This is a genomic window from Actinotalea sp. Marseille-Q4924 (assembly GCF_916618755.1).
GTDB lineage: Bacteria > Actinomycetota > Actinomycetes > Actinomycetales > Cellulomonadaceae > Actinotalea.
Map to the genome: position 1 here is coordinate 284,006 of NZ_CAKAKB010000004.1, position 57,671 is coordinate 341,676.

Below are 57,671 nucleotides of genomic sequence, written 5' to 3' on the forward strand. Positions count from 1 at the left end.
ACACCCACTGAGCGACCTTCTGGCCCGCACCGCAAGCCCTGGCGTCACGTCGAGGGCCGGGCCCCGCACACCTTCACGCAAGGAGAGCGCCCCCATGCACACGAACGCCCTGGGCAGGACCGGCCTGGACGTGACGCCGATCTGCCACGGCACCAGCCCGCTGGGGAACTTCCCGGCTCAGTACGGCTACGAGGTCGCAGAAGCACAGGCGGTCGCCACGATCCTGCGCGTCCTGGACGGACCCCTGAACTTCATCGACACCTCCAACAACTACTTCGACGCGGAGCGGCGGATCGGCCTCGCCCTGCGGGAGCGTGGGGGGCTGCCGGACGGGTTCGTCCTGGCGACCAAGGTCGACCCGGAGCACGGCAGCACCGACCTGTCCGGAGCCCGGGCCCGGGCTTCGGTCCAGGAGAGCCTGGAACGGCTCGGGCTCGACCACCTCCAGCTGGTCTACATCCACGACCCGGAGCTGCATGACTTCACCACGGCCACGGGGCCGGGGGGCGTCGTCGAGGCCCTGGTCGGGATGCAGCAGGAGGGCCTGATCGACCACATCGGCGTTGCCGGCGGCCCCATCGACCTCATGCAGCGGTACGTCGACCTCGATGTCTTCCAGGCGGTCATCAGCCACAACCGGTTCACGCTGGTGGACCAGTCGGCGCACCCCTTGATCGAGCAGGTCGCCGCCAAGCGGATGGGGTTCGTAAACGGCGCGCCGTACGGCGGAGGGATGCTCGTCAAGGGTCCGGACGCCCACCCGAACTACTGCTACAGCCCGGCAAGCGAGGACACGCGGGAGCGCGTGCGCGCCATGGAGCGGGCCTGCGCCGAGCACGGCGTCCCGCTGGCGGCAGCAGCGCTCCAGTTCTCCCTCCGCGAGCCGGGCATCGCCTCCACGATCGTCGGGATGTCTTCCCCCGAGCGGCTCGAGCAGACCCTCGAGCTCGCAGCGACCCCGATCACCGACGAGCTCTGGACGACGCTGGACGAGCTGGCCGCCGTGGGGCGCTCGGGCATCCCCGAGATGGCCTCGTGAGGAGGGTGAGATGACCACGTCCCAAGTCGGCCCCGTCCTGAAGGTCCATGGCCTGACCAAGCGGTACCCGGGCGTCACGGCCCTGGACGGTGTGGACCTCGAGGTCCACGCCGGGCAGGTGCTGTCGCTCTCGGGTGCCAACGGAGCGGGCAAGTCGACCCTGGTGAAGATCCTGTCGGGTGCGGAGCAGCCCGACGCCGGCTCGATCTGGATCGACGGGCGAGAGGTGCAGCTCGAGAGCCCGCACGCCGCCCGCCAGGCCGGCATCTACACGATCTACCAGGAGATGAGCCTGGTCCCGAGCATGTCCGTGGTCGAGAACATCTTCCTGGACGACTTCGCGAAGTCCGGTCTGGTCCGGATCGGTCGCCTGGAGAAGAGGGCGGAGCAGCTCATGGAGCGCCTCGGCGCCCCGGTGGACGTCCGCGCGCCGGTCGCCTCGCTGCCCCTGGCCAAGCAGCAGCTCGTGGAGATCGCCAAGGCGCTGAAGTCCGAGCCGCACGTCCTGCTCCTGGACGAGCCGACGACGACGCTGCCACCGCGGGACGTCAGCGGCCTGCTCAATCTCATGCGCGACCTCGCCGCTTCGGGCGTCGGGTTGATCTTCGTCTCTCATCGTCTCGACGAGGTGACGGCCGTGTGCGACGCCGTCGACGTCCTGCGAGACGGCCGGCGGGTCGCGCACTTCGACACCGTCCCGGACGCCCACGCGATCGTGCGGCAGATGGTCGGGGACCGCTACGAGAACTCCCTCGCGGCGGCCGCCGCGGAGGGTTCGGAGGGCAAGCTCGGAGGGGTCGCGACGTCCGACGTCGTGCTGGAGGTGCGGGACCTCACCGAGGGCCACCGGCTGCACCCGTGCTCCTTCGAGCTGCGGCGCGGGGAGGTGCTCGGCATTACCGGGCTCCTCGGTGCCGGGCAGAACGAGCTGGCCGAGTGCCTCTTCGGGCTGCGCGAGCCCTCCGGCGGAACGGTCGCGGTCGAGGGACGCCAGGTGCGTGTGCGCTCCCCGCGCGCCGCGATCCGCAGAGGTCTCGGCCTGATCCCGGAGGACCGCAAGTCCCAGGGACTGGTCCTCGACATGAGCGCGAGCAAGAACATGAGCCTGGCGTCCCTTGGGATGTTCACCCGGGCCGGTCTGCTCGACCACTCCCGCGAGTCTCGGCACGCTCGGACCAAGGTCGACGAGCTCGGCATCAAGTGCAGCAGTGTCCACCAGTCGGTGCGGACCATGAGCGGCGGCAACCAGCAGAAGGTGCTTCTGGCCCGCTGGCTCACGAAGAACAGCAAGGTTCTCATCCTCGCCGAGCCCACACGAGGCGTGGACGTCGCAGCCAAGGAAGAGATCTACCGGCTGATCCGTGCCTACCTGCGGTCGGGAGGTGCGGCCGTCCTCGTCACCTCCGAGGTGGCCGAGGCCGCGCTGTGCGACCGCGTCCTGGTGCTGTCCAACGGGCGCATCGTCGCCGAAGCCACCCACGAGGAGATCCAGTCCCAGCAGCAGGACCTCCTCACCCACCTCCGATGACCCGCCCCGACCCCCAGGAGGAACTCATGTCGGTCTCTTCTCGGAGCACCGCACCCCCGCACCGCGCCGGGCAAGACCCTGCCCCGACGGGCACCGGTCGTGCGCGGCGCCGATTCAGGATCGGACCGCAGGGCTACCTGCTGGCCGTGTTCGTGCTTGTCGCGGTCGTCGGGTCCATGACGTCGCCGTTCTTCTTCACGGCGCGCAACCTGGAGAACATCGCCGTGGCGGCCTCGGTGGTCGCGGTCCTGGGCGTCGCTCAGTTCATCGTGGTCGTCACCCGGGGGATCGACCTCTCGGTCGGTTCCGTCGCCGCGCTGTCCACGGTCATCGCGGCCGTGATGCTGCGGCAGGGCCAAGGCGTGCTCGTGACCGTCGTGGTCGCTCTTCTCGCGTGCTCGCTGGCCGGGCTGATCAACGGACTCCTGGTCGTCTACGCCCGGATCGCGCCGTTCGTGGCCACCCTCGCGATGCTCAGCATCGCCCGCGGCGTCGCGTTCCTCGTGCAGGTCGGGACGCTGATCGTCATCAGCAACACCACGTTCCTCAACCTCTTCGGGGGCCGGACCGGCTCGGTCCCGAACGGGGTCATCATCGCCGTGATCGTGACGGTCGTCGCGGCGTTCGTCATGAAGTTCACCCCGCTGGGCCGGCGGCTGTATGCGCTAGGCGGCAACCCGGAAGCCGCCCGTCTCTCCGGGCTGCCGGTCAAGCGGGACCAGGTCATGGCCTACGTCACCAGCGGCCTGCTCGCCGGCCTGGCCGGGCTGATGCTCGCCGGTCGTCTCTCCCAGGGCAGCTCGCTCGTCGGTCAGGGCTACGAGCTGGACTCCATCGCCGCCACCGTCGTCGGCGGGACGTCGCTCTTCGGCGGGACCGGCGACCCGATCAGCACCGTCCTCGGCGCTCTCATCATCGGGATGATCGGCAACATCATGAACCTGGCCGGCATCCAGTCCGAGCCGCAGCTCGTGATCCGCGGGCTGGTCATCCTCATCGCCGTCTTCCTCACCTCCGGGGGCGGGATCCAGCGGATCCGCGACGGCGTCACCAAGCTCCGGGCCCGCGGCTCCGGTGCTCCCAGTGGCGACGAGACGCTCGCCGCCCCAGCTCTCCCAGCTGCCGAGAACACCCCCACCTCGCGGCGGCCCGACCTCCAGGAAGGCAATACTCCCCACCCTCCCGCTCGACGACCCGACAGCACGGAAGGAACTCACTGATGCGCACAACGACGCGCGGCATCGCCCTCGGCAGTGTCCTCGCACTCTCCCTCGCACTCTCCGCCTGCGCAGAAGGCGGCGACGCCGACGGGGGCGCCGCTCCCGACGACGGCAACGGCGCGACAGCCGGCGACGCCGGCTCCGGCGACACGATCACGATCGGCTTCTCCCAGCGGCGGCTCGCCGGCAGCGACTGGTGGGCCACGCTCCTCCAGGGTGCGGAGGACAAGGCCGAGGAGCTCGGTGCCGAGATCATCGTCACCGACGCCGGTGGCGACACCGTCAAGCAGAACTCCGACGTGCAGACGCTCCTCACCCAGGGCGTGGACGTCGTCATCATGAATCCGCACGACCCCACCGGGGTGGCGCCCGCCGTCACCGCGGTGGCGCAGGACGACGTGCCCCTCGTCGTGGTCAACAGCAACCTCTCCGAGGAGCTCGCGCCCCAGCAGTTCTGCTACGTCGCCGAGGACCAGGAGGCGGTCGCGTTCGGACTCGGGGAGCAGATCGCCGAGTTCGCCAAGGAGCGGTTCGGTGACGAGGCGGTCAAGGCCGTCGTCGTCGGCGGCTACTCGGGCGAGACCGTCACCACGTGGCGCCACGACGGCGTCGTCGCCGGGTACGAGAGCGTGGCGGACGCCCCCGAGATCGAGTACCTGCCGATCCGGTACGGCGAGTGGCTGCCGGACCGGGCGCTGGACCCCGTGCGCGACATCGCGACCGCCAACCCCGACCTGGACATCGTCTTCAGCCTCAGCGACGTGATGCTCCCGGGGATCAAGCAGGGTCTCTCGGACGCCGGGATCCTGGACCAGGTGCTCATCGGCACCTACGACGGCCAGATGGCCGTGCTGAAGGAGATGATGGACAACCCGGACGGGCCGGTCCAGGCCAACGCGTCCAACGAGCCCTACCGCCAGGGTGAGACCGCGGTCGAGATGGCGGTCGCCGCCGCTCGTGGCGAGTCGCAGGAGGACGTGTGCCCCGGCGGTGAGTTCTGGATCGACACCTTCCTGGCGACTCCGGACAACGCCGAGCAGTACTACGACCCGAACCGTCAGTTCTGACGTCCCACCGGGGCGGGCCGGTGTCCGTCCCCACCCTCGCCGTCTCCTTCCGCCCGGCACCCGGGCGGAAGGAGACCGGCCCCAGCCAGCACCCCGCGGCGCAGTCGAGTCTGCGCCACCACAGAAGGAGCACTCATGGTCGACCCGTACTCCGTCGTCGCTCTCTCCCCGCGCACGTTCCAGATGAAGGAGCGTCAGGACGGGGTCGAGAACGTCAAGCGGATCAACAAGTTCATGGACACGGCAGTCATGGTCGGGGCGTGGGAAGGAGCCCCCGTCCGTCTGGTGGTCATCCCGGAGATGGCGATCCAGGGGATGATCGCCAACATTCCCGGGAACCGCGACAAGGAGAAGCACTTCGCGGTCACCATCCCCGGCCCGGAGACCGATGAGCTGGCGAAGAAGGCCGTCCAGCTCGACACCTACATCGCAGCCGAGCTGTACATGGTGAAGGACCCGGACTTCGAGGACCGCTACTTCAACGTGGCGTTCATCATCGACCCGAGCGGGGAGATCGTCTACCAGCGCGCCAAGGCGACGTCCGACGCCTACGAGGGCGGCATGCTCGGCAACATGAACCCGCACGACGTGTGGGACGAGTGGATCGCCAAGAAGGGCAACGGGAACGTGATGGACGCGATCTTCCCGGTCGCCCGGACCGAGATCGGCAACATCGGTATCGCGATCTGCCACGAAGGGGTCTATCCCGAGGTCGCTCGAGGGCTGGCGATGAACGGCGCGGAGATCATCATCCGGCCCACGCTCATCGAGCCCGCCGTGATGACGGGGATGTGGGAGATCCAGAACCGTGCGCACGCGCTGTTCAACCACGCCTACGTCGTGGCACCGAACCTCGGCCCGGAGATCATGCCCGACGGGGGCATGCAGGACCTCTTCGGTGGCCAGTCGATGATCGTGAACCCCCGTGGGCAGATCGTCGCCCAGCAGAAGGGCTGGACGTCCGGCGACTCGTTCGTCTGCACCACGATCGACATCGAGGCACTCCGCCGGTCCCGGATCGCCAACGGTCTGTACAACCAGTTCAAGGACCTGCGAACTGAGCAGTACCGGGCCATCTACGACCAGCCGATCTACCCGAAGAACCAGTACCTCGAGGAGCCCCCGGGCGAGGGCTGGCTGGCTCGCGAGGACGCGACCCGTGCTCGGAACATCGAGACGCTGATCGAGCGGGGCGTGCTCACCCCGCCGACCGGCTACCGCCGCAACGGCGACACGACCCCCGTGTCGGACACGACCGAGAAGGTCGTCGGCTCCTGAGCCGGTGGTGTGCCGGGTCAGCACCTCCTCCGTGACCCGGCACACCACCCCCAGACCTCTCCGCGCGACCGGGCTGTGCACCCGCGGCCGCGGTCGTGCCGACCGAACGACAGACTCACTGGAGGCGATGAGATGACCGACCTGCGAGTGGTCGTCTGCGGCATGGGCCGCTGGGGCAACCAGTGGATGGATGTCCTTGGGCATCAGCCCGGTGTCGTCCTCGCCGGGACCGCCGGCGGCACCGTCCGCTCGCGGCCCGCTGGGCTGCGGGTGACGCCCGGTTACCGTCACCACAGGGACGCGGCCAGCATGCTGTCCACCGTCGAGGCGGACGTCGCCCTCATCACCCTGCCCGTCGGTCGGCATGCCGAGGCGATCGAGCAGGCGCTCTCGGCCGGCATGTCCGTGCTGTGCGAGAAGCCTCTCGTCGTGGACGCCGAGGACCTCGAACGGGTGCGTGCCGCGGCTGCTGCCCACCCGGAGCTCGCCGTCGTCGTGGGTCAGAACTACAGGCACCGTCCGTGGGCCCGCCGGGCCAGGGACCTCATCACCAACGGCCTGGTCGGCACGGTCGGCCACCTTTCCCTGCGCTTCAGCCGCCGGGAGTTCCTGGAGGGTGGGCGGAACGAGCTCCGTTCCCCGCTGCTCCAGGACATGAGCGTGCACCACCTCGACCTCATCCGGTACCTCACCGGCGCAGAGGCCCTCGAGGTGCACGCCCTCGAGCACCGCCCACCCTGGAGCCTCTTCGCGGGCGCACCTGCGGTCGAGGTCGCGCTCCAGATGTCCGACGGTTCACTCGCCACCTACTCCGGGACGTGGGCGGGTCGTGGGCCCGAGACGACATGGGACGGTGAGGTCACGGTCCACGGCGAGCACGGCACCCTGCAGGTGCGCGACGGACGCTTCACCCTCGACGGCGAGCCCGTTGACGACGTCGGTCCGGATGGGCGACTGCCGCAGGACGATCCGGAGCACAGCGGAGATCCCGATCTGCACTCCGTTCTTCGCGACTTCCGGCGAGTCGTGCACGACGGCGCCGTAGCGGAGACCGGTCTCCGGGACAATCAGCACACGATCGAGCTGCTCCTGGCCGTTCAGCAGGCGGCCTGGACCGGGCGTCCCGTTGCCCTGCCCGGCCCAGCCGAGATCCCGGAACCGAGTCATGGGTAGCCTCGTGGCCGGCGAGCACCGCTTCCTCGTGGCTTACAGGGGGCCGGATCCTGAGAGGCAGGGGCGATGACAGTCGAAGGCGAGCCCAAGCCGCGAACGGGGGGACGTCGGACGTCCCCCGATCAAGCCGAGGACCATCGCTACGGAGGAGCCGACGCGGACGACGGTCGCGTCCGGTCGCGCCGCAGGCAGGCTCCGCGCATGAGCGACGTCGCTCGGCTGGCGGGCGTCTCCCCTCAGACCGTCTCCCGTGTCCTCAACTCGAGCCCGTATGTGAGCGACCAGGCAAGGCAGAAGGTCGAACGCGCGGTCCGCGACCTCGACTACCGGCGGAACCGCGCTGCTCGAGCCCTCGTCACCAGCCAGACGATGCACCTCGGCGTCGTCACGGTCGGGACGACGCAACACGGTCCGTCACAGGCGCTCTTCGGCATCGCCGAGCGGGCCCGCGAGCTGGGGTACGCGACCAGTCTCGTCAGTCTCGGCGACACCAACCGTTCCGCCATGCAACGTGCGCTCGACCACCTGGTGTCAGACGCCGTCGACGGGATCGTGGTCCTGGCGCCGACCGTGGCAGCTGCTGACGCGGTCGAAGGGCTCTCCGCCGCAGTCCCGCTGGTCATGTTCGAACCGGGGGCCACGGACCATCCGCGCATCGTGGCCCATGACGAGGTGATGGGTGCGCACGAGGCGACCACGTACCTGCTGCAGCTCGGCCATCCCACGGTCCACCACCTGGCAGGTCCGGCAGGGTGGCTGGGAACGACCGCCCGGATCGAGGGCTGGCGGCGCGCCCTCGCCATAGCCGGGCGCGTGGCCCACGAGCCACTGGCGGGTGACTGGAGCGCGGCCTCCGGCCATGCCGTCGGCCTCAGGCTCCTTCAGCGCGCTCGACCCACTGCGGTCTTCGTCGCGAACGACCAGATGGCTCTCGGGTTGCTCAAAGCGGCCTCCGACCTCGGACTTCGCGTTCCCGAGGACCTGAGCGTCGTGGGGTTCGACGACATCCCGGAAGCCCAGTACTTCCAGCCGGCCCTCACGACGATGCACCTGGACTTCATGGAGGTGGGCCGGCGGTGCGTGGACCGTGTCATCCAGCTCATCCGCGGCAGCGAGACAGGACCCGAGCCAGTGATGGCTCCCTACCTGGTCCCGCGTCTGAGTGCGGGCCGGTATGTCGAGTCGCTCGACGGGCCGCAGCAACGTCTCGAGCCCGCGGCACTCGCAACGCCGGCGGGCGAACGTGACGCCGGGTCTGTCGCACGGGTAGGTGACACCTGATCTGTGCGCGCCGCTCCTCGCCGGGGCAGGCGCCGCGGTTGAGTCATAGGCTCGCCCGCGGTAAGTCGTTGAGGACCTCATGGCCTGCTCGTGCGCGGTCTTCGAGCCCAGGCCTAATTGTGGCGCCGTGGTCAGCGTGTGGTCAGCGGGGACCGCGAGACGTTGGCAGATCGTGAACTACCCGCGTGTGGTTCCGCAGGTGAGAGAGTTTTGGACGGACCAAGATCGAACTCCTAAAGCGGGCGTCGGCAGCTCGAATCTGACTAGGCACAAGGGCTCCTGCCCGCCCCCGGTCCCGTGCTAGCCTCGCGCAAACCGGTTTGGGGATGATTACCGACAAACGCGAAAGGGGGTGACGTGGTCTCGATCTCAGAGGTCGCGCAGCAGGCCGGCGTCAGCCGCACCACCGTTTCGCACACTCTTAGCGGCAAGCGGCCGGTGAGCACCGAGACGCAGGACCGGGTGCTCGAGTCGATGCGGGCGCTCGGCTACGTGCCTAGTCGCACCGCGCAGAACCTCGCCCTCGGGATCACGCGCATCATCGCTCTGGTCATCCCCGACATCGGCAACGGCTACTTCGCCGAGCTGGCGAAGGGGGTCGAGACGACCGCTGTCGAGCGGGGATACAACGTGATCCTGTGCTCGACCGGGTTCGACCCTGCTCGCGAGGTGCGGTACATGAGCATGATCCAGTCGCGGGCAGTCGACGGCATCGTGTACGCCGCCGGTGCGCCGCCAACGGAGAGCGAACTGTCCGCGGTGCTCGGCGACATGCCGCTGATCTTCGTCGATGAGGAGATCAGCGGCACCCGCTTCGGTTCCGTCGTGTCCGACAACTACGCGGGTGGCAGGTACGTCGCCGAGCACCTCATCACTCTCGGGCACCGTTCGGCGGTGGTGCTTTCAGTCGAGGGCGATCCCCTCACGAGCGAGCGCCGCGTCGCCGGCTTCGTCGAGACCTGGCGCGCGGCCGGCTATCCCGACCCGGTGATCGGCGTCGGCTACTACAGCGAAGAGCGCGGTCGCGCCGCCGTGCGACCGCACCTCTCGGCGCTCGCCGACGGCACTGCCACCGCCGTGTTCGCCACCAACGACCTCATAGCGCTCGGCGTGCTCAACGAGCTGCGCTCCGCCGGCATCCGAGTGCCTGACGACGTGTCCGTCGTCGGGTTCGACGACTCGCCGGCCGCGCACTACGGCTACCCCGGCCTGACCACGGTGCGGCAGGACGTGCTCGGGCTGGGCAGGACGGCGACCGACGCGCTTCTCGACGCGCTCGAGCGGCGCGAGCCGCCTGCCGCCGGCCAGGTGATCCTGCCGGTGACGCTCGTGGAGCGGCAGACGACCTCCCGGAGGGCTGACTGATGAGGGAGCCCTACGCGGTGTTCTTCGGCGACGTCGCCCAGGACGAGTTCTATGCGATGCCGCACTTCCCAGCCAGCGGCGACAAGGTGTACGTGGAGACCCTGCAGCCGCAGTTCGGCGGCATGGTGGCCAACGCTGCGGCGATCTACGCGCACTACGCGCGCAGCACCTCGTTCAGCAGCCAGCTCAACTCCGGGGCGCTGACCCAGAAGCTGCTCAGGCAGCTGCGCGAGCTGGGTCTGAACACCCATCACGTCATCTTCGACGAGGACGTGCCTGACTCGCACTGCATCATCATGCTGTCGGGCGACCAGCACATCGTGCTGATCCCGAGCCTCGGCATCACCCGCACCGAGCTCACCGACGCCACCTGGGATCACTTTCGCGGTGCCGACTTCCTGTTCACCACCCTGACCGACTCGATCCCCTTCCGGCGCGGCCCGTTGCGCGCCGGCGACGTGCTGGCCGAGCTGCGCCGCCAAGGCGTCCTGGTCGTGATGGACATCGACGTCTACAACCCTGAGAACCACGGCTCGGGCCTGATCGCGCACTGCGACATCCTGTTCATGAACGCCATCGGGCGACGCCGCTTCGTCGAGACCGGGAACGACATCGCCGCGCTGCTCGCCGCCGGCGCGACCGCGATCGTGGTCACGCTCGACCGCGGCGGATGCGAGGTGCACACGGCCACGGGCGTGGAGCTCATCGACGGCCACGTCGTCCCGGTCGTCGATGTCACCGGCGCCGGCGACACGTTCTCCAGCTCCTTCATGTTCGCGTACGTGAGCACCCGTGATGCCATCGAGTCAGCACGTTTCGCCAACGCCGCCGCCGCGATGTCGGTCGGGCACGTGGGTGCGCGCGGCGGCATGACGACCGAGCACGACGTCCGCGCGTTCCTCGCGCACCGCCCCGTACTAGAGAACGGCTGAGACGATGAGCAGACTTCTGGAGTCCTTTCCGAGCGCGATACCGGTGTTCGCGATGCTGCACCACAAGGGCGAGAATCCCGCCGACGTGCAGGAGCGGGCGCGACGTGAGATCGACGTCCTGTGGTCCGCCGGCGTCGACGCTGTGATCGTCGAGAACTACTTCGGCGGGATCGACGACGTGGTCGCCACGTGCGAGTACCTGCGCAGCGAGCGCCCAGAGGTGGTGTTCGGCATCAATGTGCTGAGAGATGACGCAGGCGCGTTCCGCCTCGCGCGCGACTATGGCGCCCGATTCGTGCAGCTGGATTCGGTGGCCGGACACCTGCCTCCGGCCGAGGATGCCGAGTTTGCCGACTGGCTCGCGGCCGAGCGCGCGGCGAGCGATCTCCTGGTGCTCGGCGGGGTGCGCTTCAAGTACCAGCCGGTGAGCTCCGGCCGCAGCCTGGAGGAAGATCTGCTGCTCGGGGTGGAGCGCTGTGACGCGATCGTCGTCACCGGTGAGGGCACTGCGATCACCACGCCCCACGACAAGACGGGCGAGTTCAGGCGCATCGTGGGCGAGGAGTTCCCGTTGGTCATCGGCGCAGGGGTGACCCCGTCGAGTGCCGCCGACGACCTCGCCGACGCCGACGCGGTCGTGGTCGGCAGCGCGCTCAAGGACACCTGCGCGGACACCGGTGATGTCGAAGAGAGGCACGCCCGAGAGCTGGTCGACGCGGTCCGTGCGCTCACCCCGAGACCGGGCGGCATGAGGGTTGGGACGCCCGATGAGTCGGGTGCTTCTGGAAGTTGACTCCTAGTTTGAGAGCGCGCGGTCAGCTCGATCCAGCCACGATCGCCACTCCGATGAAGACAGACGCGACGCCGACGATCTGGACCCGACGCAGTCGCTCGCCGAGGAACCGCCAACCCAGCGCTGCCGTAACAGCGGGGTAGAGCGCAGCGAGGACGGCGACCACGGAGAGCGAGCCGCCCCGGGTAGCGGTGGCGAACAAGAGCATCCCGGCGATGCCGATCACCCCGACTCCGAGTACCCACGGCAGGTCGCGGGCGATCACCACCGGTTGGCGGCGCGCGACGAGCGTGGCCGCCGCGTAGACGACGAGGCTCGTGACGGCCGCCACCCTGACTGTCGTGCTGACGTCGGCGGCGCTCCCCCGGGCGATGCACAGGTTCGCGCTGCCGAACCCGACCGCGGCCACGAACGCGAGGACGATCGGGCGCCGACTGGCGCGGGATGCGTCGTCGCGTCGCAGCTCCGGGCCGGTCGCCAGGACCGAACCGACGACCGCCACCACGAGCCCGATCGCGAGGGCGACGCCGAACCGGTCGCCGTCCAGGAGCCCCGCCCCGACCGGGACGAGGACGCCGAGCGCGCTGATCGGCGCGACCACGCCCATGATGCCGCTGGCGAGCGCCTGGAACAGGGAACCGATGGCGACGGCCCCAGCCACCCCGGCGGCCACCCCCCATGCCACGGCTCCTGGAGAGGAGAGGTCGATGCCGCCGCTCAGCGCGCCGGGGAGGAGCACGAGAACGGCGGCCAGCTGCGACAGCACGAGGACCGTGGTCACGGGGATGCGTCGGCTGACCGTGCCGCCCAGGAAGTCGCCGACCCCGAACAGGACGCTGGCCGACAGCGCGAGGACCAGTGCCGTCATGCCGACCCCCGCCGGTGCCCGATCACAGGACCACGGCCGGCCCGTGCCGCGGCAGCCAGAGCATGTCCTCGACCTTCACCCCTCGTGCCTGTGTGCCGACATGCGGTTCGATCGTCCACGCCCCCCACATGGGCGTGTCGTTGCTCGCGTCGATGAAGCCGTCGGCGGCGAACTCGCGGCCGATCGAGTGCCCGATGTTGTCCAGGAGGTCCAGGACCTTCAGCCCTGCTCCCGCGACGAGGGCGGCACCGAAGGCGAACAGCTCGTTCGCCGGCATCCCCGGGCGGACGTGGTCGATCAGCGCCGCCTGGATCCGCTCGACCTCTCCGATCAGGCCGTGCGCGTCGGGCCCACCACCGACCACGAAGGTCCTGCAGTAGTCCCCGAGCCATCCCTGGACGGCCGGCGCGACATCGAGCACCAGGTAGTCACCCGCGGCCGCGCGGCGCTGCTGCATGGGGAACTCGGGGTGTGCGACGAGCGCACCGAGGCCCACTCGCGTCGTGCACGGCGTCCACAGACCGGAGGCACCCAGCTCGCCGACGATCGTCGCGACGCGCTCGGCGAGCTCGATCTCGCTGGCCCCGGCCCGCACCCCTCGTGACATCAGCGTGCTGACGGTCTGTCGGGCAACGGACTGCGCGGCGACCAGCCCCGCAGGCGGCTGCGCTTCGGATCCGGGACCGGTCATCGGAAGGCGCCTCTCAGTCGTGCGGTAGGTGTCCGTGCGTTCGGGGACGTCGTCCCGTCACGCCGGGGAGTGGGAGACGGAAGTCGTCGAGTCCCGGACCATCAGCTCCGGGAGGAAGATCGACTTCCGCAGGGGCGCCTCCGGGTGGAGGCGACGGTGACCGAGGAGCCTGACCGCCTCGCGCGCCATGGAGTCGATGGGCTGCCGGACCGAGGTCAGGGGTGGAACCGTCATGCGCCCCAGCTCGGAGTCGTCGAAGCTGATCAGCTGCACCTGATCCGGTATCCCGATGCCGGCCTGCCGCAAGGTGCTGAGAACGGCGACGGCGATGACGTCGGCTCCGCACACGACGGCGTCCGGGAGGCGGGGCGCAGCGAGCAGCCGACGGGCTGCCTCGACACCCCAGGCCATCGTGAAGTTGCCCAGGAGCTCGCCTATCGGGTGCCGCTCGCTCGCCGAGGCGAGCTCCCGGTAGGCGACGAGGCGGTCGCGGGCCGTGCTGCTGCTCGGTCTCGCCCCGACGTACACGATCGACCGGCGGCCCTGCGCACGGAGGTGCTCGAGGCACTTCCGCATGCCCTCGGAGTTGTCGAGCCCGACGAAGTCCGTGCCGGCGCTGTCCACGACACGGTCGAGCTGCACGACCGCCACCCTGTCCGCCGCCGCCCGGAGGCCGGGTCCCGAGGCCTCGGCCGACACGGGGACGACCACGAGCCCGTCGACCATGCGATCGACGAGGAGCTCGATGCGCGCCGCCTCGACCTCGACGTCGTCGCCTGCATCGCAGATCATGAGCGATCGCCCCTCGACCGCGAGCACCTTCTCGATCGCCTCCACCGCCCCGACGAAGTACGGGTTGCTGATCGACGGGACGACCATGCCGATCGTGTCGGTGCGCCGGGTGCGCAGCGCCCGGGCGAGCGGGTTGGCCCTGTACCCGAGTCGGGCGCTGGCCTCGGTCACCCGGCGCGCGAGCTCGGGGGCTACGGACGGGTGCCCCGATAGGGCGCGGGACGCCGTCGCGGGCGACACTCCGGCCGCTGCCGCGACGTCCCTGACCGTGGTCCTGTTCCCCATCGTCACCCTCCGCGTGCCCTCGTGCGTGATCCGTCGCGACCGGGTCTGGCAGCGCCGCGACGTCGGTGATCACGTGCCGCCGGGTGGTTGGGGGCACTGTGCTGGCGACGCGTGGAGATAACGATTCACCGCAGACGCACGCTAGCAAGGGGTCGAATCCTGGGGCAAGGTGTGTGCTGACCCGGCTGGCGCCCTGCGCCGCGGACCGGGCCTTAAGTGCTGGTCAGCCGAGGATCCGCCGTTACCGAACTGCAACAGGCCGTGGACGTGGCGTTGTGTCTGAGGTGTTGACAATGGGGACGCCACGGGATTCGATGGCGCAACTCGGGAAATCGATCTCTCGTCTATCACCCAAGGTCGTGTGGCAATGTCGCCAGCAGCACTGGACGTGGTCGTCGTCGGCAGCGTCAACGTGGACCTCGTCGCGTCGGTCGAGCGGATGCCCGCTCCCGGGGAGACCGTCTCCGCGCTGCGGGCGCAGAGGCTCGTCGGCGGCAAGGGCAGCAACCAGGCCGTCGCAGCGGCACGGCTCGGGTGCAGCGTCGCGATGGTGGGGATCGTGGGTGACGACCCCGACGGGGAGCTCGCCCGACGCGCCCTCGCCGACGAGGGCGTGGACGTGGACCGCCTGGGCGTCGCCGTGGGTGAGCTCACCGGACGCGCCATGGTGTGGGTGGATGCCGACGCGCAGAACTCCATCGTGGTCATCCCCGGGGCGAACGCTCTGCTGACCAGCGACCTCGTCGGCGAGGCGGGTGAGTGCATCCGCCGAGCGCGCGTGGTGCTCGCGCAGCTCGAGACACCGCTCGAGTCCGTCCGCGCGGCCGCCCGGCTGGCCCGCGGGATCGTGGTGCTCAACCCTGCCCCCGCTCAGGTGCTGCCCACCGACCTGCTGGAGCGGGTCGACGTGCTCGTGGTCAACGAGACCGAGTACGAGATCGTGACGGCTCGCCAGCTGCCGGCCTCGCCGCGCGCCGTGGTGGAGGCGCTGCGCGACCTGCCGCTGCCCTGCGACGTCGTCGTCACGTTGGGGAGCCAGGGTGCGGTCGTGCGCGACGGCGACGAGGTGGAGCACATCGCCGCGCCGGACGTCGCCGTCGTCGACACCACCGGCGCGGGTGACTGCTTCGTCGGCGCCTTCGCGTCCTTCCTCAGCGACGGAGGGACGCCGACCGCCGCCGCTCGGTGGGCGGTCCACGCCGCGTCGATCTCGGTCGGTGCCGTCGGCGCGACCACGGCGATGCCAGACCGTGCGGCCGTCGAGGCCTCGATCGCCCGGACCACCCACAGCATTCCTGCCGGCCCGTGACCGCTCTCGGACCAGAAGGAGGCCTCACGAACGTTAGCCCATCGCAGATGCACGGCCCCCCCATCAGGACGAGCACGGTAGGAGCAGCGACATGAAGCAGCGAATGACAGGTGCAGTAGTGGCAGCAGCGGCCCTCCTGGCGTTGACCGCCTGCGGAGGCACGGCCGAGGCCCCTGCCGACGACGACGCCACCGCCGGCGGCGGCGGCGAGGGCGGCGAGGCCACCAACGTCTCGGTCGCCCACGTGGTGGCCGGCGCGCTCGGCGACCAGGGCTTCTTCGACGACGCCGAGAGAGGGATCCAGGGCTTGACCGATGCCGGCTCGGAGACCACGACCATCCAGGCGGACGCGAACAACCCGGCGCAGTGGAAGTCCAACCTCGAGTCGGTGTCCAACGGTGACTGGGGCGTGGTCGTGACGGGGACCTCCCAGATCCTCGACATCCTGGCCGAGACCGCCCCGAAGTACCCCGACCAGGACTACATCTACTACGACGACGTGGTGGAGGCGCCGAACGTGGCCTCGATCACCTACAAGCAGAACGAGGGTGCCTTCCTGGCCGGCGTCCTGGCCGCACAGGCCACCTCGAACCCTGACGCGTTCCCGCGGTCCGAGGGTTCCAAGGTGGTCGGCCTCGTCGGCGGCATGGACATCCCCGTGATCAACGACTTCGTCGAGGGCTTCAGGAGCGGCGTCGAGGCGGTGGACCCGTCCATCGAGGTGGTCGTGAGCTACGTCGGTGACTTCGAGGACTCCAACAAGGGCTACGACCAGGCCAGGGCGATGTACGAGCAGGAGGGCGCCGACGTGGTCTTCCAGGTCGCCGGAGCCGCCGGTCTCGGGGTCTTCCAGGCGGCCGAGGACACCGACAACTACGCGATCGGCGTCGACTCTAACCAGAACTCGTTCAACGAGGGCTTCATCCTGGCGTCGATGCTCAAGAACATCGGAGCCTCCATCGAGAGCGCCGTCGCGGAGTACGAGGCGGGCACCCTCGAGATGGGCAGCGTCACGTCCTACGGACTGGCGAACGACGGCGTGAGCCTGACGTTCGAGGACAACGGCGACATCGTGCCGCAGGAGATCCAGGACGAGATCTCCACGTACGCGCAGCAGGTCATCGACGGCGAGGTCGAGGTCGGCACGGCCTACTGACGGGCTCGCCGCCCTCACCGGACTCTCCCCGTGTCCGGTGAGGGCGACCGGGTCAGCACCGACGACGCACGCGCCGCACCCGTCCCACGCCCACGCCCACGCAGAGAGGCGATGCCATGGCCACCCCGTTGCTCGAGCTGCAGAGCATCACCAAGACGTTCGGTGAGAAGGTCGCGAACGACCGGATCTCCCTGAGAGTGATGCCTGGCCAGGTCCACGCCCTGGTCGGCGAGAACGGCGCAGGCAAGACGACGCTCATGACCATGATCTCCGGCACCGCTCAGCCGGACTCCGGGTCGATCGTCGTCGACGGGAAGGTCGTGCGGATCCAGGTGCCGCAGCAGGCCGCCGCACTGGGTATCGGCATGGTGTACCAGCACTTCACGCTCGTCCCCTCGCTCACGGTGGCCGCCAACGTCTTCCTCGGTCGCGAGCTGCGCACGTCGCGCGGGACGCTCGACACGGCGCGCATGGAGTCCGAGGTCGCTGCGCTCAGCAAGCGATTCGGTCTCGTCGTGGATCCCACGGCGAGGATCGCGACCTTGTCGGTCGGGCTGCGCCAACGGGTCGAGGTGCTCAAGGCTCTGAGCCATGACACACGTCTGCTGATCCTGGACGAGCCGACCGCCGTCCTCACCCCCGGCGAGGCGGATGAGCTCTTCGCCGTCATCCGGTCGCTGGCGCGCAAGGGGTGCGCAGTGCTCTTCATCTCGCACAAGCTCGGCGAGGTGCTCGAGATCGCCGACGAGGTGACGGTCATCCGGGACGGACGTGCGGTCGACACGTTGCCCGCCGCGGGACTGTCCGAGGCGGACATCGCCACCATGATGGTGGGCCGTGAGGTCCTGCTGCGGATCACGCACCGGCCGGCCCGTCCCACGGACACCGTCCTCGACGTGGACTCGTTGTCCATGCGCGACGACCGGGGAGCGGTCGCGCTCGACGACCTGTCGCTGACCGTCCGCAGCGGGGAGATCGTCGGGATCGCCGGTGTCGAGGGGAACGGGCAGACCGAGCTGGCCGCAGTGATCGCCGGGATGGCGACGGCGACCAGCGGACGGGTCACCCTGGACGGGGTCGACGTGACGCGGCACTCCGTCGCTCGTCGCCGCGGAGCCGGGCTGGCGTACATCCCCGAGGACCGCGGCCTGGTCGGCACCGGCCCCGGGCTGAACATCACCGAGAACGTCATCCCCACCCACCTGGCTCCGCCGGTGGCACGCTTCGGCTGGATCGACAAGGGGGCGGCCCGCCGCTTCGTGGCGGACCTGATCACCAAGTTCGACGTCCGCGGGGCGTCCACGGCGACCCGCGTGAGCGCGTTGTCGGGCGGCAACGCCCAGAAGGTGATCATCGCGCGCGAGTTCAGCTCGGACCCGCGGCTCCTGCTGGTCAACCAGCCGACCCGCGGCGTGGATGTGGGAGCGATGGAGTTCGTCCACAACGCGATCGTCGACCGGCGCGACAAGGGTGCCGGTGTCCTGCTGATCTCAGCCGACCTCAACGAGGTCATGTCCCTCTCGGACCGCCTGCTGGTGATGTACCGCGGCCGGGTGGTCGCCGAGTTCACGCAGGAGACGATGAGCGAGGCAGCCGTCGGGCTGGCGATGTCCGGCGTGGAGCCGGACCCCGACCGGGTCCGCTCAGCCGCTGAGAAGCACGAGCAGGTGGTGGCGGAGGTCCGGACCGCCGAGACGGCCGTACCGCCACCCCATGACGAACCGGGCGGGGCCCGGCCCGTCCAGCAGCAGGGCTCACCCGCCGTGGAGCGGGAGCGCGGCACGGCGCGCACGTCGGGCGGTGAGCCCGCGCCGCGGGTCGTCCCGCGTGACCCGGGGGCCGGCACCCCGCGCGAACGTGTGGTGAGCGGACTCGCCGCCGCAGCGCGGGGCATGGTCCCGCCGGTGGTCGCCGTCCTGATCGCCCTCGCGATCGGGATGATCATCATCGTGGCGATCGGCCGCGACCCTGCTGAGGCCTACAGCGCGCTGTTCTTCTCGAGCGTGCGCTCCCCGCAGGGGCTCGGCGCGATGATCGCGCAGTTCGTACCGCTGAGCCTGCTCGCCGCCGCGGTGATCATCTCGTTCCGAGCGGGCTTCTTCAACATCGGTGGTGAGGGCCAGCTCTACCTCGGTGCCTTCTTCGGCGCCTGGGCGGGCTTCACCTTCACGTCGCTGCCGCCCGTGCTCGTGACCGTGCTCGCCGTGGTGTGCGGGATGCTGGCAGGGATGCTGTGGGGTCTGATCGCCGGCGTCCTCCTGGCGCTGTGGCGAGTGGACATCATCGTCACGACCCTGATGCTGAGCTCGATCGGCGTCCTGCTCACGGCGTACCTCGTGACGGGTCCGTTCAAGGACCCCACCGCAGGTCAGGCCGCCTCGGAGAAGGTCGTGGAGGGCTCCCGCCTCCCGATGCTCAGCGTCCCCTACGGGATCGGCCTGGACCTGGTCCTGGCCCTGGTCGGCGTCGCCGTGCTCGCCCTGATCCTCAACCGCTCCGTCTGGGGCCTGCGGGTACGCCAGCTGGGCGAGATGAACCGGTTCGCCGAGTACACCGGTGTCAGCCCCAGGGCCATGAGCATGCAGGTGATGGCCATGTCCGGTGCCTTCGCGGGACTCGCCGGAGTCATCATCGTGCTCGGCCCGAACGGCGGTCGCTTCCTCCAGACCTTCTCGCCCGGGTACGGGTTCCTGGGGATCACGGTCGCGCTGCTGGCACGGCTCAACCCGTGGGCGGCGCTCCTGGCAGCCCTGTTCTACGCCAACATGATGGCCGGCTCCTCGAAGATGCAGATCGACGCCGGTGTGCCGTACCCGCTGGTCAACGTCCTGCAGGGCCTCATCATCCTGCTGATCACGGCGACCTTCGTCTTCGACCGCCGCACGCGTGAGCGCGTCTTCGCGATCCTGCGACCACGACGCGCCCGTCAGGCGACGGGCTCTGGTGCGGGGACGAGGGCCGGCACCCCCGTGCCGGCACCGTCGGCCGACGCCGACGCACCGGTCGGCGTACCGGACCACCCAGACGTGACCCATCACACGGGAGGTGCCCGATGACCGTGCTCGAGCAGATCTTCACCGCCGGGACGCTCTTCGTCATCCTGGCCAAGGTGGCTCCGATCCTGCTGGCCGCCATCGGCGGGGCCTTCACCCAGCAGGGCAACATCCTCAACATCGGCCTCGAGGGCATGATGCTGATCGGCGCCTTCGCCGCGATCGTCGTCGGCTCCGCCGTGGACAGCGCCCTGGTGGGCGTGCTCGCCGCGGTCGTGGCCGCCCTGATCCTCGCCGCCATCTACGCGGCGGCGACGCTGTGGGCCGGGGCCGACAACATCGTGGTCGGCATCGGCATCAACCTGCTTGCGGCCGGCGTCTCGATCTTCCTGCTGGAGGTGTTCTACGGGAACCCCGGCTCGAGCCCGGCGAGCTCCAGGATCACACTCCCTCGTCTCTCGCTCGGGCCGCTCGGGGACATCCCGTTCCTCGGGGCTGCCACCGACAACCAGACCGCCCTGGTCTGGGTCGCCTTCCTGTCCGTGCCGCTCGCCTCCTTCGTGCTGTTCCGCACGCGGTACGGCGTGCACCTGCGTGCGGTGGGGGAGGACGAGCCGGCCGCGCTGGCGGCCGGCATCGACGTCCGCCGGGTCAAGATGCAGAGCATCCTGATCTCGGGACTGCTCTGCGGGCTGGCCGGTGCCCAGCTCGCCATGGCGACCCTCGGCACGTTCACGTCGAACATGACGGCGGGCCGCGGTTTCATCGCCGTGGCCGCCCTGACGTTCGGGCTCGCGCGGCCGGTCCGCACGATGATCGCTGCCTTCATCTTCGGCGCAGCGGATGCCATCGCGGACCTGCTCGGCATCGCCGGCTTCAACTCGAGCATCGCGCTGATGGTCCCGTACGTCGTGACCATCGTCGCGCTGGTCTTCGCAGGCATCCGCTTCCGGGGTTGGCGCAAGTCGCGCGTCGTGGCTCAGCCGGTACCGGTCTGAAACCGGCGGCAGCCCGCCGCGAGGTCCCCCCGACGACACGAAGGAGATCGCATGCCTACGACCCAGTGGTCGGACGAACCACCGGAGGGGCTGGTCCGCGCCCAGCGACTGGCCGTCGAGGTCGCCGAGACGATCGCTCGGGAGGCGGCCCCCGGTGACAGCGAGCGCCTCACCCGGGACCGTGCGGACGCCCTGGTGGTGGAGCGCGGCGGTACAGGCGTGTGGACGCCGACCACCGTGGGCTTCGGGGTCGGCACCCTCAGCTGCTTCCCGACGGACGTGCCGTCCGAGCGCGTGCTGTGGAACCTCGACCTCGGGATGGTCGACGTGCATCCGGTGACCCCGGACGGCTGGTGGGGCGACTGCACACGCAGCCTGCTGCGCGGCGACAACCCCGGCCAGGCGGAGGCGCTCGCGACGGTCGAGCGCATCCACGCCGGGCTCCTCGCCGCTGCGCGTCCGGGCATGCGCGCCCGCGACTGGTTCGCGATCTTCCGCTCCGAGCTCGACAGGACGCCCTACGTCCTCCTCGACCGCCTGTCGAACATCGGGCACTCGCTCGACGCCAGCACGTCCTACGACGACGGCTACATCGACGCGTGGAACGACACCGAGATGCGTGGCGCCTGGGCTGTCGAGCCGTTCATCGGCACGCATTTGTACGGCGTCAAGCGCGAGGACGTCGTCTGGTTCGGACCGAATCGGGTGACGGTACTCACCTGAGCCGATCCCGGGCGGTCGGAGGGCCGACCGCTCCCTCCTCGACCACCTCGCGCGACGAGGTCCTGGTGCCGGGCCGTTCGGCCCCGCACCCCTACGCAACCCCCGTTGGAGCGCCCCGATGAGCACAGACACCCCGCACGGAGCCGGCGCCGGGACCCCCGTCCTCGTGCAAACCGTCACCGGGCCGGTCCCGGTGACCGAGCTCGGCATGACGCTCCCTCACGAGCACGTCTTCAACGACCTGTCCGAGGCGCTCTACCCCGGGATCCGGCCGTTCTCGCGCGACCTGGCGGACGCCCCGGTGACCCCGGCGAACGCGTGGCTCCTGCGGGAGGACCCGTACGCCAGCGCGGACAACTGCGGGTTCGACGAGAGCGACATGGAGACGGTCGTCCAGGAGCTGGCGCTGTTCACGGGCGCCGGTGGTCGCACGATCGTCAACAGCACCACGGGTACCGGGCGTCGCCCGGCGGCACTCGTCGAGGTCTCCCGGCGCACGGGCCTGCAGATCGTGATGGCGGGTGGGTGGTGCCTGTCGCACGGGCAGGAGCACACGCTCACCGATGACGACGTCTCACGGATGACGGCGGAGCTGGTGGGTGAGATCCGCGACGGTGTGGAGCTGCCCGGTGGTGAGCGGGTCCGGGTGGGCTCGATCGGGGAGATCGGGGTGGGCCCGAGCTTCACGGCGGCGGAGCGGGCGACGCTGGTCGCCTCGTGCCTGGCGCAGGTGCAGACCGGTGTGCCGCTCTTCATCCACCTGCCGGGGTGGCAGCGGCGCGGTCATGAGGTGCTGGACATCGTGGCCGAGCACGGTGTGGATCCGTCGGCGGTGGTGCTGTGCCACATGGATCCGTCGGGCAAGGACACGGTCTACCAGCGCGAGATCGCCGAGCGCGGGGTGTGGCTCGAGTTCGACATGATCGCGATGCCGTTCAACTTCCCCGGCGAGGGGCAGTCGCCGTCCGTGCAGGACACCGTGGACGCCGTCGCCGGCCTGGTGCACGACGGCCACGCCGGGCGCCTGCTGCTGTCCCAGGACATGTTCCTGAAGGGGATGTGGACCCGCAACGGTGGCAGCGGCTTCGCCTACGTCCCGGTCGCGTTCCTGCCGCGGCTGGTCGAGGCGGGGGTGGACGCAGGCACCGCGCAGGGGCTGATGACCACCAACCCCGCTGCGCTCTTCACCGCCGCCTCCCGCACCGCCGGGTCGGTCCGCGGCGGCGCGTCCTGACGGTTCTCGTCCTGCCCACCACAGCCCTCAAGGAGTCCTCATGGCACGCGTCCTGGTCGTCGGAGAGTCCTGGTTCGTCCACTCGGTGCACCAGAAGGGGTTCGACTCCTTCTTCACCTCGACCTACGAAGAGGGCGGCGGGGCCTTCCTGGCCGCTCTGCGTGAGCACGGTCACGACGTCACGTACGTGCCCTCGCACGAGATCGACGGTCGGCTGCCCACCGACGTGGAGGGCTATGCCTCCTACGACGTCGTGGTCATCTCGGACGTGGGCGCCAACAGCTTCCAGCTGTCGGACCGAACCTTCACGGCGTCGGTCCCGTCCCCGGACAAGTCCGAGCTCATCCGGGCGCACGTCGAGCAGGGTGCCGCCGTCCTCATGGTTGGTGGCTACCTGACGTTCAGCGGCATCGACGCCAAGGCTCGGTGGGGGCGCACACCGCTGCAGGCGGCGCTCCCGGTGCAGGTCCTGGACCGCGACGACCGCGTCGAGCTGCCGGCGGGCGTCGCCCCCACGGTGGTCGCGGCGCACGAGATCGTCGACGGCCTGGACGCCACCTGGCCCGCTCTGCTCGGCCTGAACGAGGTCGTCGCGAAGGACGAGTCCCAGGTGCTGGCAACCTGCGCGGGACATCCGCTCCTCGTCGTCGGCACGTACGGGGCCGGGCGGAGCGCCGCCTTCACCTCGGACATCGCCCCCCACTGGGCGCCGCCGGAGTTCCTGGCGTGGGACGGGTACGGGCACCTGTTCGACCGGCTCATCGTCTGGCTCGCGTCCTCATGAGAGGGCCTGCCGCCGGACACGCCACAGCGCCCGTCCTCGTCCAGACCGTCACCGGTCCGGTGCCTGTCGACGAGCTCGGCATGACGTTGACCCACGAGCACCTCTTCGGGGACCTCTCCGAGGCCGTCCACCCTCCGGTCCGGGCCTTCCCGGTGGACCTGGCGGACGCTCCCGTCACGGCGGAGATCGCCTGGCTGCTGCGCGAGGACCCCTATGCCAGCCGGGACAACGCACGGATCGGTGCGGACCAGGGCCCGATCGTCGCCGAGGAGGTGATGGCCTTCGTGGCTGCCGGGGGCCGCACGGTCATCGACAGCAGCACCGGTGCGGAGCGCCAGCCGGCCGCGCTGCTCGAGCTCGCCCGGCGTACGGGTCTGGAGATCGTGATGGCGGGTGGGTGGTGCCTGTCGCACGGGGAGGTGCACACGCTCACCGATGACGACGTCTCACGGATGACGGCGGAGCTGGTGGGTGAGATCCGCGACGGTGTGGAGCTGCCCGGTGGTGAGCGGGTCCGGGTGGGCTCGATCGGGGAGATCGGGGTGGGCCCGAGCTTCACGGCGGCGGAGCGGGCGACGCTGGTCGCCTCGTGCCTGGCGCAGGTGCAGACCGGTGTGCCGCTCTTCATCCACCTGCCGGGGTGGCAGCGGCGCGGTCATGAGGTGCTGGACATCGTGGCCGAGCACGGTGTGGATCCGTCGGCGGTGGTGCTGTGCCACATGGATCCGTCGGGCAAGGACACGGTCTACCAGCGCGAGATCGCCGACCGCGGGGTGTGGCTCGAGTTCGACATGATCGCGATGGAGCTGAACTACCCGGGCGAGGGGCAGTCGCCGTCCGTGCAGGACACCGTGGACGCCGTCGCCGGCCTGGTGCACGACGGCCACGGCGAGCGGCTCCTGCTCTCCCACGACATCGGCCTGAAGGTGCAGTGGGCGCGCCACGGTGGCAGCGGCTTCGCCTACGTCCCGACCGCGTTCCTGCCCCGGCTGGTCGAGGCGGGCGTGGACGCCGGCACCGCGCAGGGCCTCATGACGACGAACCCCGGGGCCCTGTTCACCGCCGCGGCGCGGAGCGCACCCCCGGCCCAGCGATGAGCGGCGGCCCGCCCTCATGACGTGATGGGCACGACCTGAGGCTTCTCACCACCCGATCGCCCTCGCCCGTGCTGCCAGACCACCCAGACCAAGGAGTTGGAACCCATGCCGGAACGAATCATCCTCGACTGCGACCCGGGCCACGACGACGCCCTGGCGATGATGCTCGCCGCGGGCGACCCCCGCGTGGAGCTCGTCGCCGTGACGACGTGCGCGGGCAACCAGACGGTCGAGAAGGTGACGCGGAACGCGCTCGCCGTGTGCGCCGTCGCCGGCATCGACGTGCGGGTGGCAGCCGGCGCGGCCACGCCGCTCGTCCGGCCGCAGATGGTCGCGCCGGACATCCACGGCGAGTCCGGGCTGGACGGGCCGGTGCTGCCCGAGCCGCGCCGCGCTGTGGAGCCCGGGCACGCCGTCGACCTCATCATCGAGGAGGTCATGGCGGCCGAGCCGGGGACGATCACGCTCGTCCCCACAGGCCCGCTGACGAACATCGCGCTCGCGATGGCGAAGGAGCCGCGGATCGTCGAGCGGGTCAAGCGCGTCGTCCTCATGGGCGGCGGCTACACGCGCGGCAACCGGACGCCCGCTGCGGAGTTCAACATCATCGCGGACCCGGAGGCGGCGTACGCCGTGTTCGCCGGGTCGTGGCCGGTGACCATGGTCGGCCTGGACCTCACGCACCAGGCGCTCGCGACGCCCGAGGTGGTCGAGCGCATCCGGGCGATCGGCTCGCCGCTGTCGGACTTCGTCGTGGAGGTGCTGCGGTTCTTCGGCACCACCTACCTGGAGCACCAGGGCTTCACCTCGCCCCCGGTGCACGACCTCTGCTGCGTGGCGTGGGTCGCCGACCCCGAGGTGTTCGCCACGCGCAGCGCGTTCGTCGTGGTCGAGCTCACGGGCACGTGGACGACCGGCATGACGGTCACGGACTTCGCCGACCTGCTCGGCCAGGAGCACAACACCGACGTCGCCACCGAGCTGGACCATGCCCGGCTGTGGGACATGACTGTCGACGCGATCGCGGCGCTGTCCGCGGGAGGAGCACGATGACGACGATCCGCACGGGTGTCGGTGACGGGCTGACGGCGCGGCAGGTCCCGCCGCCGGCCGCGGCCGTGGACATCCTGCTCGACTGCGACACCGGCATCGACGACTCGATGGCTATCGCGTACGGCGCGGGCAACGGGGCGCGGTTCGTCGCGTGCACGACGACGCACGGCAACGTGCCGTCGGCGACGGCGGGCCGCAACACCGTGACGGTGCTCGACGCGCTGGGGCTGACGGACGTGCCGGTGCACGTCGGGGCGCACCGGCCGATGGCCCAGGCCCTGGAGACCGCCGAGTGGGTGCACGGCGAGGACGGCCTCGGGGACGCGGGTGTCCCGGCTTCCACGCGGCCGGTCGCCGGGCACCTGGCGGCGGCAGAGATCGTGCGCCTGGCGCACGAGCGACCCGGTGAGCTGACCCTCGTCGCCGTGGGCCCGCTGACGAACCTGGGCCTCGCCCTTCTCATGGATCCGGAGCTGCCGCAGCTCGTGCAGCGCGTCGTCATCATGGGCGGCGCCGTGAACACGGCCGGCAACGCGTCGGCGGTGGCCGAGGCCAACGTCTGGCACGACCCGGAGGCCGCCCAGCTCGTCGTCGAGACGCCGTGGGACCTGACGGTCGTCGGGCTGGAGATCACGATGCTCACCGCGATGCCGACGTCGGCGATCGCGCGCATCGAGACGTCGCAGGACCCGCGCGCCCGGCTGATCGCCGCGGTGTTCCAGCACTACCTGGGCGTGTACGCGCCCATCATCGGCGAGCGGACCTGCGTGCTGCACGACCCGCTGGCGATGGCGCTGGCGCTGGAGCCGGGCATGGCGACCTACCGCCTCGCGCGGGCGGGCGTCGAGCTGCGCGGGGAGCTGTCGCGCGGCCAGCTGGTCGCGGATCTGCGCAACTTCGACCCCGACCCGACGGACCCGCGCGAGCCGGGCGTCGTCCGGCTGGTCGACGAGCTCGACGTCGACCGGTTCCACGAGAGCTTCCTGCGCGCGCTCGGCGCGTGAGGTCCGAGCGACCGCGACTCCAGACCTGGCCCGACCTGACCTGACCGGCCTGACCCGAACCCCGCCCGGAGGACCTGTGAGCACACCCACGCGCATCGTCATCGACACCGACCCGGGTATCGACGACGCTCTGGCGATCATGCTCGCGCTGGCCTCCCCGGAGCTGGAGGTCCTCGCGCTGACGACGGTCGGCGGGAACACGGGGCTGGGGAACACCACCGAGAACGCGCTGCGGCTGCTGCACCTGCTGGGCCGCGACGACATCCTGGTGGGCGCGGGCGCCGACGTCCCGCTGGTCCGGCGGGACTCGCGGCCGGACGAGGCGACGCACGGTGCCGACGGGCTTGGCGGCGTGCGGCTGGAGCCCGCTCCGCGCGGCGCCGACGCCCGCGGCGCCGTGGAGATGCTGGTCGACGTCATCGAGGGGTCCGACCGGCCGGTGACGCTCGTCGCGCTCGGTCCGCTGACCAACGTCGCGGCGCTGGTGGCCGCCCGGCCCGACGTGGCCGCCCGCCTCGAGCGCATCGTGCTCATGGGCGGCGGCGCGCGGGTGCTGGGCAACATGACCCCGGCCGCGGAGTTCAACATCTGGTTCGACCCGGAGGCGGCCGCACGCGTCTTCGCCGCGGGGGTGCCGATCACCATGGTCGGGCTCGACGTCACGCACCAGGCGACGACCGCGCCGGGCGACTGGGACGCTCTACGGACCGACGACGCCGGGCCGGTCGCGCGGGCCGTGCTCGGCATGGTGGACCACTACACGCGGTTCTACCTCGAGACGGTGGGGACGGAGCTCACGGCGCAGCACGACTCGCTCGCCGTCGCCGTCGTCGTCCGCCCGGACCTGGTGACCACGCGCCCGGCGTACGTCGACGTCGAGTACACCGGGGCGCTGACGCGCGGGATGACGGTCGTGGACCTCGACGACGTCGCGAAGCACTCCCCGACCGCCGACGTCGCCCTCGAGGTCGACGCCGCGGCGTTTGGCGAGCTGCTCGTCTCGCGGGTCGTCGAGCTGGACCGGAGCCTGCGGTGAGCCCGGGCGGCGCGGCGACGCCGCACGAACGTGCCGCCGCGAGCGTCGCGACCCACCCCGCGCCGGTGAAGATGGTCCTGGACTGCGACACCGGCGTCGACGACACCCTGGCGATCCTGTACGCCGCCCTGCACCCGGCGGTCGACCTGCTGGGCGTCGGGTCCGTGTGGGGCAACGTCGACCTGGAGACGGCCACCCGCAACTGCCTGCACACCGTCCACCTGGCCGGGCGCCCGGACGTCCCGGTCGCGCGCGGTGCGGACCGGCCGCTGCTGCAGACGGACGCCGTCTTCGCGTACCACGTTCACGGCGACGACGGTCAGGGCAACGCGGGTACCGGTCGCGTCGTCGGAGAGCCGGTGGCCGGGTCTGCCGCCGAGCAGATGGTCCGGCTCGCGGGGGCCCACCCCGGCGAGGTCGAGATCGTGGCCGTCGGCCCGCTGACGAACGTCGCGCTCGCGCTCGGCCTGTGCCCGGAGCTGCCGTCGCTGGTCCGCGGCATCACGATCATGGGCGGGGCGGCCCTGGCCCCGGGGAACGTCACCGAGGTCGCCGAGGCGAACATCTGGTGCGACCCGGACGCCGCGGCCGCCGTGTTCCAGGCCGCCTGGACCGTCACCATGGTGGGCCTCGACGTCACGATGCTGACGACGCTCGACGACGGCCACCGCGCGCGGCTGGCCGCCGGCGGGACGCTGGGCCGGTACGTCGCGGGAATCCTCGACCACTACATCGGATACTTCGCGGCCGCGTCGTTCGGCGAGCGGCGCAGCTGCATGCACGACGCGCTCGCGGTCGCCGTCGCCGCCGGGACGCTCGTCCCCGAGGTCGCGCCGCTGGTGCGCGCCTACGTCTCGACCGAGGGGCGCACTCGCGGGCAGACGGTGTGCGACCTGCGCGGGATGTACATGGGCTACCCGGAGCAGGAGGGCGCGAGATGCCAGCCCGTCCTGCGCACCGACCCAGCCTTCGCGGACGAGGTGGTGGACCTGCTCGTCGCCGCCGGCGACGCGGCGCTGCCGGTGACGCCGGTCGACGGGCCCCCGGCCCCCGCCGCGTCGGCCGCCGGACCCGCCTCCTCCTCCCAGGAGCACGCATGATCGACCTCACCGGCCAGGTCGCCCTGGTCACCGGCGCCGCCCGCGGGATCGGCCGCGCGGTGGCGGAGACGCTCGCCGAGGCGGGCGCCGCCGTGGTCGTCAGCGACGTCGCCCGGCAGGTCGATGGCGTGACGTACGGGCTCGCGACGGACGACGACCTGACGGCCACGGTCGCCGCGATCGAGGCGGCCGGCGGTCGCGCGGTCGCCGTGCACGCCGACGTCCGCCGTGACGCGGACCTCGACCGGGCGGTGCGCACCGCCGTCGACGAGTTCGGCCGGCTGGACCACGTGGTGGCGAACGCGGGCATCGCGAGCTGGCCGGAGTCCACGTGGCAAGCGACGAGCGAGCAGTGGGAGACGATGATCGACGTCGTCCTCACGGGCACGTGGCGCACGGTCAGGGCCGCCGTCCCGGCGATCCTGGCCGGCGGGCGGGGCGGGTCCATCGTCTTCATGGGGTCGACCGCCGCCGTCAAGCCGCTGCCGACCATCGGCCACTACGCCGCCGCGAAGAGCGGCCTGGTCGGGCTGCTCAAGAGCCTCGCGCTGGAGCTCGCAGGGGACAGCGTGCGGGTCAACATGGTGCACCCCGGCGGCACGGGCACGGAGATGACCCAGAACCCCGCGGCCGAGCACTGGCAGGCGACGGCGAAGGGCGTCGACGGGGCGCTCGCCCTGCCCATGCCGATCCACCGGATGGAGACGGTCGACGTCGCGCACGCGGTCCGGTGGCTGTGCTCGGACGAGGCCCGCTACCTGACCGGCACCGAGATGGTCCTCGACGCGGGCGCGACCCTGCGATGACGGAGGGCGCACCCGGGGGCGGTCGGGAAGCCGCACGGCCCGCCGCGCGCCCGTCCCGCGTGACCCGGTGGGACGCCCTGACCGTCGGGCTGTCCGCCTCGGTCCTCGGCGGCGCGATGATCCAGGGCGGCCTCGGCGCGCTCCTCCCCTACCTGGGCCAAGACATGCCCATGACGCACACGATGGAGTCGCTGCACATCACCGGGCTGGCCACCGGCGGGCTGGTCGCGTCCGCGCTCGCGGAGCCGGCCCGCCGGCGGATCGGCCGCGGTCGGGTGCTCGTTGCGGGGGCGGCCCTGTGCGCGGTCGGGGCGGTGCTGCTCGCGGTCGCGCCGACGCCGGTGCTCAGCGCCGCGGCGATGCTCTTCGTGGGGATCGGCCTGACGAGCACGCTCATCGCCGGTCAAGTGCTGCTCATGGTGCTGCACGGGCGCCGGCAGGGTGCGCGGATGATCGGCGAGCTCAACGTCTCCTACAGCGTCGGCGGGGTCGTCGCCGCGGCGCTGCTGCCGGTCGTGGCGGCCGGGGTGCTCGGCTGGCGCGGGTTCGCGGTCATCCCCGCCGCGCTCCTCGCGCTGGTCGTGGTGCCGCTGGTGTGGCTGGGTGTACGGCGCTCGGCGACCGACGGCGCGGTCGCCGTCCCCGCCGGGACCGGCCACGCGACCGGCCGCGCGCGGCTCACCCCGGTGACGATGCTGCTCTGCGTCGTCGTCGAGTGGGGCTTCCTCTTCTGGCTCGCCACCCACCTGACGACCGTGGCGGGGCTGAGCACGGCCGACGCCGCGCGTGCGACGGGGGCCATGTGGCTCGCCGTGCTGGTGGGCCGGGTCGCGGGCAGCCGCCTGCTCGGGGTGCTGCGGCCGGGCCTCCTGCTGCTGGGCTCGCTCGTGCTCGCCGTCGTCGCCACGGTGGCCCTGACGCTCGTGACCACGCCCGTGGCGGCGGTGCTGACGGGCGTGCTCGCGGGCCTCTCGGCGGCGAACCTCTACGCCGGCGCCGTCGCCTACGTCATCGAGGCGGATCCCGTGCGGGCCGACGCCGCGGTCGCGCGCGGGTCCCTGCTCTCGGCCGTCGCGCTGATCGTGGCGCCGCTAGGACTGGGGGTGCTGGCCGACGGCATCGGGCTCCGGACGGCGTACGTCGCCGTCGCCGCCGTCCTGCTGACCGCCGCGTTCGTCATGCTCGCGGTCACCTGGCCGCGGGACCGGCGGCCGGCGTCGTCGGCCGCAGCACCGGACCTCGGCCGTGCAGGGCCGCCGTCCGTCCCCGTCCCGACCCCAGCCGACGACCCTGTCGCAACTGCCGCGACCGCCCCGGTCGCGCCCGTCCCCTGCGAGGAGAAATGATGACCAGCCCTGTCGTCGTGTCCGAGGCCGTCGCCGACGCCCTGGCCGAGAACCGGCCCGTCGTCGCGCTGGAGTCGACGATCATCTCCCACGGCTTCCCGCGACCGCGGAACCTCGAGGTCGCGCGGTTGTTCGAGCGGACGCTCGTCGACGCCGGCGTGACGCCCGCGACGATCGCCGTGATCGACGGCGTGCCGCACGTCGGCCTGGACGACGCGCAGGTCGAGCGCATCGCGGGTGACGAGTCGGTCGTGAAGGTGTCCAGCCGCGACCTCGGGCCGGCGATGGTCGCCCGCGCAACGGGGGCGACGACGGTCGCGGCGACCGCGCTGCTCGCGCACCGCGCGGGGCTGCGGGTGTTCTCCACCGGCGGGCTCGGCGGCGTGCACCGCGGGGCGTCGCAGACCTACGACGAATCCGCGGACCTGACGATGGTCGGCCGGCTGCCCATGACCGTCGTCTCCGCGGGGGCCAAGTCGATCCTCGACATCCCGGCGACGCTGGAGCGCCTCGAGACGCTCGGCGTCACCGTCGTCGGCTACCGGACCCGGCGCTACCCGGGGTTCTACCTCGCCGACTCCGGTCACGAGATCGACTGGCAGGTCGACTCCGCGGAGGAGATCGCCGCGATCATGGCGGCGAACGACGCCCTGGGCCTGTCCAGCGCCGTGCTCGTCGCGAACCCGCTGCCGGTGGAGAAGGAGCTGGACCGCGAGCTGCACGACCGGGTGCTCGCCGAGGGGCTCGCGGAGTCCGACCGGCGCGGGATCCACGGTAAGGAGGCGACGCCCTTCCTGCTGGCGTGGATGGTCGAGCACACCCACGGCGCGAGCCTGGAGGTGAACGTCGACATCGCCGTGAACAACATCCGCCTGGGCGCCGAGATCGCCCGGGCGTGGGCTGGGCGGTCGGCGTGAGCGACCGGTCCGGCGGGCGCGGCGGGCGCGTGGTCGTCGTCGGCGACGTGATCGACGACGTCGTCGTCCGGCCGGAGGGCCCGGTGACGCACGACTCGGACACGCGAGCCCAGATCGTGCGCCGCGAGGGCGGGTCGGCCGCGAACATGGCGTGCTGGCTGGCCACCACCGGGGTGCCGGTGACGTTCGTGGGGCGGGTCGGGGCGGCCGACGTCGAGCGGCACACCGCGGCGCTGCAGGCGTTCGGCGTCGACGCGCTGCTCGTCGGGGACGCCGAGCAGGAGACCGGGCGGATCATCATCCTGCTCGACGACGACGGCGCCCGGACCATGTTCACCGACCGCGGCGCGAACCTGGGGCTGCTGCCCCAGGACGTGCCGGCCGGGCTCGTGGAGGGTGCGGCGCTGCTGCACCTGTCGGGGTACTCGTTGGTCGAGCCCGGGGTGCGCAGTACGGCTGTCGCCCTGCTGGCGCGGGCGCGGGAGGCGGGCGTGCCGGTCTCGGTGGACCCGAGCTCGGCGTCGTTCCTGCGGGAGGTCGGCGCCGCGAGCTTCCTGGCGTGGACCGCCGGGTCGGCGCTGTGCTTCCCGAACTCCGACGAGGCCCGCGTGCTCACGGGCGCCGACACGGCCGAGGAGGCCGCCGTCGCGCTGAGCCGGTCCTACGGCCTGGTGGCCGTGACCTGCGGCGCCCACGGCGCCGTCGTCGCCGCCGGGGGGCTGGTGCTGGGCACGGTCGCGCCCGAGCCGGTGCAGACGGTGGACAGCACCGGTGCGGGCGACGCGTTCTGCGCCGGCTTCGTCGGAGCGTGGGTGTCGAGCGACCCCGGTGGCCTCGTGGCCGGGGAGGCGGGCGCCCGGCTGGCGCGCGACGCCGTCGGCCGGATGGGCGCGCGCCCTCCCCGGTCCGCGGACCGCCCGACCGACGACTTCCCAAGAGTCCCCACCCCGTCCCAGCACAGGAGGCCCGCATGATCCCCATGGTCATCGACACCGACACCGCGTCCGACGACGCCGTCGCGCTCGTACTCGCCCTGACCGACCCTCGGGTCGACGTCCGGGCGATCACGGTGGTGGCGGGCAACGTCCCGATGGAGATGGGCGTGCAGAACGCGCTGTACACGGTGCAGCTCTGCGGGGCGGACGTGCCCGTCCACGTGGGGGCGGACCGGCCCCTGGTACGTGAGCACGTGTTCGCGCACGAGGTGCACGGCCAGGACGGCATGGGCGACGTGGGACTGGCCCTGACGGGCCGTGAGCCCGCAGAGGGTCACGGCGTGGACGTGCTCATCGAGATGGCGCGGCAGCACCCCGGTGAGCTGACGCTCGTGACGTTGGGGCCGCTGACGAATCTCGCCCTCGCGCTGCGCAAGGCGCCCGACATCGCGGGGCTGTACAAGCGCGTGGTCATGATGATCGGCGCGGCGGACGGGCTGGGGAACGTCACGCCGGCCGCGGAGTTCAACGCGTACGTGGACCCGGAGGCGGCGGACATCGTGTTCCGGTCCGGGATGCCGCTGGAGATGGTCGGCTGGGACGCTTCCCGCCAGGACGCGGTGCTGAGCTCCGCCGACTCCGACGCGCTCGCGGCGCGAGGGCCGCTCGGGGAGTTCGCCATGGTGATCCAGCGGCAGCTGTGGGAGTTCTGCCGCGAGGTCACGAACGTCGACGGCATCGACATGCCCGACCCCGTGACCATGGCCGTGGCGATCGAGCCGGGCGTCGCGACAGAGGCGGCGGACCGGTACGTCGTTGTGGAGACGCGCGGCCAGCACACGTCGGGCGCGACGGTCGTGGACCACCTCGGGGTGACGGGTAACGAGCCGAACGTGCGCGTCGTGACACACGCGGACCGAGACCGGTTCCTCGCGATGCTGCATGAGGCGTGCGGGCAGGCGGCGGCGGTGGTGGGTGGCGCGCGATGACCTTCGGCCGGACGGCGGTTGTCGGGCTGCCTGGGAGGCCGGGCGCGACTGACGGCACCGGCTGGGTCGTCGACAGCACCGTCCAGCCGTCTCCTGCGCCCCCGCTCGGGTACTTCAGTGGATGGAGCAGCCGCCTCCCGGAAGTACCACAGCATCTCCGCTCATCTGGACGCGGACCGGGCCTGGCGTGGTCAGCGCGTGGTCAGCACGCACGCCGGAACGGGGTCACCACGCGAACTACCCGCATGTAGTTCCGCAGGTCAGCGCGTTGTGGCTCGACCAAGATCGAACTCCTAAAGCGGGTGTCGCAAGCCGGGTCCGGCGAAGCTCACAGGCAGCGTCTTCGCTCTGATTTGCCTCCTGCGCCTCCGGCCGACCGAACGTGGTCGGAGCCAGTCCGTTGACGAGCGGCCCGCCCGGCTGCCCAGACCGGAGTCATCGTGGGCGAGCATCCGACGGCAAGGGGCCGATGGCTGATGGAGTGCTTCGCTGACCCGTCCGGCTGGGCAGCCGGCACTAGCGCGGGGCCGGCCGCCCGGCGAGGGAGTCGCGGGAGTCGTCCGCATCGGAGCCGGACACGTGAGTGATCTCCGCCCAGACCCCGTCGAGCGAGAGGCCGAGGGCTGCGGCGACCGATGCGACGGTGGCGAACGCCGGGGTGGCGATCCGGCCCGACTCGATCTTGCGGAGAGTTTCGGGTGACACCTGGGCGGAAAACGCGACGTCCACCATCGACCTGTCGCCCCGTGCTCGACGCAGGAGCATGCCGAGGCGTCGACCTCGGGCGACCTCAGCAGGCGTCAACGGCAACCGAACCATGCTCGGATGATAGTACCGGTATAGTAAACCCGGTATAGTATTCCCTCTGGAAGAGCGGCGAGGACGACTGACCTTGATCGAGATCCTGACGGCGGCGAGGGTGGCCGAGGCCGCCGGCACCGGCGCCTTGGTGGCGGACATCCTTCAGACACTGAGGCAGCGCTGCGCGCCCGGCACGAACCTGCTGGACATCGACCGCTGGGCCGGGCGCATGATCCGCGAGGCCGGCGCGCGCTCCTGCTACGTGGACTACGTGCCGTCCGGCTTCGGTCGCGGACCCTTCGGCCACTACATCTGCACCGGCGTCAACGACGCGGTGCTGCACGGACGGCCTCGTGACCAGCGGCTCGCTGATGGCGACCTGCTCTCGCTCGACCTCGCGGTCGTCCGCAACGGCGTGGCGGCCGACGCCGCCATCAGCTTCGTCGTCGGCGACGCCGTCGATGCGGAGAGCGCGGCGCTGATCGCGGCCACCGAGCGCGCCCTGGCCGCCGGGATCGCCGCCGCCCGACCCGGAGCCCGCATCGGCGACCTCTCGCACGCCATCGGCACCGCACTCACCGAGGCCGGCTACGCCGTGAACAACGAGTTCGGTGGGCACGGCATCGGATCGACGATGCACCAGGACCCCCACGTGCCCAACTCCGGCCGGCCCGGGCGCGGCTACACGCTGAGGCCGGGGCTGATGCTCGCCCTGGAGCCGTGGGTGATGGCCGACACCGACGAGCTGGTCACCGACGCCGACGGATGGACGCTTCGCAGCGCGACCGGCTGCCGGACCGCTCATACCGAGCACACGATCGCGATCACCGAGGAGGGCGCGGAGGTCCTCACGACCCCCTCGACCGCCTCGTAACTGCATGCCATCGAATTTGGCCTACACCCTGTAGGTAGAGCACCATGGCGTCATGGCACGCCAAGGTCTGACCGGGGAGCGGCTCGCAGAGGTGGGCGCGGAGCTCGCCGACGAGGTCGGCTTCGACCAGCTCACCGTCTCGGCGGTCGCCCGCCGGGTCGGCGTGCAACCGGCGAGCCTCTACGCCCACGTCGGCGGCACTGGCGACCTCCGCGCCCGTGTCGCTCTGCTCGCGCTCGAGGAGCTCGCCGACCTGGTGTCCGAGGCCCTTGCGGGCCGTGCCGGCACCGACGCGCTCGTGGCCTACGCCGACGTCTACCGCGACTACGCCCGCGCCCACCCCGGCCGCTGGGCGGCCATGCAGACATCGCTCGACCCCGTCACCGCTGCGCGCAGCGCAGGCCCTCGCATCGCCGCCATGACGCGCGCGATCCTCCGCGGCTACGACCTGGCCGGTGAGGATCAGACCCACGCCGTCCGCCTGATCGGCAGCATGCTCCGAGGGTTCATCGACCTGGAGGCCGCCGGCTCCTTCGACCACACCACACCGGAGCCCGCGGTGTCGTGGCGACGCACCCTGGTCGCCCTCGACACCCTGCTCCGTGCCTGGCCGCCGCACGCGGAGCGTGACCCCGACCAGCCGCTGTTGGAGGGCCCATGACCACCCCGCTGCCGACCGTCGACCTCACCGACGCCCTGTTCCGCGGGGCCATGGACCTGGACCGGAGCGGGCGCGGGGTCATGCCGCACCGGCTGCCACGCTGGGTCCGTCAGCAGTTCCCCGACCCCCAGCTGCTCATGGCCGCGTCGCAGCCGTCCGGCGTGCGGCTCGCCCTCCGCACCGCGGCCACGGTGGTCGAGATCGACGCGCTGCGCACCCGACGGGAGTACGTCGGGATGCCGCCCCGTCCCGACGGCGTCTACGACCTGTTCGTCGACGGCGAGCTGACCGCCCGGTCGGCTGTCGACGGGGGAGCGGCCGTGCGCATCGACATGGCCACGGGCACGGTCGAGCACGTGGACGGCCCGGTCGGCACGATCCGCTTCGCCGGACTCCCTGCTGGCGACAAGGAGCTGGAGCTGTGGCTGCCCCACGACGAGGCCACCGAGGTGCTCGCGCTGCGCGCGGACGCGCCCGTCTCGCCGGCCCCTGATCGACGGCGCCCGGTCTGGCTGCACCACGGCAGCTCGCTGAGCCAGGGCTCCGGAGCCGCCAGCCCTAGCACCACATGGCCCGCGGTGGCAGCGTCGGCCGGCGAGGTCGAGCTCGTGAACCTGGGCCTGGGCGGGAGCGCGCTGCTCGATCCGTTCCTCGCGCGGACCATGCGCGACCAGGCCGCCGACCTGATCGGCATCGCCGTCGGGATCAACGTGGTGAACACCGACGTGATGCGGCTGCGGGCGTTCGTCCCCGCCGTCCACGGCTTCCTCGACACCGTCCGGGACGGGCACCCCACCACGCCGCTGGTCGTCCTCACCCCCACCTGGTGCCCGACCCACGAGGACACGCCCGGTCCGGCTGCGCCCACCCTCGTCGACGGTCAGGTGGTGTTCCGCGCCACCGGCGACCCCGCCGACGTGCTCCGCGGCCGCCTCACCCTTCGCGTCATCCGCGAGCAGCTGGCGGCGGTGGTGGCGCAGCGCTCGGCCGACGACCCGAACCTGCACCTCGTCCACGGGACCGACCTCTACGGCGCGGCCGACGCCGAGCTCCGACCGCTGCCCGACGGGCTGCACCCGGACGCGCAGACGCATCTCGACATGGGCCGGCGCTTCGCCGAGCTCGTCTTCGGCCCGTGCGGACCGTTCGCCCGTGGCGAGTGGCGATGACCATGCAGGTGCGCCCGCCCAGGTTCCTCGGACTCACGATCGTCGTCGCACTCCTCGTGCTGACCGGTTCCGGGTGTGCGTCGCCCGACGACGCGGGCTCCGTCGCTAGCGGCTCCGTCGCGACCTCCGACGGCGCCGCGCCGGGTTCGTCGTCGGCACCCCCGACGGGTTCGGCTCACCGCGGCGGCGCACGAGGAGGCTCCGCTCCTGAAGCGACCTCCGAGGCGCCTGCCGAGACGGTCGTCGACGTGCCCGCTCTCGCTGACCTGGAGGCGTCCTTCGACGCCCGCCTGGGCGTCGTCGCGGTGGACACCGGCTCCGGACGCCGGGTGGAGCACAGGGCCGACGAGCGGTTCGCCTACGCATCGACGGTCAAGGCGCTGCTGGCTGCCGCGGTCCTGGACAGCACGACGGACGAGGAGCTCGACGAGGTGATCCCCTTCACGTCCTCCGACCTGGTGACGTACTCCCCGGTGACCGAGAACCGTGTCGGCGAGGGCATGACCCGACGAGAGCTCGCCGATGCGGCCGTCCGCTTCAGCGACAACACGGCAGCGAACCTCCTGCTGGACGACCTCGGCGGACCCGAGGCCCTGGGCCGAGCCCTCCGGGCCGTGGGCGACGACGTGACCCTCCCGGCTCGGACCGAGCCCGCCCTCAACGAGGCGGTGCCCGGAGACGACCGGGACACCAGCACGCCGAGGGCCCTGGCCGCCAGCCTCCGAGCCTTCGCCGTCGACGACGCCCTGAGCGCGACGGACCGTCAGGTGCTGAACGGCTGGCTGCAGGGCAACACGACCGGCGACGCGCTCATCCGCGCCGGCGTCCCCGAGGGCTGGCTGGTCGGGGACAAGACCGGCAGCGGCGGCTACGGCACGCGCAACGACATCGCCGTCATCACCCCACCCGGCCGCCCTCCCATCGTCCTCGCGGTCCTCAGCGACAAGGGCGAGGTGGACGCCGAGTCCGACGCGGCGCTCATCGCTGCAGCCGCCCGGGTGGCCCTGGACGCACTGGGCTCCTGAGCCGGCCCGTCGCGGGCCGCGCCGCTGGTCTGCGGGATCAAGGACCCGTCACCCGATCCGAGCTCGGCTGGACAGGAATGGCTCGCGCGCCGCCGCGTCGAGCGGGCTCGCTCCGTGCGGCCGCTGCGAGACCGACGAGCGCCCAGGCCGCACCGACGATCAGCTGATCGACGACGGCAGCTTCGTCTGACCCCGTGATCATGAGGACGGGCCACGCGAGCATGCTGACGCCGGCCAGGCCGAGCGAGAGGGCGCGGGCCGCGCGTCGTGGGCCGGCCCTGTCCAAGCCCTCAAGCACTGCGGCGACGCAGGCGCCAAGACCCGCGATGGTCGTCCCGGCCAGGTACAGCCCCCATCCCGCCATCGCGAGCAGTGGCGGTCCTCCGCGGAGCCCGCCTCCGACGACGAACTCGACCAGGACGCCGAGCAAGGCAGCGACGAACCCCACGGTCACGGTTCCCCAGCTGACCCGAGTCCGCCGCCGTGACCGGGTCCGGGTCGCCAGCAGGCAACCAGCGACGAGCAGGGTGAGCGGGACCACCATCAGCCGGTTCCACCCGACGTAACCCATACCGAGCCACGTGGTGTCCCACGTCGTCATGACGCCCCAGCGCGCCGGGATCCACGTGAGTCCGCCCACCACGAGGCAGAGCCGCAGAACCGGCGCGGACGGACGACGATCACTCCGTACGGCACTGGCAGATTGCGTCACGTGGCGACGCTACCTGCGCGATCGCACGGGGTGGGTGAGGACCCGCGCACCATGACGGCCGGGCTGCCGGCACGTCGGCCGGCCGGGCCCGGACCGGTCACAGCTGGTAGACCTGGTACTCGCACTCGAGGTCGACCCGCCGCTCGTCCGGCGTCTCCTGGGAGTCGGCGGTGCGCGCCTCGAGCTCGCCGTGGACCAGGACCGTGAGCTGGGCTGACGGCCCTGCCAGGTCGCGGAGGATCCGCTCCACCGCCTCCGCGCGGCGCCGCGCCAGCGCCTGGTTGTGCTGGACCGTCCCGGTGGTCGAGGCGCGACCGGTCAGCCGGATCGGCTGGGTCCCGCGCCGTACCTCCGCCTGCACGGCCGCCGGCAGCCGCGTGTACCAGCCGTGCACGTGGCGGATCTTGTCCTGGGTGAGGGTCGCGCTCCCTGCCGGGTCGAAGTGGACTGTGGTGACGTGCACCGCTCTCGTCGGCCGCGGCACCGGACCGCCACCCCGGTGGGTGACCTGCCCGCTGCGCACCCAGCCCTGCGACGACGTCACCTGCAGTCCCGTGAGGTTCCCTGCCGCGTCGATGACGAAGCTGCCGCGGAAGCTCTCGTCCCCGCGGCCGATCGGGTCCCAGCGGCCGCTGATCGTGTACGAGATCGCTGCGACGGGCTCGTTGTTGGCGGAGCGCCACGACGGCGTGAAGGTGATGGTGAAGTCCGAGGAGACGAGGGTGCTCGAGCTGCCACGGTCCTCGGTCACCGACACCCGGCGGATGTTGAACCCGTCGTACTCCAGCTCGACGTCGAACCAGAACGTCTGCGTCCCGATCCCGTACCGGGGGTGATGAGCGGTGATCGGGAAGCGGAAGGTGCGTCGCTGGATGGTGAGCCCGGTCGGGCTCGGGTTGTGGATGTAGCTCGCCGCCGTGGACGTGACGGAGAACGCCCCGCTGAGCGCGTGCTGCTGCAGCGTCTGGAAGAGCCCGAGGCCGAGCTCGGCCGCAGGGATGAGGACACCTGCGAGGGCGATGAAGCCGGCCTCCGGTTCCGCCCCGCCGTCCCACCCCGGCTCGAGGTACTCCCACATCTCGGCCGAGGACTCCGGCGCGTCCCCGGCCTCCTCGAGGGCCTCGCCGCTCTCCCAGGCGCCGGCGGCCTCCCATCCCTGGGCCGGCCGGGTGCCGAGGGCGCTGAGGAGCACCGGCAGCGCCTCCAGCAACGGGGGCACCGCCTCGAGCGCCGCCACGGCGGCTTCTGTCGACAGCGTGCGGGTGGCGGAGGGCGCCGCCTCCTGCTCGGTGAGCCAGGCGACGGCCTCGTCGTCGGAGCCGGGGGAGAAGAAGTCATTCATGGTCGTTCACCTCGTGCGGAGGGTGGTGGGCAGGGGCGGAGCGGTGAGCCGGCGCAGCGCGGCGTCGACGTCGAGGACGCCGGGACCAACCCGCTCCGGGCCGGCGGGGACGGGACGCGCCGTCGTCCGCAGCAGGTCGCCCACTTCCTGGGAGGTGAGCGGCCGACCGGCGGCCTCGAAGAGCACCGCGACGGCGGCGGTGACGTGCGGCGCGGCCATGCTCGTCCCCGACATCGTGGTGAGACCGTCGCGCTCCCGGCGGCCGTTGAGCGGGGACGACGAGCGGGCTGCGGTGATCGCGACCCCCGGCGCCGCCAGGTCCGGCTTGGGATGCAGGTCCCGTGCGGGGCCCGCGCTGCTGAACGGTCCCGGCAACGGCACGGGTGCCCGGTGGTCGTAGGCGGCGACCGCGATCGTCCGACGCCCGTTGCAGATCGTGTTCGTGGTGAACAGTGGATCGGGGACCGCGAAGCGGCTCTGGCGCCCCCGGTAGGCACGTTCGACCCAGCCGTGCACCTCACCCTTCTCGACGTGGCGGGGCACCAGCCGGACGCGCCACCGCCCGGCCGGCGCGCCCGGCCAGAGGAAGAGGTCGACGACGCTGTCGCCGTTGCCCGGGTCCCCGCGCCGGTGGAACGCGGAGACGACGACGGCGCCGCCGTCGCGCACCACCCGCTCCTCCCCGGGAGGCAGCTCGAGGACGACGGCGCCGTCCGGTGCCACCAGCTCGACGATGAGCTGGTCCGCCGCCGGGTACCAGATCTCGAGCTCGGCGTTGTCCACCAGGGGCGGCTCGACGACCCACTCCCACTCGACCGGTGCGCCGTCGGTGAGCTGTGCGCTGGCGTGCTGACCGGTGCTGAAGTAGTTGCCGGCCGAGCAGACCACCTGCCGCCCCGGCGTCTCGAGCATCTCGTCGATCGCCCGGACCAGCAGCGGCGACCGGTCGTGCGGGCCGCCGCACCGCCCCAGGCTCAGGTTCAGCACCACCGGCCGGTCGCCGGCCCGCCGGAACACGTAGTCGACGCCCTCGAGGATGCGCACCGAGTCCCCCAGGGTGTCGTCGGGATTGGTGTCGTCGCCGCGCAGGTGGACGGCCACGATGTCGGCATCGCGGGCGAGGCCGGGCGTGGACCCCGGTGCCCGTCCGGCGCCGCACGCGATCGCCAGGGTGTGGGTCCCGTGGGTGCCGCGACCGAGCGGGTCCACCTCCGCCGGGTCGTACCGCAGAGCGGCGTACGGGTCGGCGGTCGCGAGCGCGCGGTCGATCGTGGCGGCGTCGAGCTCTCGGCCGTAGCCGTACGGCTCGGGGCTCAGCGGGGTGCGGCCCCCGCGCTGGTCCCACAGGGACAGGAAGCGGGTCCGCCCGTCCGCCGTGACGAGGTCGGCGTGGGCGACGTCGAAACCCCAGTCGAGCAGCCCGACGACGACGCCACGCCCGGTCCACGGCAGCGACGGCGGCGCCGGCGGCGTCGGCGGCGAGGACGGGGAGGTGCCGGCCGACGCGTCCGGCGCCGCCACGTGGGCGGCGTCGGCCGGCAGGTAGTGGTGCGTGCGCTTGAGGCTCAGCACGTCGCGGTGCCGCCGGACCTCGGCGACGGCGTCAAGATCCATCCGACCCGTGACGACCGTCCCGGCACGCACCACCACCTCCAGGCCGGGGACCTCCACCTCGGGCCCGCTGACCCGGGCGATCACCCCGACCCGCCGGGGCGTGGCCGGGTCGGGGTGCCGCTCGGCCTCCTCCAGCTGGAGCTGGAGGAGGTGCGGGTCCAGGTCGACGGGCATGGTGGGTCCCGGTGAGCAGGGCGGGCCCGGACGCCCGGGTCAGCCCTTGCCGGTGGTGGGGGCGGACCCGCCGTCGGCGGGCTTCCCGCTCCCACCGCTGGACCGGGCGGCCCCACCGGACGCACGGGCGCCGTCGTCGGCCCGCTGGGCGAGGAGCTCCTCGAAGACCTCCTTGACGCGGTCGAGGTCCTCGGCGGAGAGGCCGGCGCCCACGGGGCGGAGGATGGCCGGGTTCGTCGCGACGGCCCGTCGTGCGATCGGGATGTGCTCGACGTCCTCGGCCGTGAGCGTGGCCCCTTTCTCGACGGCCGTGGTGAGGACCGAGGTCACCGCCGTCGTGGCCTCGGTCTGAGCGGCGGTGCGCTCGCGGCGCGCCACGCTGTCGGCCGTGATGACGGCGAGCGCCCCGGCCTGAGCGACCGGGAGGCCGGCCAGGGCCGGGAGGGCGATGGGGAACACCGTGCTGCGTCGGTGCTTGGGCAGCGCCGCGAGGGCGATGATCGGCAGGAGGTTCATCTCAAAGCCCTCCCGACATCGCGAGCATCATCATCATCATCGACATGTCGGGCCCGCTGCTGCTCCCGCCGGACTGCGGCATCATCATGAACATCAGCGGCAGCATCATGCTGTTCGAGTCGCCGTCCTCGTCCTTGCCGAGCTGCTGCATCATCAGGCTCATCACCATGCTCATGGTCTGCGCCTGCTGCTGATCGGCGCGCAGCTTGCGGACCGCGGCCTGGGTCTCCAGCCGCAGCTTGCGCGTCGCGGCCTGCTGCTCGGTGCGGTTCTTGGCCACGGCCGCCTGGGTCTCCCCGACCACGGTGCCCACCCGTGCCCCCAGCGTCTGCAGGTCCTTCTGCAGGGTGTTGATCCGCGCGGAGTCCGCGTTGATCGCCGCCTGCAGCCGACCGACGGCGGCGTTGAACTCGTCCTTGTGCACGACAGGCGTCTGCAGCTGCACGGACGCCTGGCCGCGCGGGGTCTGCACGGTCGCGGTGTTGGTCCCCTGTGCGGCAGGGACCGAGACCCGGGGTGCCGGGGGGCGCGTCGGTGGCTTGAGCGCGTTGCCCACCGCCTTGATCCCCGCCCCGATGGGGTCGAGGAAGCCCAGCTGCGGGACCAGGGCACCGAGACCGGGGATGAACTCGGCACCCTCGTCCCAGTCCGGCAGGTTCTCGGACTCGTCGAAGTCGTCCAGCGCCGACTCGTCGAGCAGGTCGTCCAGTGTCGTCATCTCTCTCTCCCTCGGTTCGTGCGTGCGAACGGGGTCGGGCTCATGCCCACCCGTCGGTGTGTGCGGTGGTCGGTCGTCGCACGGGGACGGGCGCCGGCCGGGTCGGTCCGTGGGCGTCGTCGGGCGCGGAGGGGCCGTGGTCCGCCTCGGCGGCCCCCGGGCTCAGCGCCGACGGCGGCGTCGACGCGTCAGCGTGTGCCGTGGCCCGGTCGAGCGCCGGGCCGAGCCAGTCGACGAGGTGGGCGTCAGGTGCGAAGTACCCCGGGGAGCCGAGACCGCCGCAGGTGGGGCACGCGGACTCGGTGCCCCAGCAGTCCGGGCAGCAGCCGAGGCGGGTCGCCACCTGCCTCAGGAGCTGCAGGCCGGCGTCACGCTGGTGGCGGACGAGCGCCAGACGGCGGGACATGCGTTCGAGCGCGACCTGAAGGTCCGCCTGGGACGGCTGCTCCTCCTGGACCAGCACCCCGGCGTCGTCCCAGGGGTACCGCGGGCCGGCCCCCCGTGGGACGGTCGCGGGGTCGGGCACGCCCGGGGGCTCCTCGAGCAGCAGGGCTGCGTAGTCGCGCCGACGCAACGCGTCGACCTGGCTCTCGGTGAGCCCCGCGCGTCGGGCCATCACCTGCAGGATCGCCTCGCGGTCCATGGTCATCAGAAGGTCCCCTCCTCCAGCCACCGGTGCACGACCTCGGCACCGACCTCGAAGTGGATGGCGTCCTCAGGTCGCACGCCCGCCCCCCAGAAGACGCCGAACGGGGCGAGCACCTCGTGCAGGCGGAGCAGACCTCGCTGCACCTGGTCGTCGCCGCGGATGTCGGTGCGGCCGTCGATCGTGACGTCCAGCGCCAGGCCGAGGGCGTGGTTGCTGAGCACGCCGAGGCGGCCGCGGACATGGCGGACGCAGAGCATCCCCGAGGACCCGACGCGGTCGTGAAGGTCCGGGTCGGTGGCCCGGAGCGCCGTGAAGGCCTCCCCGAGAAGGGCGACAGCCCGGTGGTGCCCGCGGACCCGGAACGTCCCGACCTCGCCGGTCGCCATCCGTCCCTCCCAGAACGACGAGGTGATGGCCTGGCACTGGGCGGTCACGAGGTCACGGGGTCGTCCGAACCGGGAGACGAGCAGGCTTGTGGGGCAGGGACTCACCCCGACGTTGATCGTCGAGCGGTCCGGCAGCGGCACGAGGTCGGTGACGGCGGTCGCCTCAGGGGGAGCGTCCGCCGGGGAGCGTTCGACGGCCGGCGGCCCCCGCTCCTCCTGCGTCCCGGACGACGCCGCGGCGTCGCCGTAGTCCCGCTCCGAGCCCTCGCCTGACGCGTGCTCGGTGGGCGTGTCCTCGGTGGTGCCGTGCTCGGCGCCGGCGCGCGCATGGCTGAGGCGCGGGCGGCCAGCAGGGGCGCTGCTCGCCAACGGGGCGGGGACGCGCCCGGTGAGTCCCTCCGGGACGTCTGTGCCCTCCGACGCCGCTTCGGTCCCGGCCGACGCGATCCACTCCCGTGCGGTCGGCCCGGCGAGCAGCGTCGTGAGCTGCGGGAGGAGGTCGGCGAGGCGTCGCAGAAGCTCGACGGTGTCGGCGGCGCCCGACGAGGACGGACCGCCCGCGCCAGGGGTGGGCGCAGTCGGACGTGGCGCGGGTGCAGGAGCGGGGCGGGGGCTGCGGTCTGCCGCGGGGCCGGGGAGGAGGGCACGGGCCCGGTCGTCGGTGCAGGACGAGCAGGCGCGGGCGGTCGGGGCGGCGCCGGCGCCGGGCGAGGTGGTGCCGGCGGCGGCTTCGGGCTGGTGAGCTGCTTGACCGCGTCGATGACGGCCGGGGCGGCGCTGATCACGGCGGGGATGATCGCTGCGAGCGCGGGCCAGATCTCCGCCTCGTCGAGATCGGCTCCCTCGACCGCCTCGGCGGCCTCCGACGCGCCGAGCCATGCCCCCGCGGCCTCGCCCTCCGTCGTCCACGCGGTGGACGCGCCGTCGCCGGACCAGGCGGCCTCCAGCCACTCGAGCGCGGCGCCTTCCTGGCCCACGTGACCGCCGCCGGAGACCGGCCACGTCTCGCCGGGCCGGCCCCACGCCGCGCGGCCGTCGCCGTCGAGTGCGCCGAGGCCCGCGTCAGGGTTCATGGCCTGTCCCTCCAGAGCTCGACCGGCCCGTGTGCCGGCCGCCGTTCGTGAACGTATTCCGGGCGCCGTCACGGGCCCGTCGCGGCGCCGTCGCGCAGACGCGCACCCACCGTCGACGGGCCGTCGCGAGGCCGTCTGCATCGCGTCTCGGTCGCGTCGGTGCGGGGCTGCCGACAGGCGCGTCACGGTGGCCTGTCACGTCTTGTCACGCCGTCCCTGGCGGGTGAACAATGGGCGGGCGGACGGGGTCCGCCGCGGGGCCACACCCCGGCGCCACGAGCAGTCACGTCGGACACAGCAGGCCGACATCCGGGGTCAGTCCCTCGCTCCTGCGGCTCTCCGGCGTCGCGAGAGCTCAGCCCGCCGAGGTCGCGACTCCTCCTCGGTCGGGCTGCCACGGCTCATCGGCATGCGCAGGGGGGGAGGCCGTCGACCGACATGGCGACGTCGCCGGTGGGGAAGATCCTGGTGCACCTCCTGGGTGGGTTCCAGGTGTGGTGCGGGGAGCACGAGGTCGTCCTGCCCCCGACGTCGCAGCATCTCCTGGCCCGCGTGGCGCTCGTCGGACGCGTGCCCCGGTCCGCGCTCGCCGGGGAGCTGTGGCCCGACCTTCCTGAGGGCCGGGCGCAGGCCAACCTGCGCACCTCCATCTGGCAGGTCAGGCGGCTCTGCCCCGACCTCCTGGTCCACGCCGGCGAGGTCGTGGCGCTGCCCGCGACGGCGGAGGTCGACCTCCACCTGACGCAGGCCCTCGCGCTGAGTGTGATCCGGGACGTCGCCGCCGTCCCCACGGACTCGCTCATGTCCCACCTGCATGCTCTGGAGCTGCTCCCGGGGTGGTACGAGGAGTGGGTGCTCGCCGAGCGTGAGCGCGACCGCCAGCTCCGGCTGCACGCGCTCGAGCTGACGGCCCATGCACTGCTGAGCCGCGGCCTCGCCGGCGCCGCGATGCATGCGGCCCTCGCCGCCGTGCAGCTCGAACCGTTGCGTGAGAGCGCCCACCGCGCCGTCATCACGATCCACCTCAGCGAGGGCAACGTCGCGGAGGCGCTCGACCAGTACGGGCTCTACCGATCGGTCATGCTCGCCGAGGTCGGGATCGAGCCGACCCGCTCGCTCCAGGAGCTGCTCGGCGTCGCAGCTCGCGGCGCACCGATCCCGTCGCAACGCTCGCAGCGCGCACTGCGGGGCGGGTAGGCGCCCGCGCGTCGCGCGGGTGGGCGGGAGCGGCTCGTGGCACGTCGGAACGGGCCGTGCACGACCCGGGTGCAGCCGGCTCCTGATGGCTCTAGGAGGGGTCGGGTCGAGCGGATAGTCTCCGACCGGGAAGATGCCCTCGGGCTGGCGCACCGGGACGACGACGTCCCGCGTTCCAGGTCGGCGGCGCTTCCTTCTGCCACGACCTCGGGGCTGCCCGCAACGGAGCGAGCTGCCGTCTTGGGGCCGCACGGCTCGACCTGGAGGAACTCTGTGACCGCTCGACCCACACCGTCTCGTCACTCAGCGCGTGCCGCAGCGAGATCCGCTGTCGCCGTCGCTGCGCCGCTGGCCATGGTCGCCAGCGCCCTCGTCGCGCTGCCGGCCGCGGCCGTCGCGCCCGACACCCCCGTGTTCATCAACGAGCTGCACTACGACAACGCGAGCACCGACGTCAACGAGTTCGTCGAGGTCGCCGGCCCGGCGGGGACAGACCTGACCGGCTGGTCGGTCGTCCTCTACAACGGCAACGGCGGTGCCGCCTACGGCACCCTGCCGCTCTCGGGCGCGCTCGGGGACGACACCGGGTCCGGGTTCGGCTTCCGGAGCGTTGCGGCCGTGGGCCTCCAGAACGGGGCGCCCGACGGCGTGGCCCTCGTCGACGGCTCCGGCGCTCTGGTCCAGTTCCTCTCCTACGAGGGCGTCTTCGCCGCGACGAGCGGCGCTGCCACGGGCCAGACCAGCACGGACATCGGGGTGATCGAAGGTGGCTCGGGCCCGGTGGGGGAGTCCCTCCAGCTCACGGGCACCGGCGACTCCTACGGTGACTTCACCTGGGCAGCCTCGGCGGCCGAGACCCCCGGCGCCGCGAACAACGACCAGGTCTTCGTCGCCTCGGGCGACCCGCTCCCGCCGGCCTTGAGCTGTGAGGCTGCGCTCGAGGTCACCGCCGGCGAGGCAGGGAGCAGCACGGTCTCGGCGTCCGACGCCGACAGCGGCATCGACAGCCTGGCGATCACGTCCGCCGTGGTGGACGGCATCACGCTCGAGGGCTCGACAGCCCCCACCGGCGTGGGCGAGGCCGCCACCGCGACGCTCACGGTGGCCGACACCACGGCCGCCGGCATCTACGAGGTGCAGATCACGGCCACGTCGGACGACGACGCGCAGGCCCTCTGCACCGTCACGGTCACGGTCTCCGCGCCGCTCGCGACGTCGCTCGTCTCGGACGTCCAGGGCTCCGGGAGCGCCTCGCCTCTCGTGGACCAGGAGGTCCAGGTCGAGGCGGTCGTCACCTCGCTCATCACCAGCCGCGACGTGCTCGACGGCTTCTTCGTGCAGGAGGAGGACGCCGACGCCGACGCCGACCCGGCGACCTCGGAGGGTGTGTACGTCTTCTGCCGCTCCGCGTGCCCGACCGGCCTGGCCGCGGGTGACCTCGTGACCGTCGTCGGCACGGTGGAGGAGGACTTCACCAGCACGCGAGTGAACGCCACCGGCGGTTCGGTCGACGTCGTCGCCTCCGGCCAGCCGCTGCCGACGGCCGCCGTCGTCACGCTGCCGGCGAGCACCTCCACGCGGGACGCCGCCACCTTCGAGGCGGTCGAGGGCATGATCACGACCGTGTCGACCACCCTGGTCGTCAGCGAGTACTTCAACCTCGCGCGGTTCGGCGAGATCGTGCTCACGGCGGACGAGCGTGGCTACCAGTACACGCAGACCAACACCCCGAGCGTCGAGGGCTACCAGGCGTTCCAGGCCGAGCTGGCCAAGCACCGGATCGTCCTCGACGACGACAGCAACGACCAGAACGACGCCACGAGCGGCCCGCTCAACAACGAGCCGTACTACTACCCGACCCCCGGTCTGAGCACGGAGAACTACTTCCGCGGCGGCGACACCATCACCGGTCTGACCGGTGTCATGGAGTACTCGTTCGGCGCCTGGAAGCTGCGCCCCGTGCCCGGCGTCGACTACACCTTCGAGTCCGTCAACCCGCGACCGGCCACGCCCGACGACGTCGGCGGCCGCCTGCAGGTCGCCAGCTTCAACGTGCTGAACTACTTCGCCACGGTGGACACGACTTCCTCCGACGACACGGGCACGTGCGGGCCGACCGGTACCGACGACTGCCGCGGCGCGGACTCCGAGCTGGAGCGGGAGCGCCAGCTCGCAAAGATCGTCGCCGCGTTGAAGACCATCGACGCGGACGTCTTCGGCCTCATCGAGATCCAGAACGACGAGGGTGCGGCCACGCAGCAGATCGTTGACGCGCTCAACGCCGCCACCGCGCCGGGCACCTACGCCTACATCGAGACGGGCACGATCGGCACCGACGCCATCAAGCAGGCCTTCCTCTACAAGCCGGCCACGGTCACCCCGGTGGGTGACTTCGCCCTGCTGACCGAGGAGGACGACGCCCGGTTCGACACCGACCGCAACCGGCCGGCCCTGATCCAGACGTTCGACGAGGTCGCCACCGGTGAGCGGTTCACCGTCGCGGTGAACCACCTCAAGTCCAAGGGCTCGGGTTGCGGGGCGGGCGACGACTCGCCCCAGGACGGGTCCGGCAACTGCGACCTGACCCGCACGCAGGCCGCGGCGGCGCTGGCGGACTATCTGGCCACCGACCCGACCGGGAGCGGCGACCCCGACTTCCTCGTCATCGGCGACCTGAACTCCTACTCGATGGAGCGTCCGATCAGCACGCTCGAGGCAGCCGGCTACGTCGACCTGCTCGAGACGTACGAAGGCCTGGAGTCCTACGGCTACCTGTTCGACGGTCTGCTCGGTCACCTCGACCACGCCCTGGCCACCGAGTCGCTCGCGGCGCAGGTGACCGGCGCCGGCGGCTGGAAGGTCAACGCCGACGAGGTGCCGCTGTTCGACTACAACGACACCGTGCGGGACACGGGCGAGGCGTCCTTCGAGCGGGAGTCGTCCGCGCTCCCGCTCTACGAGCCGACCCCGTACCGGTCGAGCGACCACGACCCCGTGGTCGTCGGCCTGTCGTTGGCGAGCAACGAGGCCCCGGTGGCCAACGCGGGTGGTCCGTACGTGGTCAAGCCGGGCGCCCGTGTGGTGCTCGACGCCTCGAAGTCAGTGGACGCCGACGGCGACGAGCTCACCTTCGCCTGGGACCTCGACGGTGACGGCGCGTTCGACGACGCCACCGGCCCGACGGCGACCTTCCACGCCAACCGGCCGCCGGGCATCTACCCGGTCGCGGTGCAGGTGAGCGACGGCACCGAGACGTCGACCGCCGCGACGATCGTCGAGGTGGTCCCCCCGGGGCTCATGCCGCGGTTGTGACCGTTCGACACTGACCGAGCCCCGCCGTGCCTGGTGCACGGCGGGGCTCGGTCGTTCCGGGCGCCTTCGTCACACGGGAGTCGCCTCCGCCACGTACAGTTGTCCCGACCTCGCACGCCGGTAGGCCCGGCAGGGCGGGGCTGCTGCCGACCTGACGCTCGGCGAGCAGACGTAGCGAGCACGCGACCGGGGTCGCAGCCGATGTGGCGCACCTCGTGGGCGTGGACGGTGCACGGCGGTCCAGCGCTCCCCCCGAGCGCCGTGGCCTCCGCTTCCTGCGGCCTGGGTGGGTGTCCGACGCCCACCCCGTCCGGGCGGCCGTGGTGCGGCGCGTCGCGACGTCGTCGCGGTGTGGACGCTTCGAAGGAGGGCATGTGGCACGAGCAGGCCAGCGCCGGTCCGGTCGCGCGCGGACGGACTCCGGCGCCGAGCGTCGCCGCCCCACGCGCCCCAGCGAGAAGGGGATCATCCCCGTGCTCGCGGGCCTGGCCCACGAGGTCGACGGCGCCGTGCAGCGGCCGCCCACGCGCCCGGCGGTCCGCACGAAGTTCCAGGTCGTCGCACTGCTCGTCCGCGAGGAGCGCGCCCGGGTCAAGGCCGACACGTCCCTCACCGCGGCCAAGCGGGACCAGGAGCTCAAGCGGCTCGACGGGGTCGCGACGCTGCTGGCCAGGATCGCCGCCCGGGACACCTCGCTGCTCACCCTGCTCGCCGACGACGCCCGCGTCTCCGACACCGCGCGGGCGTACAAGGCGACCGTGATGCGCGCGGGCGGTCTCGATGCGCCCGAGGAGGTCGAGCCCGAGCCGGTCGCGCCCACGACGCCGGCGCCGGGGACCGAGAAGCGCGTGGTGCCGCAGTCGGTGATCCAGCGGCAGCGGGCGAACCCGTTCCTCGCCCCGGACTTCGAGGCGGCGGCCGAGCGGCTCGCCGCGAAGCCCCGCCGCCTCGCCGGGTGGGAGCTGCTCGAACCGCTCTTCCGGTCCTTCGAGGAGTCCACTCCGGGCGCCGCGTCCTGCATGGCGCTCCCCGAGGCGGGCTCCGTGGCCGTAGGCCACGGCAGGGCGCTCATGCCGCACCAGGCCAAGGTCGTCGCGGCCACTCGGCAGGGCCACCGCACCTTCCTGCTCGCCGACGAGCCCGGGCTGGGCAAGACCGCCCAGGCACTCCTCGCCGCCCAGGCGGCCGACGCCTTCCCGCTCCTGGTCGTGGCGCCCAACGTGGTCAAGACGAACTGGGCGCACGAGGTGGAGCTGTGGACGCCGCTGCGCCGCGCAACCGTCGTCCACGGGGACGGCGACGAGGTGGACGCCTTCGCGGACGTCGTCATCGTCAACTACGACATCCTCGACCGGCACGTCGGCTGGCTCGGCGATCTCGGGTTCCGCGGGATGGTCGTCGACGAGGCGCACTTCATCAAGAACCGGGGCTCCCAGCGCTCCCAGCACGTCCTGGCGCTGTCCGACCGGATCCGCGAGCGCACCGCCCGGCCGCTCATGATGGCGCTGACCGGCACCCCGCTGATCAACGACATCGAGGACTTCCGGGCGATCTGGCAGTTCCTCGGCTGGATCGACAACGAGAAGCCGCAGGGCAAGCTCATGACGGCCCTGGAGGAGACCGGTCTGACCCCTGCCGACCGCGGCTTCTACTCCGCCGCGCGCGCCGCCGTCATCGACATGGGCATCGTGCGCCGCCGCAAGGTCGACGTCGCGGCGGACATCCCCGCCCGCCGGGTGGCGGACCTGCCCGTCGAGCTGGAGGGCGCCGTCGGGCGCTCGATCCGCGCGTCCGAGCTGGCGCTCACCCGTCGCCTGGTCGACCGCTACCGCGCTGCTCTGGCCGCACGGCCCGACGGCGGCGCCGTGGAGGGCATCGACCTCGAGCTCGCCCGGCGCGTCGCGGCCGCCGAGCTCAAGGACTCCAGCTCGAAGGCCAAGGGCGAGAACGTCTTCACCATGGTCCGCCGGATCGGCCAGGCCAAGGCCGGGCTGGCCGCCGACTACACCGCGCAGCTGTCCCGGAACGTCGGCAAGGTCGTGTTCTTCGCCAAGCACGTCGACGTCATGGACCAGGCCGAGCAGACCTTCGCCGACCGCGGCATCAAGTACGCCTCGATCCGCGGCGACCAGACGCCCAAGGCGCGCGAGAAGAACGTCGCCGCGTTCACGAACGACCCCGACGTGTCGATCGTGGTGTGCTCCCTACTGGCCGCCGGCGTCGGGTTGAACCTGCAGGTCGCATCCAACCTCGTGCTGGCCGAGCTGTCCTGGACCGACGCGGAGCAGACCCAGGCGATCGACCGGATCCACCGGATCGGCCAGGACGAGCCGGTCACCGCGTGGCGGATCATCGCCGCGCAGACCATCGACTCCAAGATCGCGGAGCTCATCGACGCCAAGTCCGGGCTCGCCGCGCGGGCGCTGGACGGGGCGGCGGAGGAGGACGCGTCGTCGTCGACGGACGTGCAGCTCGAGGCGCTGGTCGCACTGCTCACCGATGCGCTGGCTGTCGAGGTCGTCGGCTGAGCACCGGACCGACCGGTGTCCGACGGCGCGTCGGGGCGTGGCGCGTGCGTTCTGACGCCACGCCGGCGCTCACGTCAACCGTTGCGTGAGGTGGACCTCGACCTGGTCGCCGTCGGTCTTGCCGATGCCGGCGCCAGCCGGCGGAGCCGCACCACCCGACGGCCACGGTCAGGCGGCGTCGTCACCGACGAACGCGACGATCGCCTCGCGGAACCCGGCGTCGTGCAACGCCGCCCCGTGGTCGCCGTCGACGAGGCGCAGAGAGCCGGCCGGCAGGGCCGCCGCCAGGGTCTCAGGTCGGGGGGCGAGCGGGTCGTCCCGGCCGGCGAGCACGAGCGTCGGGACGGTGATCTCCGCGAACGGGATCTGTCCCCGGTGCACGGCCGACGCCTGGGCCGCCAGAGCGAGCCGGTCCGCGCCGGTGGAGTCGGCGAGGCCGCGGAAGGCGGCGGCACCGGCGTCGCTGATGCTCGCCGGGTCGTCCGTCAGCAGGGCGTGCGTCAACGCGTCCGGGTCCAGTGCCCTGGTGTCCACGCCGCCGAGCTCCAGGGCCGCGACGCCGATGCCGCCGACGACGAGCCGCCGGACACGACGATCGCGGGCAGCGGTGAGCAGCGCGACCACGGCCCCCATGGAGTAGCCGACGAGGTCCACGTCCGGCGCGTCGAGGACGTCGAGCAGCGCGACGACGTCCTGCGCCATGCGCGGTTCGCCATAGCGGGCCGGGTCGTGCGGCTTGTCCGACCCCCCGTGCCCGCGCGCGTCCAGCGCGACCACGCGGCGGCCGGCGGCGGTCAGCGCACCGACGACGCCGATGCCCACCCAGTCCAGGTCGGCGCCGGCGCCGAAGCCGTGGTGCAGGACCACAGGAATCCCGTCGTCGGCACCCCAGCACCGGTAGGCGATCCACACGCCGTCGTCGGACCGGAAGCTCGTCGGCGTGGCGCTCATCCGCCGTCGGCGCCCAGCGCCTCGAGCCCCGCGCGCAGCACCGCGACGATGCGGTCCGTGTCGTAGACGCACCCGTTCCACGTCCCGCCGCTGGCCTCCTGGAGGGCGGCCCAGAGGCGGGTGTCGTCCGGGATCTGCGGGTGCGGTGCCAGGTCCGGGTGCGGTGGGCGGGCGGCGAGGACCCGGGCGCCCTCCTCGGGCGTCACGCGAGCCGTCGCGTCCCCGACGTAGTCGATCGTGCCTTCCAGGCCGACGACGTCCACCCGGATCTCGACGACGTCGCCGTCGCGCAGCTTGCTGATCGGGCCGCCCGCGAGCGCCTCGGGGCCGACGTGCCCGATGCAGGCGCCGGTGGAGACGCCGGAGAACCGGGCGTCCGTGATGAGCGAGATCTCCCTGCCGTAGCTGAGGTACTTCAGCGCCGACGTGACCTGGTAGGTCTCCTCCATCCCGGTGCCCAGCGGCCCACCACCCATGATGACCATGACGTCGCCGGGGGCCACCGCGCGGGTCTTGATCGCAGCCATGGCGGCGGCCTCGGAGGTGAAGACCCGGGCCGGGCCGACGTGGTGGAAGACGCCGTCGTCGCCGATCCGCGACGGGTCGATGGCCGTGGACTTGATGACCGACCCCTCGGGCGCGAGGTTGCCGATCGGGAAGGTCGCCGTCGGCGTCAGCCCGCGGCGGCGCGCGGCAGCCGGGCTCATGATGACGTCGTCCGCCTCGATGCCCTGCTGGTCCAGGAGGGCCTGCTTCATGCGGGCCCGCCGCTCCGACGTCTTCCACCAGTCCAGGACGGTGCCGAGGGTCTCGCCGGTCGCCGTCAGGGCGTCGAGGTGCAGGACGCCGAGGTCCCGCAGGTGCAGCATCACCTCGGGGGCGCCGCCGGCCAGGAACATGCGGACGGTGGGGTGATGGACGGGCCCGTTGGGCAGCACGCTGACGATGCGCGGCACGGCCTTGTTGACGCGCACCCAGTCATCGACGGTCGGGGTCCGTAGTCCGGCGGCGTGGGCGATCGCCGGGAGGTGCAGCAGGAGATTCGTCGAGCCGCCGATGGCGGCGTGGACGGCCATGGCGTTCTCGACGGCCTGGTCCGTGAGGACGTCCTTCGTGGTCAGCGCGAGCTCGCGCTGCCGGAGCACGGCGCGCGCCGACTGCCGCGCCACCTCCTGCCACACCGGTTCGCCCGACGGCGCCAGCGCGGAGTGCGGCAGCGCCAGCCCGAGGGCCTCGGCGACCACCTGGGCGGTGCCCGCGGTGCCGAGGAAGTGGCAGCCGCCGCCGGGCGAGGCGCAGGCGCGGCAGCCCAGCTCGGCGGCGTCCTCGAGGGAGAGCTCGTCGTTGGCGAACCGGGCGCCGAGGGTCTGCACGCGAGCGAGGTCCTCGCCCTGAGCGGGCGGCAGGGTGACGCCGCCGGGCACCAGGATCGTGGGGAGGTCGTGCTGGGACGCGAGCGCCATCATCGTGGCGGGCAGTCCCTTGTCGCAGGTGGCGACGCCCATGACGGCGGAACGCGTGGGCAGCGACCGGATGAGACGCCGCATCACGACGGCAGCGTCGTTGCGGTAGGGCAGGGAGTCGAACATGCCGGGGGTGCCCTGGGACCGGCCGTCACACTGGTCGCTGACGTAGGTGGCGAACGGCAGCCCGCCGGCCTCCGCGATGACCTCCGCCGCGGCCCTCACCTGGTCGACGAGCTCGAAGTGGCCGGAGTGCAGGCCGAGGGCGACCGGGACGCCGTCGTCGGTCCGGAGACCGCCCGCCGTCGAAACGATCATGACTTGCGGTCCCAGCATGTTCGCCCGCGGCCACCCCATGCCGGCGTTCTGCGTCATGCCGAAGACGGTGCCGCTCGGTGAGTCCCGCAGCAGGTCGGCGGTCAGCGGCAGGCGGCCCTCGGGCCCGGGGGCCTGCGTGCGCACGGTGTAGATGTCGTCGTGCGGCTCCAGGAGCGACGTCCAGGACATCGCTACATCGCCTCGACGGCGGCCATGAGCGCGGCCAGGGCGTCCGCCTGCTCGGGCGTCGGGGGCAGGTGCGGGGGAGTGGAGTGGCCCTGCAGACGGACGCCGCGCCGGATCATCCCCTCCTTGAGCAACGGGAAGAACGGGGTCCCGAGCGTGTAGAGGCCCATGAGCCTGTCGACCCGGCGCTGCTGGGCGGCGATCGCCCGGGCGTCGCCGTCGTTCACCGCGCGCGCGTAGGCCGCGCAGATCTCCGGGTAGAGGTTGGCGAGCCCGCCGATCGCGCCGGCCCCGCCGGAGGTGACGGCGTGGTGGAGGTTCTCGTCGAAGCCCGCGAGCACCCGGAAGTCGGGGAACTCCGGCAGGAGCTCGGTGAGGAGCCGGCGGGTGTGGCCGACCTCGGTGACGGTGTCCTTATAGCCGACGATGTTCGGGTGCCGGCGCAGGAGTCGGCGCGTCACCTCCGGGCTCAGGTCGTACCCCGTGCGGGCCGGGAAGTTGTACAGGTAGACGTCGCCGTCGACCTGCTGCGCGACCGCGTCGACGTACGCCTCGATGCCCGCGTCGTCGAGCGCGAAGTAGTACGGGGTGATCACCATGACGGCGTGGGCGCCGGCGTCGAGCGCGTACCTGCTCAGCTCGACGGTCTCGTCGACCCGCATGGAGGCCGTGCCGACGATGAGCTCCCCGCGCTCGGGGACGTGCTCGACGGCGAGGTCGATGAGCTCGCGCTTCTGCTCGGGCCGCATCGCGAAGAACTCCCCGGTGCTGCCCATGAGGACGATCCCGTCGACCCCGCCGCCGAGGATGTGGTCCCACACCGCGACGTTGCCGTCGCGGTCGAGGTCGCCGTCGGCGTCGAACGCGGTGACGGCGGGTGCGAGGAAGACGGCCGCGCCGTCCTTGGTCATGGCGCTCACCAGACCCGGACGCGCGTGGCGCCGTCGTCGAGCGAGGCGAGGGGGCCCGCCGGGTAGCTGCTACCGAGCTCCTTGCGGGCCCCGACCAGGTCGACGTCGGCGACGACGGGGGAGCCGTCGCGGCTCTCGAACCCGGCCCCGGCGATCCGCACGTGGCCCAGGTCGGCGCCCGTGGTCACGCCGGTCACCGGCGCGGTGAGGGCCCCGGGGAGCTCGGTCTCGAGGAACACCTCGTCACCCTCGTCGACCACCCGGACGACGGCGGCGCCCGCCACCGTGAGCGCGTCCGTCTCGTGCGAGACCGGCCGCGCACCGTCCGCGTAGGCGTTCGAGCGCACGTAGGCCGGCTGCCGCTCGAGGTGGAACCGGGCGTGGTCGCCCGCGCCGCCGAACACCCCGACCCGCTGCTGGTACTCCTCCCACGACGCCGGGAAGCCCTCGTACGTGTGCGTCCCGAAGGACTCCGGCGGGAACTCCTCCAGCACGATCGGCGCGTCCGGTCCGTACACGCCCCTGGGGGCACCGACGAAGAGGTTGCCGACGTACCGGTCGTCGCCGGCGTAGATGAACGCGTAGCCCGCCACCTGCGTCGAGTGCGGCACGTGGTACGGCGTCGCGCGGTCCAGCACGGCCTGCATCCGCACCGCCCCCAGCACCAGGTTGTTGACGAACGCGTTGCCCTGGCTGAACAGCTCGATCGCGATGGGGGAGGCGAGCACGTTGTGGTCGACCGTGGCCGGGCCGTGGCTGACCTCGATGAACAGGTCGCGGATGTTGCGGTACAGCACGTTCCGGCTGATGCGGGTGCCCTGGACCTGCCAGTCGAGCCAGATGCCGAGCGTGGTGTCGTGGATGCGGTTGTGGACGATCTCGACGTCGAGCGGGGCGTGCAGCTTGATGGCGCCGATCTCGTAGCCGTAGAACTCGTGCTTCGTGCCGATGTGGTGGATGTGGTTGTCCTCGATGGTGGAGAACACGGCGCCCAGGTGGCCGACGACGCCGTTCTGCCCGCAGTCGCGGATCTCGTTGCGGCGCACGACGTGCGAGCCGACGTGCTCGCGGTCCCAGCCCTGGTGGGAGGCGGTGAAGACGGCCTCGATCTGGTACTGGTAGCCCGGCTTGTCGCCCCGCTCGTACCCGAAGTTGTCGCCGCTCGCGGCGTTCTTCCCGAGCGAGACGCCGGAGCACTTCGCGTCGCGGACGAGGTTGTCCTCGATGACCCAGCCCTTGGCCCAGTTCGGGCCGACGAGGCCCGGCTGGTCGGCGGTCGGCGGCGTCCACGGCGTCGCG

50 protein-coding genes (2 of these 50 running past the window's edge) are annotated in these 57,671 nt (G+C 72.0%); 35 read left to right on the forward strand and 15 right to left on the reverse strand.

From position 1 onward, the window contains the following. The 11 genes from LG379_RS14090 to LG379_RS14140 all read left to right on the forward strand — a co-directional run. Positions 1-11, forward strand: the end of a protein-coding gene (locus LG379_RS14090) for a GMC family oxidoreductase (protein ID WP_225755222.1). Its footprint begins 1,756 nt before the window's first position; 11 of the gene's 1,767 nt are visible here — the last part of the coding sequence; its start codon lies off the left edge, out of view; its stop codon occupies positions 9-11. An 83-nt stretch (positions 12-94) separates the two neighbouring features. Next, on the forward strand, positions 95-1,039 hold the full coding sequence (locus LG379_RS14095; RefSeq protein WP_225755223.1) for an aldo/keto reductase: 945 nt from the start codon (positions 95-97) through the stop codon (positions 1,037-1,039). Positions 1,040-1,049: 10 nt separating this feature from the next. Further along, positions 1,050-2,567, forward strand: coding sequence for a sugar ABC transporter ATP-binding protein (locus LG379_RS14100; RefSeq protein WP_225755224.1), 1,518 nt, complete (start codon positions 1,050-1,052; stop codon positions 2,565-2,567). A gap of 146 nt (positions 2,568-2,713) precedes the next feature. Continuing rightward, complete coding sequence (locus LG379_RS14105) at positions 2,714-3,787, forward strand: ABC transporter permease (protein WP_225755225.1); 1,074 nt, start codon at positions 2,714-2,716, stop codon at positions 3,785-3,787. Next, positions 3,787-4,854 carry a substrate-binding domain-containing protein gene (locus LG379_RS14110; protein WP_225755226.1) on the forward strand — a complete coding sequence of 356 codons (1,068 nt, stop codon included), beginning with the start codon at positions 3,787-3,789 and terminating at the stop codon, positions 4,852-4,854. Before LG379_RS14105 ends, LG379_RS14110 begins: the two co-directional genes overlap by 1 nt. A gap of 135 nt (positions 4,855-4,989) precedes the next feature. Further along, positions 4,990-6,132 (forward strand): nitrilase-related carbon-nitrogen hydrolase, encoded by a 1,143-nt coding sequence (locus LG379_RS14115; RefSeq protein ID WP_225755227.1) that lies wholly within the window; start codon positions 4,990-4,992, stop codon positions 6,130-6,132. A gap of 132 nt (positions 6,133-6,264) precedes the next feature. Beyond that, positions 6,265-7,305: a Gfo/Idh/MocA family protein gene (locus LG379_RS14120; RefSeq protein ID WP_225755228.1), complete on the forward strand. Its 1,041-nt coding sequence runs from the start codon at positions 6,265-6,267 to the stop codon at positions 7,303-7,305. Positions 7,306-7,506: 201 nt separating this feature from the next. After that, positions 7,507-8,586 (forward strand): LacI family DNA-binding transcriptional regulator, encoded by a 1,080-nt coding sequence (locus LG379_RS14125; RefSeq protein ID WP_225755229.1) that lies wholly within the window; start codon positions 7,507-7,509, stop codon positions 8,584-8,586. Between the two features lie 357 nt (positions 8,587-8,943). After that, entirely contained in the window at positions 8,944-9,951 is a 1,008-nt protein-coding gene (locus LG379_RS14130; RefSeq protein WP_225755230.1) for a LacI family DNA-binding transcriptional regulator, read from the forward strand. Beyond that, entirely contained in the window at positions 9,951-10,883 is a 933-nt protein-coding gene (locus LG379_RS14135; RefSeq protein WP_225755231.1) for a carbohydrate kinase family protein, read from the forward strand. Before LG379_RS14130 ends, LG379_RS14135 begins: the two co-directional genes overlap by 1 nt. Positions 10,884-10,887: 4 nt before the next feature. Beyond that, complete coding sequence (locus LG379_RS14140; protein ID WP_225755232.1) at positions 10,888-11,676, forward strand: BtpA/SgcQ family protein; 789 nt, start codon at positions 10,888-10,890, stop codon at positions 11,674-11,676. Positions 11,677-11,698: 22 nt separating this feature from the next. Here the strand turns inward: LG379_RS14140 and LG379_RS14145 are convergent, their stop codons facing one another. From LG379_RS14145 to LG379_RS14155, 3 genes are read right to left on the reverse strand one after another with little or no spacing between them, the layout of a single operon-like run. Then, positions 11,699-12,544, reverse strand: coding sequence for a DMT family transporter (locus tag LG379_RS14145; RefSeq protein WP_225755233.1), 846 nt, complete (start codon positions 12,542-12,544; stop codon positions 11,699-11,701). Positions 12,545-12,566: 22 nt separating this feature from the next. After that, positions 12,567-13,235: a M24 family metallopeptidase gene (locus LG379_RS14150; protein WP_225755234.1), complete on the reverse strand. Its 669-nt coding sequence runs from the start codon at positions 13,233-13,235 to the stop codon at positions 12,567-12,569. A 57-nt stretch (positions 13,236-13,292) separates the two neighbouring features. Next, complete coding sequence (locus LG379_RS14155; RefSeq protein ID WP_225755235.1) at positions 13,293-14,312, reverse strand: LacI family DNA-binding transcriptional regulator; 1,020 nt, start codon at positions 14,310-14,312, stop codon at positions 13,293-13,295. 367 nt (positions 14,313-14,679) lie between these two features. On the opposite strand from LG379_RS14155, the gene LG379_RS14160 reads away from it, so the two are divergent. The 17 genes from LG379_RS14160 (at position 14,680) to LG379_RS14240 (ending at position 33,792) form a co-directional block, all read left to right on the forward strand. Continuing rightward, positions 14,680-15,621, forward strand: coding sequence for a ribokinase (locus LG379_RS14160; protein WP_225755236.1), 942 nt, complete (start codon positions 14,680-14,682; stop codon positions 15,619-15,621). Between the two features lie 91 nt (positions 15,622-15,712). Continuing rightward, positions 15,713-16,777: a BMP family protein gene (locus tag LG379_RS14165; RefSeq protein WP_225755237.1), complete on the forward strand. Its 1,065-nt coding sequence runs from the start codon at positions 15,713-15,715 to the stop codon at positions 16,775-16,777. Between the two features lie 116 nt (positions 16,778-16,893). Next, positions 16,894-19,833, forward strand: a complete 2,940-nt coding sequence (locus LG379_RS14170; RefSeq protein ID WP_225755238.1) for an ATP-binding cassette domain-containing protein — start codon at positions 16,894-16,896, stop codon at positions 19,831-19,833. Continuing rightward, positions 19,830-20,768, forward strand: a complete 939-nt coding sequence (locus LG379_RS14175) for an ABC transporter permease (protein ID WP_225755239.1) — start codon at positions 19,830-19,832, stop codon at positions 20,766-20,768. Before LG379_RS14170 ends, LG379_RS14175 begins: the two co-directional genes overlap by 4 nt. Before the next feature lie 51 nt (positions 20,769-20,819). Next, positions 20,820-21,491: a M24 family metallopeptidase gene (locus LG379_RS14180; RefSeq protein ID WP_225755240.1), complete on the forward strand. Its 672-nt coding sequence runs from the start codon at positions 20,820-20,822 to the stop codon at positions 21,489-21,491. Positions 21,492-21,609: 118 nt separating this feature from the next. After that, positions 21,610-22,725: a phosphotriesterase gene (locus tag LG379_RS14185; protein WP_225755241.1), complete on the forward strand. Its 1,116-nt coding sequence runs from the start codon at positions 21,610-21,612 to the stop codon at positions 22,723-22,725. A gap of 40 nt (positions 22,726-22,765) precedes the next feature. After that, positions 22,766-23,509: a glutamine amidotransferase gene (locus LG379_RS14190; protein ID WP_225755242.1), complete on the forward strand. Its 744-nt coding sequence runs from the start codon at positions 22,766-22,768 to the stop codon at positions 23,507-23,509. Next, positions 23,506-24,606: a phosphotriesterase gene (locus tag LG379_RS14195; protein ID WP_255632930.1), complete on the forward strand. Its 1,101-nt coding sequence runs from the start codon at positions 23,506-23,508 to the stop codon at positions 24,604-24,606. The genes LG379_RS14190 and LG379_RS14195 overlap by 4 nt, the downstream gene beginning before the upstream one ends. Before the next feature lie 105 nt (positions 24,607-24,711). Continuing rightward, positions 24,712-25,659, forward strand: coding sequence for a nucleoside hydrolase (locus tag LG379_RS14200; protein WP_225755244.1), 948 nt, complete (start codon positions 24,712-24,714; stop codon positions 25,657-25,659). Beyond that, entirely contained in the window at positions 25,656-26,663 is a 1,008-nt protein-coding gene (locus LG379_RS14205; protein ID WP_225755245.1) for a nucleoside hydrolase, read from the forward strand. Before LG379_RS14200 ends, LG379_RS14205 begins: the two co-directional genes overlap by 4 nt. A gap of 76 nt (positions 26,664-26,739) precedes the next feature. Next, positions 26,740-27,699, forward strand: a complete 960-nt coding sequence (locus tag LG379_RS14210) for a nucleoside hydrolase (protein WP_225755246.1) — start codon at positions 26,740-26,742, stop codon at positions 27,697-27,699. After that, positions 27,696-28,799 carry a nucleoside hydrolase gene (locus LG379_RS14215; protein ID WP_225755247.1) on the forward strand — a complete coding sequence of 368 codons (1,104 nt, stop codon included), beginning with the start codon at positions 27,696-27,698 and terminating at the stop codon, positions 28,797-28,799. The genes LG379_RS14210 and LG379_RS14215 overlap by 4 nt, the downstream gene beginning before the upstream one ends. After that, the gene (locus LG379_RS14220; protein WP_225755248.1) at positions 28,796-29,605 is read left to right on the forward strand and encodes a mycofactocin-coupled SDR family oxidoreductase; all 810 of its coding nucleotides are present in this window, start codon (positions 28,796-28,798) and stop codon (positions 29,603-29,605) included. The genes LG379_RS14215 and LG379_RS14220 overlap by 4 nt, the downstream gene beginning before the upstream one ends. 59 nt (positions 29,606-29,664) lie before the next feature. Beyond that, positions 29,665-30,951 (forward strand): sugar MFS transporter, encoded by a 1,287-nt coding sequence (locus LG379_RS14225; RefSeq protein WP_225755249.1) that lies wholly within the window; start codon positions 29,665-29,667, stop codon positions 30,949-30,951. Further along, the gene (locus LG379_RS14230) at positions 30,951-31,868 is read left to right on the forward strand and encodes a pseudouridine-5'-phosphate glycosidase (RefSeq protein ID WP_225755250.1); all 918 of its coding nucleotides are present in this window, start codon (positions 30,951-30,953) and stop codon (positions 31,866-31,868) included. The genes LG379_RS14225 and LG379_RS14230 overlap by 1 nt, the downstream gene beginning before the upstream one ends. Then, positions 31,865-32,842 carry a carbohydrate kinase family protein gene (locus tag LG379_RS14235; protein WP_225755251.1) on the forward strand — a complete coding sequence of 326 codons (978 nt, stop codon included), beginning with the start codon at positions 31,865-31,867 and terminating at the stop codon, positions 32,840-32,842. The genes LG379_RS14230 and LG379_RS14235 overlap by 4 nt, the downstream gene beginning before the upstream one ends. Next, on the forward strand, positions 32,839-33,792 hold the full coding sequence (locus LG379_RS14240; RefSeq protein ID WP_225755252.1) for a nucleoside hydrolase: 954 nt from the start codon (positions 32,839-32,841) through the stop codon (positions 33,790-33,792). Before LG379_RS14235 ends, LG379_RS14240 begins: the two co-directional genes overlap by 4 nt. A gap of 516 nt (positions 33,793-34,308) precedes the next feature. On the opposite strand, the gene LG379_RS14245 is transcribed toward LG379_RS14240, so the two are convergent. Beyond that, a complete protein-coding gene (locus LG379_RS14245) occupies positions 34,309-34,611 on the reverse strand; it encodes a helix-turn-helix domain-containing protein (protein ID WP_225755253.1) in 303 nt (100 codons plus the stop codon). 73 nt (positions 34,612-34,684) lie between these two features. Here LG379_RS14245 and map point away from each other — a divergent pair, with 73 nt between their 5' ends. The 4 genes from map to bla are packed head-to-tail and all read left to right on the forward strand — an operon-like array spanning position 34,685 to position 38,322. Next, a complete protein-coding gene (gene map, locus LG379_RS14250; RefSeq protein ID WP_225755254.1) occupies positions 34,685-35,467 on the forward strand; it encodes a type I methionyl aminopeptidase in 783 nt (260 codons plus the stop codon). A 52-nt stretch (positions 35,468-35,519) separates the two neighbouring features. Then, positions 35,520-36,128 carry a TetR/AcrR family transcriptional regulator gene (locus tag LG379_RS14255; RefSeq protein ID WP_225755255.1) on the forward strand — a complete coding sequence of 203 codons (609 nt, stop codon included), beginning with the start codon at positions 35,520-35,522 and terminating at the stop codon, positions 36,126-36,128. Continuing rightward, positions 36,125-37,297 (forward strand): SGNH/GDSL hydrolase family protein, encoded by a 1,173-nt coding sequence (locus tag LG379_RS14260; protein ID WP_225755256.1) that lies wholly within the window; start codon positions 36,125-36,127, stop codon positions 37,295-37,297. Before LG379_RS14255 ends, LG379_RS14260 begins: the two co-directional genes overlap by 4 nt. A gap of 2 nt (positions 37,298-37,299) precedes the next feature. Next, complete coding sequence (gene bla, locus LG379_RS14265) at positions 37,300-38,322, forward strand: class A beta-lactamase (RefSeq protein WP_370634539.1); 1,023 nt, start codon at positions 37,300-37,302, stop codon at positions 38,320-38,322. A 37-nt stretch (positions 38,323-38,359) separates the two neighbouring features. Here bla and LG379_RS14270 read toward each other — a convergent pair whose 3' ends face one another. From LG379_RS14270 to LG379_RS14300, 7 genes are all read right to left on the reverse strand, one after another. Next, complete coding sequence (locus LG379_RS14270; RefSeq protein ID WP_225755258.1) at positions 38,360-39,034, reverse strand: hypothetical protein; 675 nt, start codon at positions 39,032-39,034, stop codon at positions 38,360-38,362. Positions 39,035-39,131: 97 nt separating this feature from the next. Further along, entirely contained in the window at positions 39,132-40,376 is a 1,245-nt protein-coding gene (locus LG379_RS14275) for an OmpA family protein (protein WP_225755259.1), read from the reverse strand. 6 nt (positions 40,377-40,382) lie between these two features. Continuing rightward, positions 40,383-42,164: a S8 family serine peptidase gene (locus LG379_RS14280; RefSeq protein WP_225755260.1), complete on the reverse strand. Its 1,782-nt coding sequence runs from the start codon at positions 42,162-42,164 to the stop codon at positions 40,383-40,385. A gap of 39 nt (positions 42,165-42,203) precedes the next feature. Then, complete coding sequence (locus tag LG379_RS14285; RefSeq protein ID WP_225755261.1) at positions 42,204-42,680, reverse strand: hypothetical protein; 477 nt, start codon at positions 42,678-42,680, stop codon at positions 42,204-42,206. 1 nt (position 42,681) lies between these two features. Continuing rightward, on the reverse strand, positions 42,682-43,398 hold the full coding sequence (locus tag LG379_RS14290; protein WP_225755262.1) for a hypothetical protein: 717 nt from the start codon (positions 43,396-43,398) through the stop codon (positions 42,682-42,684). Positions 43,399-43,438: 40 nt separating this feature from the next. Next, a complete protein-coding gene (locus LG379_RS14295; RefSeq protein ID WP_225755263.1) occupies positions 43,439-44,047 on the reverse strand; it encodes a hypothetical protein in 609 nt (202 codons plus the stop codon). After that, positions 44,047-44,802, reverse strand: coding sequence for a M15 family metallopeptidase (locus tag LG379_RS14300; protein WP_225755264.1), 756 nt, complete (start codon positions 44,800-44,802; stop codon positions 44,047-44,049). Before LG379_RS14300 ends, LG379_RS14295 begins: the two co-directional genes overlap by 1 nt. 1,142 nt (positions 44,803-45,944) lie before the next feature. Between LG379_RS14300 and LG379_RS14305 the strand changes: the two genes are divergently transcribed. The 3 genes from LG379_RS14305 (at position 45,945) to LG379_RS14315 (ending at position 52,543) form a co-directional block, all read left to right on the forward strand. Continuing rightward, positions 45,945-46,703: a BTAD domain-containing putative transcriptional regulator gene (locus LG379_RS14305; protein ID WP_225755265.1), complete on the forward strand. Its 759-nt coding sequence runs from the start codon at positions 45,945-45,947 to the stop codon at positions 46,701-46,703. Between the two features lie 354 nt (positions 46,704-47,057). Continuing rightward, complete coding sequence (locus tag LG379_RS14310; protein ID WP_225755266.1) at positions 47,058-50,015, forward strand: ExeM/NucH family extracellular endonuclease; 2,958 nt, start codon at positions 47,058-47,060, stop codon at positions 50,013-50,015. A gap of 374 nt (positions 50,016-50,389) precedes the next feature. Continuing rightward, entirely contained in the window at positions 50,390-52,543 is a 2,154-nt protein-coding gene (locus LG379_RS14315; protein ID WP_225755267.1) for a DEAD/DEAH box helicase, read from the forward strand. Between the two features lie 168 nt (positions 52,544-52,711). Here the strand turns inward: LG379_RS14315 and LG379_RS14320 are convergent, their stop codons facing one another. The 4 genes in view from LG379_RS14320 to LG379_RS14335 are tightly spaced (at most 5 nt apart) and all read right to left on the reverse strand, a layout consistent with a single transcriptional unit that may run on beyond the window. After that, positions 52,712-53,494, reverse strand: coding sequence for an alpha/beta fold hydrolase (locus LG379_RS14320; RefSeq protein ID WP_225755268.1), 783 nt, complete (start codon positions 53,492-53,494; stop codon positions 52,712-52,714). Further along, positions 53,491-55,464 carry a YjhG/YagF family D-xylonate dehydratase gene (locus LG379_RS14325; RefSeq protein WP_225755269.1) on the reverse strand — a complete coding sequence of 658 codons (1,974 nt, stop codon included), beginning with the start codon at positions 55,462-55,464 and terminating at the stop codon, positions 53,491-53,493. The genes LG379_RS14320 and LG379_RS14325 overlap by 4 nt, the downstream gene beginning before the upstream one ends. A 2-nt stretch (positions 55,465-55,466) precedes the next feature. Continuing rightward, on the reverse strand, positions 55,467-56,372 hold the full coding sequence (locus LG379_RS14330; RefSeq protein ID WP_225755270.1) for a dihydrodipicolinate synthase family protein: 906 nt from the start codon (positions 56,370-56,372) through the stop codon (positions 55,467-55,469). 5 nt (positions 56,373-56,377) lie between these two features. Further along, positions 56,378-57,671 carry the 3' portion of a right-handed parallel beta-helix repeat-containing protein gene (locus LG379_RS14335; protein WP_225755271.1) on the reverse strand. 686 nt of this gene lie beyond the right edge of the window, so the window shows 1,294 of its 1,980 coding nt (coding positions 687-1,980); the start codon falls outside the window, past its right edge — the gene reads right to left on this strand; the stop codon is at positions 56,378-56,380.

Bases quoted from the DNA above. Each gene is read 5' to 3' on its own strand.
- LG379_RS14095 (WP_225755223.1), top strand. From the start codon at position 95: ATGCACACGAACGCCCTGGGCAGGACCGGCCTGGACGTGACGCCGATC.
- LG379_RS14100 (WP_225755224.1), top strand. From the start codon at position 1,050: ATGACCACGTCCCAAGTCGGCCCCGTCCTGAAGGTCCATGGCCTGACC.
- LG379_RS14110 (WP_225755226.1), top strand. From the start codon at position 3,787: ATGCGCACAACGACGCGCGGCATCGCCCTCGGCAGTGTCCTCGCACTC.
- LG379_RS14115 (WP_225755227.1), top strand. From the start codon at position 4,990: ATGGTCGACCCGTACTCCGTCGTCGCTCTCTCCCCGCGCACGTTCCAG.
- LG379_RS14120 (WP_225755228.1), top strand. From the start codon at position 6,265: ATGACCGACCTGCGAGTGGTCGTCTGCGGCATGGGCCGCTGGGGCAAC.
- LG379_RS14125 (WP_225755229.1), top strand. From the start codon at position 7,507: ATGAGCGACGTCGCTCGGCTGGCGGGCGTCTCCCCTCAGACCGTCTCC.
- LG379_RS14135 (WP_225755231.1), top strand. From the start codon at position 9,951: ATGAGGGAGCCCTACGCGGTGTTCTTCGGCGACGTCGCCCAGGACGAG.
- LG379_RS14140 (WP_225755232.1), top strand. From the start codon at position 10,888: ATGAGCAGACTTCTGGAGTCCTTTCCGAGCGCGATACCGGTGTTCGCG.
- LG379_RS14145 (WP_225755233.1), bottom strand. From the start codon at position 12,544: ATGACGGCACTGGTCCTCGCGCTGTCGGCCAGCGTCCTGTTCGGGGTC.
- LG379_RS14150 (WP_225755234.1), bottom strand. From the start codon at position 13,235: ATGACCGGTCCCGGATCCGAAGCGCAGCCGCCTGCGGGGCTGGTCGCC.
- LG379_RS14155 (WP_225755235.1), bottom strand. From the start codon at position 14,312: ATGGGGAACAGGACCACGGTCAGGGACGTCGCGGCAGCGGCCGGAGTG.
- LG379_RS14160 (WP_225755236.1), top strand. From the start codon at position 14,680: ATGTCGCCAGCAGCACTGGACGTGGTCGTCGTCGGCAGCGTCAACGTG.
- LG379_RS14165 (WP_225755237.1), top strand. From the start codon at position 15,713: ATGAAGCAGCGAATGACAGGTGCAGTAGTGGCAGCAGCGGCCCTCCTG.
- LG379_RS14170 (WP_225755238.1), top strand. From the start codon at position 16,894: ATGGCCACCCCGTTGCTCGAGCTGCAGAGCATCACCAAGACGTTCGGT.
- LG379_RS14175 (WP_225755239.1), top strand. From the start codon at position 19,830: ATGACCGTGCTCGAGCAGATCTTCACCGCCGGGACGCTCTTCGTCATC.
- LG379_RS14180 (WP_225755240.1), top strand. From the start codon at position 20,820: ATGCCTACGACCCAGTGGTCGGACGAACCACCGGAGGGGCTGGTCCGC.
- LG379_RS14185 (WP_225755241.1), top strand. From the start codon at position 21,610: ATGAGCACAGACACCCCGCACGGAGCCGGCGCCGGGACCCCCGTCCTC.
- LG379_RS14190 (WP_225755242.1), top strand. From the start codon at position 22,766: ATGGCACGCGTCCTGGTCGTCGGAGAGTCCTGGTTCGTCCACTCGGTG.
- LG379_RS14195 (WP_255632930.1), top strand. From the start codon at position 23,506: ATGAGAGGGCCTGCCGCCGGACACGCCACAGCGCCCGTCCTCGTCCAG.
- LG379_RS14200 (WP_225755244.1), top strand. From the start codon at position 24,712: ATGCCGGAACGAATCATCCTCGACTGCGACCCGGGCCACGACGACGCC.
- LG379_RS14205 (WP_225755245.1), top strand. From the start codon at position 25,656: ATGACGACGATCCGCACGGGTGTCGGTGACGGGCTGACGGCGCGGCAG.
- LG379_RS14220 (WP_225755248.1), top strand. From the start codon at position 28,796: ATGATCGACCTCACCGGCCAGGTCGCCCTGGTCACCGGCGCCGCCCGC.
- LG379_RS14230 (WP_225755250.1), top strand. From the start codon at position 30,951: ATGACCAGCCCTGTCGTCGTGTCCGAGGCCGTCGCCGACGCCCTGGCC.
- LG379_RS14240 (WP_225755252.1), top strand. From the start codon at position 32,839: ATGATCCCCATGGTCATCGACACCGACACCGCGTCCGACGACGCCGTC.
- LG379_RS14245 (WP_225755253.1), bottom strand. From the start codon at position 34,611: ATGGTTCGGTTGCCGTTGACGCCTGCTGAGGTCGCCCGAGGTCGACGC.
- LG379_RS14255 (WP_225755255.1), top strand. From the start codon at position 35,520: ATGGCACGCCAAGGTCTGACCGGGGAGCGGCTCGCAGAGGTGGGCGCG.
- LG379_RS14260 (WP_225755256.1), top strand. From the start codon at position 36,125: ATGACCACCCCGCTGCCGACCGTCGACCTCACCGACGCCCTGTTCCGC.
- bla (WP_370634539.1), top strand. From the start codon at position 37,300: ATGCAGGTGCGCCCGCCCAGGTTCCTCGGACTCACGATCGTCGTCGCA.
- LG379_RS14275 (WP_225755259.1), bottom strand. From the start codon at position 40,376: ATGAATGACTTCTTCTCCCCCGGCTCCGACGACGAGGCCGTCGCCTGG.
- LG379_RS14280 (WP_225755260.1), bottom strand. From the start codon at position 42,164: ATGCCCGTCGACCTGGACCCGCACCTCCTCCAGCTCCAGCTGGAGGAG.
- LG379_RS14285 (WP_225755261.1), bottom strand. From the start codon at position 42,680: ATGAACCTCCTGCCGATCATCGCCCTCGCGGCGCTGCCCAAGCACCGA.
- LG379_RS14290 (WP_225755262.1), bottom strand. From the start codon at position 43,398: ATGACGACACTGGACGACCTGCTCGACGAGTCGGCGCTGGACGACTTC.
- LG379_RS14295 (WP_225755263.1), bottom strand. From the start codon at position 44,047: ATGACCATGGACCGCGAGGCGATCCTGCAGGTGATGGCCCGACGCGCG.
- LG379_RS14305 (WP_225755265.1), top strand. From the start codon at position 45,945: ATGGCGACGTCGCCGGTGGGGAAGATCCTGGTGCACCTCCTGGGTGGG.
- LG379_RS14310 (WP_225755266.1), top strand. From the start codon at position 47,058: ATGGTCGCCAGCGCCCTCGTCGCGCTGCCGGCCGCGGCCGTCGCGCCC.
- LG379_RS14320 (WP_225755268.1), bottom strand. From the start codon at position 53,494: ATGAGCGCCACGCCGACGAGCTTCCGGTCCGACGACGGCGTGTGGATC.
- LG379_RS14325 (WP_225755269.1), bottom strand. From the start codon at position 55,464: ATGTCCTGGACGTCGCTCCTGGAGCCGCACGACGACATCTACACCGTG.
- LG379_RS14330 (WP_225755270.1), bottom strand. From the start codon at position 56,372: ATGACCAAGGACGGCGCGGCCGTCTTCCTCGCACCCGCCGTCACCGCG.